56 protein-coding genes (1 of these 56 only partly in view) are annotated in these 56148 nt (G+C 64.7%); 31 read left to right on the forward strand and 25 right to left on the reverse strand.

Going from position 1 to position 56148, the window contains the following annotated elements:
- The coding region (locus MA07_RS11255; RefSeq protein ID WP_052003083.1) for a helix-turn-helix domain-containing protein at positions 1-275 on the reverse strand (275 nt) is incomplete at its 3' end.
- A gap of 58 nt (positions 276-333) precedes the next feature.
- Here MA07_RS11255 and MA07_RS11260 point away from each other — a divergent pair.
- The 3 genes from MA07_RS11260 to MA07_RS27780 all read left to right on the forward strand — a co-directional run bounded on the left by MA07_RS11260 (position 334) and on the right by MA07_RS27780 (position 2806).
- Complete coding sequence (locus MA07_RS11260; protein ID WP_036345333.1) at positions 334-1473, forward strand: IS630 family transposase; 1140 nt, start codon at positions 334-336, stop codon at positions 1471-1473.
- Positions 1474-1591: 118 nt separating this feature from the next.
- The gene (radC, locus tag MA07_RS11265; protein ID WP_036350600.1) at positions 1592-2275 is read left to right on the forward strand and encodes a DNA repair protein RadC; all 684 of its coding nucleotides are present in this window, start codon (positions 1592-1594) and stop codon (positions 2273-2275) included.
- 69 nt (positions 2276-2344) lie between these two features.
- A complete protein-coding gene (locus tag MA07_RS27780) occupies positions 2345-2806 on the forward strand; it encodes a PRC-barrel domain-containing protein (RefSeq protein WP_160195431.1) in 462 nt (153 codons plus the stop codon).
- 40 nt (positions 2807-2846) lie between these two features.
- On the opposite strand, the gene MA07_RS11275 is transcribed toward MA07_RS27780, so the two are convergent.
- Positions 2847-3443, reverse strand: coding sequence for an exopolysaccharide biosynthesis protein (locus tag MA07_RS11275; RefSeq protein ID WP_052003085.1), 597 nt, complete (start codon positions 3441-3443; stop codon positions 2847-2849).
- Between the two features lie 70 nt (positions 3444-3513).
- The gene (locus MA07_RS11280) at positions 3514-3783 is read right to left on the reverse strand and encodes an usg protein (RefSeq protein ID WP_036350601.1); all 270 of its coding nucleotides are present in this window, start codon (positions 3781-3783) and stop codon (positions 3514-3516) included.
- A gap of 274 nt (positions 3784-4057) precedes the next feature.
- On the opposite strand from MA07_RS11280, the gene MA07_RS11285 reads away from it, so the two are divergent.
- On the forward strand, positions 4058-4906 hold the full coding sequence (locus tag MA07_RS11285) for a formyltransferase family protein (RefSeq protein ID WP_036350603.1): 849 nt from the start codon (positions 4058-4060) through the stop codon (positions 4904-4906).
- A 276-nt stretch (positions 4907-5182) separates the two neighbouring features.
- Here MA07_RS11285 and MA07_RS27785 read toward each other — a convergent pair whose 3' ends face one another.
- Together MA07_RS27785 and MA07_RS11295 are read right to left on the reverse strand one after the other, a co-directional pair.
- On the reverse strand, positions 5183-6790 hold the full coding sequence (locus MA07_RS27785; protein WP_052003086.1) for an HWE histidine kinase domain-containing protein: 1608 nt from the start codon (positions 6788-6790) through the stop codon (positions 5183-5185).
- A 970-nt stretch (positions 6791-7760) separates the two neighbouring features.
- On the reverse strand, positions 7761-8279 hold the full coding sequence (locus MA07_RS11295) for a flavin reductase (RefSeq protein WP_036350605.1): 519 nt from the start codon (positions 8277-8279) through the stop codon (positions 7761-7763).
- 298 nt (positions 8280-8577) lie between these two features.
- On the opposite strand from MA07_RS11295, the gene MA07_RS11300 reads away from it, so the two are divergent.
- The 7 genes from MA07_RS11300 (at position 8578) to MA07_RS11335 (ending at position 14796) form a co-directional block, all read left to right on the forward strand.
- On the forward strand, positions 8578-9498 hold the full coding sequence (locus MA07_RS11300; RefSeq protein WP_036350607.1) for a branched-chain amino acid ABC transporter permease: 921 nt from the start codon (positions 8578-8580) through the stop codon (positions 9496-9498).
- Positions 9499-9512: 14 nt separating this feature from the next.
- A complete protein-coding gene (livM, locus tag MA07_RS11305; protein WP_052003087.1) occupies positions 9513-10925 on the forward strand; it encodes a high-affinity branched-chain amino acid ABC transporter permease LivM in 1413 nt (470 codons plus the stop codon).
- Positions 10925-11767, forward strand: coding sequence for an ABC transporter ATP-binding protein (locus MA07_RS11310; protein ID WP_036350609.1), 843 nt, complete (start codon positions 10925-10927; stop codon positions 11765-11767). Before livM ends, MA07_RS11310 begins: the two co-directional genes overlap by 1 nt.
- On the forward strand, positions 11764-12540 hold the full coding sequence (locus MA07_RS11315; RefSeq protein WP_052003088.1) for an ABC transporter ATP-binding protein: 777 nt from the start codon (positions 11764-11766) through the stop codon (positions 12538-12540). The genes MA07_RS11310 and MA07_RS11315 overlap by 4 nt, the downstream gene beginning before the upstream one ends.
- Entirely contained in the window at positions 12540-12902 is a 363-nt protein-coding gene (locus tag MA07_RS11320) for a DUF6867 family protein (RefSeq protein ID WP_036350611.1), read from the forward strand. Before MA07_RS11315 ends, MA07_RS11320 begins: the two co-directional genes overlap by 1 nt.
- Positions 12903-13030: 128 nt before the next feature.
- Positions 13031-14158 carry a branched-chain amino acid ABC transporter substrate-binding protein gene (locus MA07_RS11325; protein WP_036350612.1) on the forward strand — a complete coding sequence of 376 codons (1128 nt, stop codon included), beginning with the start codon at positions 13031-13033 and terminating at the stop codon, positions 14156-14158.
- Between the two features lie 257 nt (positions 14159-14415).
- Positions 14416-14796 carry an ACT domain-containing protein gene (locus MA07_RS11335; RefSeq protein WP_036350616.1) on the forward strand — a complete coding sequence of 127 codons (381 nt, stop codon included), beginning with the start codon at positions 14416-14418 and terminating at the stop codon, positions 14794-14796.
- A gap of 2 nt (positions 14797-14798) precedes the next feature.
- On the opposite strand, the gene MA07_RS11340 is transcribed toward MA07_RS11335, so the two are convergent.
- Together MA07_RS11340 and MA07_RS11345 are read right to left on the reverse strand one after the other, a co-directional pair.
- Complete coding sequence (locus MA07_RS11340; protein WP_036350619.1) at positions 14799-15266, reverse strand: DUF1203 domain-containing protein; 468 nt, start codon at positions 15264-15266, stop codon at positions 14799-14801.
- A gap of 72 nt (positions 15267-15338) precedes the next feature.
- Complete coding sequence (locus tag MA07_RS11345; RefSeq protein WP_036350621.1) at positions 15339-16067, reverse strand: cytochrome c biogenesis protein CcdA; 729 nt, start codon at positions 16065-16067, stop codon at positions 15339-15341.
- A 160-nt stretch (positions 16068-16227) separates the two neighbouring features.
- Between MA07_RS11345 and MA07_RS11350 the strand changes: the two genes are divergently transcribed.
- The gene (locus MA07_RS11350; protein WP_036350623.1) at positions 16228-17232 is read left to right on the forward strand and encodes a P1 family peptidase; all 1005 of its coding nucleotides are present in this window, start codon (positions 16228-16230) and stop codon (positions 17230-17232) included.
- Positions 17233-17234: 2 nt separating this feature from the next.
- Here the strand turns inward: MA07_RS11350 and MA07_RS29620 are convergent, their stop codons facing one another.
- Positions 17235-17726, reverse strand: a complete 492-nt coding sequence (locus MA07_RS29620) for a hypothetical protein (protein ID WP_152568832.1) — start codon at positions 17724-17726, stop codon at positions 17235-17237.
- Positions 17727-18485: 759 nt separating this feature from the next.
- The gene (locus tag MA07_RS11360; protein WP_036351258.1) at positions 18486-19727 is read right to left on the reverse strand and encodes an FAD-dependent oxidoreductase; all 1242 of its coding nucleotides are present in this window, start codon (positions 19725-19727) and stop codon (positions 18486-18488) included.
- A gap of 212 nt (positions 19728-19939) precedes the next feature.
- On the opposite strand from MA07_RS11360, the gene rpe reads away from it, so the two are divergent.
- The gene (gene rpe, locus MA07_RS11365) at positions 19940-20611 is read left to right on the forward strand and encodes a ribulose-phosphate 3-epimerase (RefSeq protein WP_036350628.1); all 672 of its coding nucleotides are present in this window, start codon (positions 19940-19942) and stop codon (positions 20609-20611) included.
- Between the two features lie 23 nt (positions 20612-20634).
- Here rpe and MA07_RS27790 read toward each other — a convergent pair whose 3' ends face one another.
- Positions 20635-22215 (reverse strand): calcium-binding protein, encoded by a 1581-nt coding sequence (locus tag MA07_RS27790; RefSeq protein WP_052003089.1) that lies wholly within the window; start codon positions 22213-22215, stop codon positions 20635-20637.
- Between the two features lie 261 nt (positions 22216-22476).
- On the opposite strand from MA07_RS27790, the gene purB reads away from it, so the two are divergent.
- From purB to MA07_RS27795, 3 genes are all read left to right on the forward strand, one after another.
- A complete protein-coding gene (purB, locus tag MA07_RS11375) occupies positions 22477-23784 on the forward strand; it encodes an adenylosuccinate lyase (protein WP_036351262.1) in 1308 nt (435 codons plus the stop codon).
- A 64-nt stretch (positions 23785-23848) separates the two neighbouring features.
- The gene (locus MA07_RS11380) at positions 23849-24400 is read left to right on the forward strand and encodes an alpha/beta hydrolase (RefSeq protein ID WP_036350631.1); all 552 of its coding nucleotides are present in this window, start codon (positions 23849-23851) and stop codon (positions 24398-24400) included.
- Between the two features lie 178 nt (positions 24401-24578).
- Positions 24579-25181, forward strand: a complete 603-nt coding sequence (locus MA07_RS27795) for a Spy/CpxP family protein refolding chaperone (RefSeq protein WP_052003090.1) — start codon at positions 24579-24581, stop codon at positions 25179-25181.
- Between the two features lie 67 nt (positions 25182-25248).
- Here MA07_RS27795 and rpsD read toward each other — a convergent pair whose 3' ends face one another.
- The 5 genes from rpsD to MA07_RS11410 all read right to left on the reverse strand — a co-directional run bounded on the left by rpsD (position 25249) and on the right by MA07_RS11410 (position 29503).
- Positions 25249-25866 carry a 30S ribosomal protein S4 gene (gene rpsD / locus MA07_RS11390; protein ID WP_036350633.1) on the reverse strand — a complete coding sequence of 206 codons (618 nt, stop codon included), beginning with the start codon at positions 25864-25866 and terminating at the stop codon, positions 25249-25251.
- A 319-nt stretch (positions 25867-26185) separates the two neighbouring features.
- Complete coding sequence (gene murI / locus MA07_RS11395; protein ID WP_036350634.1) at positions 26186-27058, reverse strand: glutamate racemase; 873 nt, start codon at positions 27056-27058, stop codon at positions 26186-26188.
- A gap of 9 nt (positions 27059-27067) precedes the next feature.
- Complete coding sequence (locus MA07_RS11400) at positions 27068-28270, reverse strand: alpha/beta hydrolase (RefSeq protein WP_081928929.1); 1203 nt, start codon at positions 28268-28270, stop codon at positions 27068-27070.
- 65 nt (positions 28271-28335) lie between these two features.
- A complete protein-coding gene (locus MA07_RS11405; protein WP_036350636.1) occupies positions 28336-29070 on the reverse strand; it encodes an RNA methyltransferase in 735 nt (244 codons plus the stop codon).
- Positions 29071-29215: 145 nt separating this feature from the next.
- The gene (locus tag MA07_RS11410) at positions 29216-29503 is read right to left on the reverse strand and encodes a hypothetical protein (protein WP_036350637.1); all 288 of its coding nucleotides are present in this window, start codon (positions 29501-29503) and stop codon (positions 29216-29218) included.
- A 278-nt stretch (positions 29504-29781) separates the two neighbouring features.
- On the opposite strand from MA07_RS11410, the gene MA07_RS11415 reads away from it, so the two are divergent.
- The 8 genes from MA07_RS11415 (at position 29782) to MA07_RS11450 (ending at position 35138) form a co-directional block, all read left to right on the forward strand.
- Positions 29782-30138 (forward strand): phospholipase A2 family protein, encoded by a 357-nt coding sequence (locus tag MA07_RS11415; protein ID WP_036350639.1) that lies wholly within the window; start codon positions 29782-29784, stop codon positions 30136-30138.
- Between the two features lie 109 nt (positions 30139-30247).
- Positions 30248-31462: an NADP-dependent isocitrate dehydrogenase gene (locus MA07_RS11420; protein WP_036350640.1), complete on the forward strand. Its 1215-nt coding sequence runs from the start codon at positions 30248-30250 to the stop codon at positions 31460-31462.
- 172 nt (positions 31463-31634) lie between these two features.
- Positions 31635-31826, forward strand: a complete 192-nt coding sequence (locus tag MA07_RS11425; protein ID WP_036350641.1) for a hypothetical protein — start codon at positions 31635-31637, stop codon at positions 31824-31826.
- Positions 31827-31990: 164 nt separating this feature from the next.
- The gene (locus MA07_RS11430; RefSeq protein ID WP_036350642.1) at positions 31991-32239 is read left to right on the forward strand and encodes a hypothetical protein; all 249 of its coding nucleotides are present in this window, start codon (positions 31991-31993) and stop codon (positions 32237-32239) included.
- 140 nt (positions 32240-32379) lie between these two features.
- Entirely contained in the window at positions 32380-32763 is a 384-nt protein-coding gene (locus MA07_RS11435) for a hypothetical protein (RefSeq protein ID WP_036350643.1), read from the forward strand.
- Positions 32764-32785: 22 nt separating this feature from the next.
- A complete protein-coding gene (locus MA07_RS11440) occupies positions 32786-33247 on the forward strand; it encodes a GFA family protein (protein WP_036350645.1) in 462 nt (153 codons plus the stop codon).
- Between the two features lie 179 nt (positions 33248-33426).
- Positions 33427-33858: a DUF2231 domain-containing protein gene (locus MA07_RS11445; RefSeq protein WP_200879358.1), complete on the forward strand. Its 432-nt coding sequence runs from the start codon at positions 33427-33429 to the stop codon at positions 33856-33858.
- Entirely contained in the window at positions 33855-35138 is a 1284-nt protein-coding gene (locus MA07_RS11450) for a sorbosone dehydrogenase family protein (protein WP_036350646.1), read from the forward strand. Before MA07_RS11445 ends, MA07_RS11450 begins: the two co-directional genes overlap by 4 nt.
- Positions 35139-35197: 59 nt before the next feature.
- Here MA07_RS11450 and alaS read toward each other — a convergent pair whose 3' ends face one another.
- Positions 35198-37867, reverse strand: a complete 2670-nt coding sequence (gene alaS, locus MA07_RS11455; protein WP_036350648.1) for an alanine--tRNA ligase — start codon at positions 37865-37867, stop codon at positions 35198-35200.
- Positions 37868-38279: 412 nt separating this feature from the next.
- Between alaS and MA07_RS27800 the strand changes: the two genes are divergently transcribed.
- Positions 38280-38849 (forward strand): hypothetical protein, encoded by a 570-nt coding sequence (locus MA07_RS27800; RefSeq protein WP_152568834.1) that lies wholly within the window; start codon positions 38280-38282, stop codon positions 38847-38849.
- Positions 38850-38937: 88 nt separating this feature from the next.
- Here MA07_RS27800 and recA read toward each other — a convergent pair whose 3' ends face one another.
- Both recA and MA07_RS11470 read right to left on the reverse strand, forming a co-directional pair.
- Complete coding sequence (gene recA, locus MA07_RS11465; RefSeq protein WP_036350650.1) at positions 38938-40032, reverse strand: recombinase RecA; 1095 nt, start codon at positions 40030-40032, stop codon at positions 38938-38940.
- A 171-nt stretch (positions 40033-40203) separates the two neighbouring features.
- Positions 40204-42735 (reverse strand): PAS domain-containing sensor histidine kinase, encoded by a 2532-nt coding sequence (locus MA07_RS11470; RefSeq protein ID WP_036350652.1) that lies wholly within the window; start codon positions 42733-42735, stop codon positions 40204-40206.
- A 387-nt stretch (positions 42736-43122) separates the two neighbouring features.
- Here MA07_RS11470 and MA07_RS11475 point away from each other — a divergent pair, with 387 nt between their 5' ends.
- A complete protein-coding gene (locus MA07_RS11475) occupies positions 43123-44364 on the forward strand; it encodes a hypothetical protein (RefSeq protein ID WP_052003093.1) in 1242 nt (413 codons plus the stop codon).
- Between the two features lie 81 nt (positions 44365-44445).
- Here MA07_RS11475 and dksA read toward each other — a convergent pair whose 3' ends face one another.
- From dksA to MA07_RS11495, 4 genes are all read right to left on the reverse strand, one after another.
- Positions 44446-44865 carry an RNA polymerase-binding protein DksA gene (gene dksA / locus MA07_RS11480; RefSeq protein WP_036350657.1) on the reverse strand — a complete coding sequence of 140 codons (420 nt, stop codon included), beginning with the start codon at positions 44863-44865 and terminating at the stop codon, positions 44446-44448.
- Between the two features lie 151 nt (positions 44866-45016).
- On the reverse strand, positions 45017-46003 hold the full coding sequence (locus MA07_RS11485) for a TIGR01620 family protein (protein ID WP_036350658.1): 987 nt from the start codon (positions 46001-46003) through the stop codon (positions 45017-45019).
- A complete protein-coding gene (locus tag MA07_RS11490; protein WP_036350660.1) occupies positions 46000-47448 on the reverse strand; it encodes a YcjX family protein in 1449 nt (482 codons plus the stop codon). Before MA07_RS11490 ends, MA07_RS11485 begins: the two co-directional genes overlap by 4 nt.
- 68 nt (positions 47449-47516) lie before the next feature.
- The gene (locus MA07_RS11495; RefSeq protein ID WP_152568835.1) at positions 47517-48590 is read right to left on the reverse strand and encodes a hypothetical protein; all 1074 of its coding nucleotides are present in this window, start codon (positions 48588-48590) and stop codon (positions 47517-47519) included.
- A gap of 149 nt (positions 48591-48739) precedes the next feature.
- On the opposite strand from MA07_RS11495, the gene MA07_RS11500 reads away from it, so the two are divergent.
- Complete coding sequence (locus tag MA07_RS11500; RefSeq protein WP_036350662.1) at positions 48740-49255, forward strand: GNAT family N-acetyltransferase; 516 nt, start codon at positions 48740-48742, stop codon at positions 49253-49255.
- On the opposite strand, the gene MA07_RS11505 is transcribed toward MA07_RS11500, so the two are convergent.
- Positions 49252-49776, reverse strand: coding sequence for a histidine phosphatase family protein (locus tag MA07_RS11505; RefSeq protein ID WP_036350664.1), 525 nt, complete (start codon positions 49774-49776; stop codon positions 49252-49254). The two genes, MA07_RS11500 and MA07_RS11505, sit on opposite strands and share 4 nt — an antisense overlap.
- The gene (locus MA07_RS11510; protein WP_036350667.1) at positions 49776-50624 is read right to left on the reverse strand and encodes a MoxR family ATPase; all 849 of its coding nucleotides are present in this window, start codon (positions 50622-50624) and stop codon (positions 49776-49778) included. Before MA07_RS11510 ends, MA07_RS11505 begins: the two co-directional genes overlap by 1 nt.
- A 102-nt stretch (positions 50625-50726) precedes the next feature.
- Between MA07_RS11510 and MA07_RS11515 the strand changes: the two genes are divergently transcribed.
- The 4 genes from MA07_RS11515 (at position 50727) to MA07_RS11530 (ending at position 55899) form a co-directional block, all read left to right on the forward strand.
- Positions 50727-52013, forward strand: coding sequence for a cystathionine gamma-synthase family protein (locus MA07_RS11515; RefSeq protein WP_036350668.1), 1287 nt, complete (start codon positions 50727-50729; stop codon positions 52011-52013).
- Between the two features lie 221 nt (positions 52014-52234).
- Positions 52235-54028, forward strand: a complete 1794-nt coding sequence (locus tag MA07_RS11520) for a cation:proton antiporter (protein ID WP_036350670.1) — start codon at positions 52235-52237, stop codon at positions 54026-54028.
- Positions 54029-54092: 64 nt separating this feature from the next.
- Entirely contained in the window at positions 54093-55268 is a 1176-nt protein-coding gene (locus MA07_RS11525; RefSeq protein WP_036350672.1) for a VWA domain-containing protein, read from the forward strand.
- A gap of 61 nt (positions 55269-55329) precedes the next feature.
- Complete coding sequence (locus tag MA07_RS11530; protein ID WP_036350674.1) at positions 55330-55899, forward strand: hypothetical protein; 570 nt, start codon at positions 55330-55332, stop codon at positions 55897-55899.
- Between the two features lie 119 nt (positions 55900-56018).
- Here MA07_RS11530 and MA07_RS11535 read toward each other — a convergent pair whose 3' ends face one another.
- Positions 56019-56148 carry the 3' portion of a universal stress protein gene (locus tag MA07_RS11535; protein ID WP_036350676.1) on the reverse strand. Its footprint extends 296 nt past the window's final position, so 130 of the gene's 426 nt are visible here — the last part of the coding sequence; the start codon falls outside the window, past its right edge; its stop codon occupies positions 56019-56021.

Consider the following 56148-nt stretch of genomic DNA (forward strand, 5'->3'; position numbering starts at 1 on the left):
ATCCTCGGCCCAGAGGATTTGACGGGTTGGGGATGGCGGAGGAGGGGCAGGCCTTCAGGGGCGACCAACACCTCGATGCTTCGCGCCACTCCGGGCTGACGGCGGATCAAGCCGGCCCGTTCCAAGGTTAGGATCATCTGGTGCACGGACGGCGGCGTGACCTGGAAATGGCGCTGCATGTCGGTCTCAGCCGGGGGGCGGCCATGGACGCGCGTGTAGGCATCGATGAAGGCCAGGTACTGGCCCTGCCGGTCGGTGAAGCTTTTCTCGGACATCCGCCACACGCTCGATTCATCGGCTGATTCAGCTGGGCCTCTCACGCGGGAGGCCGAGATGAACATATGCTACCGGATTGAGCTGAGCGAGGCCGAGCGCACCCAGCTTCAGACGATGCTCAGCGGCGGCAAGCAGGCGGCCCGAAAGCTCAAGCGAGCGCAGATCCTGTTGGCGGCCGATGCCGGGGTGTCAGACGAGACGATTGCCGAGAGCATCGCGGTGGGCGGCTCGACCGTGTACCGGACCAAGCGCCGCTTCGTGGAGGGCAACCTGGAGCGGGCCCTCAGCGAGGAACCCCGTCCCGGCGCCGCCCGCAAGCTCTCAGGCCCGGAGGAGGCGCTGCTGGTGGCCACCGCCTGCGCAAAGCCGCCGGCGGGCCGGGCCCGCTGGACGCTGGAGCTCCTGGCCGGCGAGATCGTACGGCTCACCCAACACAACAGCCTGTCGCGCGAGACAGTGCGCCGGCGTCTGGCTGAAAATGCCCTCAAGCCGTGGCAGCAGAAGATGTGGTGCGTGCCAAAGATTGATGGCGAATACGTCGCCCGCATGGAGGATGTGCTTGATCTCTACGCCGCGCCGTCCGATCCGCAGCACCCGGTGGTGTGCTTCGATGAAAGCCCCGTCCAACTCATTGGTGAGACGCGCCCGCCGCTCCCGGCCGCACCGGGGCAGATTGAGTGCATCGACTACGAGTACCGCCGCTGTGGCACGGTGAACCTGTTCGTGATGGTGGATGCGCACCGGCCCTGGCGCCGGGTCAAGGTTAGTGAGCAGCGCACGGCATGCGACTTCGCCCGGTGCATGCGCGAGCTTGTGGATGTCGACTTTCCGCAGGCCGAGCGGATCCGGGTCGTGATGGACAACTTGTCGACGCACACGCCCGGCGCGCTCTACGAGGCTTTCCCGGCCGCGGAAGCGCATCGCCTCCTGGGGCGGCTGGAGTACCACTTTACTCCCAAGCACGCGAGTTGGTTGAACATGGTCGAAATCGAGATCGGGGTGCTCAAGGGCCAGTGCCTGGACCGGCGGATCGCCACGCGCGAGGGGCTCGAGCGGGAAATCGCTGCCTGGGAGCGCGAGCGCAACGCCGCCGGGGTCCGGGTCAGGTGGATGTTCACCACCGAAAACGCCCGGGTCAAAATGGGCCGCGCCTATCCCAAAACCGCCTCGCCCGAGCCACTCGCCAAAGGGTCATAATCACTGCGTAGAGGATCTAGCGTTGACACCGCCTCAATCCTACAAAGTAACGTTTCATCTCTCAATGGCGGAAACTCTAGCCATAGAAGTCTGAAGCGGCTGAAGAGTACAGGCGGGCATGAGCGACGACCTTCCCCATTATCACGGCCATCGCGACCGGTTGCGCGCCCGCTTCATGGAGGTGGGCGGCGATGCCGTGCCGGATTACGAGCTTTTGGAACTCGTCCTCTTCCGCTCGATCCCGCGCCGGGACGTGAAGCCCATCGCCAAGGAGTTGCTCAAGCGCTTCGGCTCCTTCGCCGAGGTGCTGGCCGCCACACCGGCCCGGCTCATGGAGGTGGACGGGATCGGCGAGAGCGTGGTGACGGACCTGAAGATCGTCGAGGCTTCCGCCCGGCGGCTCGCAAAGGGCGAGGTGGCCAAGCGCCCCGTCCTGTCCTCCTGGACCTCCGTCATCGATTATTGCCGCACCGCCATGGCCTTCATGGACAAGGAGCAGTTCCGCCTGCTCTTCCTCGACAAGCGCAACGCGCTCATCGCCGACGAGGTGCAGCAATCGGGCACCGTCGACCACACGCCGGTCTATCCGCGCGAGGTGGTCAAGCGGGCCCTCGAACTCTCGGCGTCAGCCCTGATCCTGGTGCACAACCACCCCTCGGGCGATCCCACGCCGTCCTCCGCCGACGCCAAGATGACCCGCGAGATCATGGAGGTGGCAAAGCCCTTAGGGATCACCGTCCATGACCACATCATCGTGGGCCGCGAGGGTCATGCGAGCCTCAAGGGCCTGCGCCTGATCTGAGCTTGACCACAGAACCAACCCCTCCCGTCGGCGTTACACCACCACGAGTAACGTTCATGGGAGTTGATGATGAAACTGCTGCTGACCGCCGGCCTGCTCGGCTCCACCCTCCTGGCTTCGGCCGCCATGGCCCAGTCCACCCCCGCACAGCCCTCCTCCGGCGCCACGGCTCCGGCCGGCGTGAATTTCATCACCCGCCTCGAGGCCGGCCAGATGCTCGCCTCCAAGATCATGGATGAGGATGTGGTTGGTGCCGACAACAAGGATATCGGCGATGTCGAGGATCTGGTGCTCGACCGCAGCGGCAAGGTCGTCGCCGTCGTTGTCGAGGTGGATGCGGGCCTCGGCGACCGCACCGTGGCCCTGCCCATGAGCGCCATCCAGATGAACGCCCCGGACGCGGCAACCACGGGCTCCGTTCAGACGACCGGTTCGACCACGAGCCGCAGCAGCGACGACATGCGGATCGTCGTGAACATGTCGGTCGACCAGCTCAAGTCGGCTCCGGAATTCGAGGAAGACGACGACTAAGGCATCACGATCCTGCGGCCGCCTGTGGTGGCCGCAGGCCTCAGATCAGGGTGTCGATCCCGGTGAAGATCGCGTAGACGAAGCCCAGGCTCAGGGTCAGGCCGAAGGAGCCGACCAGGAGCCCTCCCACCACGACGAAGCCGTCCCGTTCCACCAGGCCCAGGCCGACGAGGCACACGGCGAGGCCCAACGGGATCTGCCCCACGAACGGGGGCGCGAACAGAAGCCCCAGCGACAGAACCAGAATGACCGCGCCCATGAGGCGCATGGCGAGCGGCGTGTCCAGGAAGATCATGCGAGGCCGCGAAATCCGCTCGAGCCGGCGAAACACCGGAATCGCGCGTCCGACGGCCCGCTCCACATCCGTGCGGGCCATGGAGCGGTTCATGAGCTGGCGCGGAAGCCAGGGAGCCTCGCGTCCGAAAACGATCTGAACGGCGACAAGCGCCAGCAGCAGTCCGCAGACCAGGGGAATCGGCGGCGGCATGGGAAGGCAATTGGGCAGGCCCAACAGGACGATCAGGAGCGCAAAGGCCCGGTCCTGGAGCACGGCCATGATCTCGCGCACGGTGAGGCGCTCGCCCGGCTGGGACGCGAGGGCGAGCAGGATCTGGGAAGTGCGCGCGTTGGAAAACAAGGAGCCCTGACAGGTTCGGGGATGCTCAGGGCGCCTCTCTACCTGACTTAACGTCCGGGGCCAAGGCGTATCAATGAATGTTGATCTCCCCCTCAATCGCCCGGAACTCGGCGGGACGGATCAGCTGCGCATGGGTGACCGTGACCGAGTGCAGGGGCCCGGCAAGCTCCCGCTTCCAGAAGTCGAGAAAATCGATGAGAACGGGAAAGCGGGGCGCCAGATCGTATTCCTGCCAGACGTAGGTCTGAAGGAAGGACGGGTGATCCGGCATGCGGTACAGGATCTTGGCGGTCGTCAGCCCGTAGCCTTCCATCTGGCGGATGAAATCCTTCGATACCATGCGAACTCCTTCTCAAGCCCGAACGAGCCTTGTCGACAGGAATCCACCCGGAAAGCGCAGGCGGTCTCCTGCCCTATGCTCAAGGCTAAATCTTGAGTGTGTTTTCAGGTTCCCGCAAGCGTGTCGTCAGGCGACAACCGAAGGCCTGAGCAAGGGGAAAACCCGTGTCCACAGAGAGCGCGATGCGCAAACGGGCTTGCACATCCACGCGATCTTGCGTTGAGTGCTCGGGCGGGAGCCTGGACGGAAGCATCGGGGAAGGAGATCACCGGGAATGCGCTTCGCCTTCGCGGGAATCGATTTTCTGGGAGATGTTTTCGAGACGTTCCTCGCCCGGGGCTGGGAGCCCGTCAAGCTGTTCAGCCGCCCCTGCGACAGCATCTACGACTTCAACGACGTGACCCTGTCCCGCGCCCGCTCGCTGCGCCTGCCGGTGCAGATGTCGCGCATCCTCCCGGCCGACCTCGCGGGCCTGAAGGCCATGGGCTGCGAAGCCCTGGTGGTCGCGGGCTATCCATGGCTGATCACCGGTTGGGAGCGGCATATCCCCTATGCGTTCAACTTCCACCCCTCACCCCTGCCCTTGGGCCGAGGGCCTTACCCACTCTTCCAGGCCGTTCTCGACGGCCTGGAAGAGTGGGGCATGACGGCTCACGCGCTGGAGCCTGCCTTCGACACCGGGGCCATCGTGGCCCAGAAGCGTTTTTCCTTGAGCGGCGCGGAATCTCACGACACTCTGCTGTCCAAGTGCCAGATGGCCGCAAAGGAACTCGCGGCGGAGATCGCCTCAGACCTGCCCCGTCTCTGGGCCGAGGCAAGGCCGCAGGGGCCGGGCACCTACTGGCCCAGGGTGACGCAGGCGCAGAGAACCGTCTCCTGGAACGGCGGCGTGCAGGATGCGCTGCGCACCATCCGGGCCTTCGGATCCATCGAGGCCTTCGCCCAGGTCGATTCCCGCTATGTCTATGTGTGGGAGGCGTCGGGCTGGGAGGAGCCGCACCGCTACAGGCCCGGCACCCTCGTCCATCGCCACTGCAAGCACATGGTAGTGGCCGCCCGCGACGGGTTCGTGCAGATCAGCGGATGGAGCCCCTACGCGCCGGGGCCTGCGAGACAGGGATAGGCGGACAACGCTCTAGCACAACGTGCGGACCCAGATGGTCCGCACGATGCGCCTTCCAAGAACTGAGCATCGGAATGATCCCAAAAGTGCAAATCCACTTTCGGGTCCGAGGCTTTAGCGCCGGCGCCTGATCATCTTCCAGGCCTGACGAAGGACGAAGAGATTGCGAAGGAGCTTGAACATCGGATCACCTTTGAAAAACCACGTGCTGGTCAAAGGTCTTTCCGGTGTATGGTTCCAATCCGGTCACAGGCTCAGCGTCGTATAGCGAACGCGCTATGCCAGCGGAGCATCCACGGTGCACAGGACCCCTTCAGGGTGGAACGTGATCTGGACGTCGCCGTTGAGCTCGCGTGCGAGGCTGCGTTCGATCAGCCGGGAGCCGAAGCCCTGCCGTGTCGGCGGCTCGACCGGCGGGCCGCCGCTCTCCTGCCAGCGCAGGCGCAAACGCCCTCCAGGCTGGGTCTCTGCGATGTCCCACACGACGTCGACCCTTCCCGTCTCGTTCGACAGGGAGCCATGCTTCACGGCATTCGTGGTCAGCTCCTGGAGAGCCATGGACAGGGCCAGGGCGATGCGGGGCGACAAGCGGACCTCAGGCCCTTCGATCGTCAGGCGATCCTCACTGAGGGACCTGTAGGGCGCCACCGCTTGAGCGACGACGTTCCTGAGCTCGGCCCCTTCCCAGTTCTCCGTCGTCAGAACGTCGTGAGCCCGCGCCAGAGCCATCAGGCGCCCCTCGAAAGCTTCCTTGGCCTCCTGCATGGTCGAGGCATTGCGCAGGGTCTGGGACGCGATCGACTGCACCGTGGCCAAGGTGTTCTTCACCCGGTGGTTCAGCTCGTTGATCAGGAGTGTGCGCTGCTCCTCGGCTCTCTTGCGGTCGGTGATGTCGCGCTGGATTCCCCAGAGCCGCTTCAGCCGGCAGTCTTCGATGACCGGGATGATGCTGTTGTCGAAATAACTGAAATTGCCGGCTGCATCCTGCTCGGCGGATTCCACGCCGCTGACGCTGTAGCCGGAATGAACAATTCCAGCGAGATAGGCTCTGGCCTCGGGGTCGGATGACGGCAGGGGGAAGTCCAAGGTTTTGCCGATTAGATCCTCGGCCCGCTCAAGCCCATACATGCGCGCCATGGCGTCGTTGCAGTCGACGAAGCGGCCGTTGCGGTAGGCCAGTTCGATCTGCTCCTCTACAGGCAACCGCGTATCGAGTGGAGGCACGAGCTCGAGGAGCCAGATGCCCTCGGAACTGTGGGCGATGAACGAGCGATAGCGCTCCTCGCTCTCGCGCAGCGCCGCCTCGGTATCCTTGGCGGCGGTGATATCCCACTGGGCACCGAGGGAGCGGATGAAGCGTCCCTCCTTATCCCGGATCAGCTTGGTGCGCGCCGTGATCCACCGCATCTCGCCGGTATCGGCGCGGATGATGCGGAAATCGTATTCGAGCTGGTGGCAGGCGGGATCGGTGACCGCTCTGCGTGTTTCGGACTCGATCCGTGGTCGATCCTCGGGATGCAGGAGACCGAACCATTGCTCATACGAGAAGCTGTCGGAACGATCATCCGGCAGCCCGTACAGCTCCAGGTACTCGGGTGAGGCAATGGCTTTGCCTGTCGTGCGGTCGAATTCGAAACTGCCGATCCGCGCCGCTTCCTTGACCTGCCTGAGCCGCTCCTCCATGGGAGCGCGGCTCGGCGCTTCGTTTCCGGTGCAATAAAAACCCGCAACCTTGCCTGCCTCATCCCGCACAGGCATCCAGGAGAATGTGAAGCCCCCGATGGGCCAACCCAGTCGCCCGCCCGATGCATCAGGACGCCCGGCGGCATCCTGCGCCTCGCCTGACAGAGCCGATTGGACGATTGTGCGTTGCCGGTCCCACATCTCAGGCCAAACCTCACGGAGGGGCCTGCCGAGGGCTGCCGGATGCTTTGGGCCGATCCTTGGCCCAAAGCTGTCGTTGTAGAGAAGAGCGAGATCGGCTCCCTAGAGGACGAAAACCGGTTGCGGGGAGCTGAGCATCAGATCGGCAACGGTGCGAAGGCACTGGGGCCATGACGGCAGAGGACCAAGCGAGGTCGCCGCCCAATCATGCGCCCGGAAACGCTGACACATCTCGCCCCCGCCCTGCAGCCAGGAAGCCGCTGGAACTCTGAGGTCGTCGGGTGTGGCAGGCGGGGGCGATTGCCCTTCCAGAAGGCCCTCGCTCATGGAGGGGCCATTCTACACGCCGACCTGCAGGATCTTTTGACCGCATCAGCATCGGATGTGTTCCAGTTGCTCAACATCCCTTGCTCGCGGCCCTGCAGATCATGATTGCAATGTGACAAAGGGACATAATCTCCAGCGGCGCGGGTTCAAGGGATGCCGAGAGATCTGCACGGGCTTTGGCTGACCTGTAAGGATGTCGGCTTCTGTACCGATCCGGAACCGCCAGGGGACTAACCTGCTCAGTGGCGAGAATTCCGCGGAACCAAGGTTCCGTAAGGGCATTACCTCACCACGAAGGCCACGTGCCCCCAGGTCTTCGAGACCCTCAAAGCCCTTCACGCTCCCCTCGTGAGGGGCTTTTTCCCAGGAAAATCCGACATTTTCTGCGGCTGCGGCGAACTACACACACCTCTTTGGGATTACCCCCATGGAGGCACTGTTCACCTACAGCCCTTCACAACTGAGGGCCGCTTGCTTCATCCCGGCAGGCAGGCCCTCTCTTTTGCCGAGAATTCCCCTGAAGCTGAAACCGTCTCGACCTGTCGATTGCGGCCATGAGGGCTCCCATGAGCCTTTGGGGGCCGGGAGGCCTCCTCATGTGTCGGCGACGGGTGACGAGGCCCTTCCCTTTGCACCCCGAGCCTCAGAGCTCGTGGTAGTGCCGGCCCTGATAGACGAGGGGTGGCCTCTGCTCGCCGAGCCTGATGCCGATGATCTCGCCGATGATCACGTGGTGGGTGGCGACCACCCGGGCGTCGCTGATCCGGCAATCGAACGAAGCCAGGCTCGTGGCCAGGACGGGTGAGCCCGTCTCCAGGGTTTCCCACTGGCCTCTGGTGAAACGGTCCGCCCCCTGCAGGCCGGCCCGGCCGGCGAAGATATCCGCCAGTTCTACATCCGCCGCCGCGAGGGTATTCACGCAGAAGACCCGGTTCGACAGCAGAGCCTGAGCCGACCGGGAGCCCGTGTTGACACAGACGAGGAGCGAAGCCGGACTGTCGGTCACGGGGGTCACGGCCGTGGCCGTGAAGCCTCCGCAGCCGGCGGAACCGTCAGTCGTGACCACATGGACGGCACCGGCGACCCGGCTCATCCCCTCCCGAAAGAGCAGGGCGTCCGAGCCGGAGGTGGAATGCGGAGAGGCTTGTGTCTTCAAGATCATGATCCAAGCAAGCCTCTTCCACTCTTTTGGGCTGAGCACAAGGCCGTTACAGCCATATGGTTCCTCCGCCCCGGCAAGGGAAGCGGCCGGCGTTCGGGCGCCGTGCCGCACATTCAGTCGGTCTCTGGCAACATTTCCATCATTTGGGGTGATAGGAATCTTAACAGTACGTTGTGGAATGAAAATCGTTTTGCTAGAGACACCCGCACCTTACGTCAGGCTTGGCGATGCACACGCATCGTGCTTTCCTGCATCGTTTCCCAAGAATGACCCCGTTCCAGAGGGGCAAGGGTAGGACATGGAAATCTTTGTGCAGCAGCTCATCAACGGGCTGACTCTAGGCTCGATCTACGGCCTCATCGCCATCGGCTACACGATGGTCTTCGGCATCATCGGCATGGTGAACTTCGCCCACGGCGACGTCTTCATGCTCTCCGCTTTCATTTCGCTGATCTTCTTCCTGATCCTGACCGCATGGCTCGGGATCTCGTCCGTGGTGTTGGCCCTGTTCTTCGTGCTGATCATCGCCATGGTCCTCACCTCCCTGTGGGGCTGGACCGTCGAGCGCATCGCCTACCGGCCCCTGCGCGGCTCGTTCCGCCTGGCGCCGCTGATCTCGGCCATCGGCGTCTCGATCTTCCTGTCCAACTTCGTTCAGGTGGCCCAGGGCGCGCGCAACAAGCCGACGCCCCCGATGGTCCAGGACGTGATCGTGCTGTTCCAGGGCGCCAGCGGCTACAATGTCGCCCTCTCCTACAAGCAGATCATCATCATGGCGGTCACGGCGGTGCTGCTGACGATCTTCTGGTACGTCGTCCAGAAGACATCGCTGGGCCGCGCCCAGCGCGCCTGCGAGCAGGACCGCAAGATGGCCGCTCTGCTGGGCATCAACGTGGACCGGACGATCTCGCTCACCTTCGTGATCGGCGCGGCCCTCGCCTCGGTCGCCGGCACCATGTACCTCCTGTATTACGGCGTCGTGAGCTTCAGCGACGGCTTCGTGCCGGGCGTGAAGGCCTTTACGGCGGCGGTCCTAGGCGGCATCGGCTCGCTCCCGGGGGCGGTTCTGGGCGGCCTCATCATCGGCCTGATCGAAACCTTCTGGTCGGCCTATTTCTCGATCGAGTACAAGGACGTGGCCGCGTTCTCGATCCTTGCCATCGTTCTCATCTTCATGCCCTCCGGCATTCTCGGGCGGCCTGAGGTCGAGAAGGTTTAAGGAGCTTAAACGCTATGAACGCTCCTTCCATCACCACAACGGCCAAGACCAACACCGTGTCGAGGCATTTCGACATGGCCGCGGCCTTCAAGGACGCTCTCAAGGCCGCCCTGATTACCTTGGGGTTGTCCATCCCGATCCTGGCCTACAAGACCGACCAGAGCGGCGCCGATCTCTTCCTCACGCCCCGCTGGGGCCTGGTGGCGATCGTCTGCGCCATCGTGTTCGGCCTGCGTCTGGTGCTGCACGCCTTCACGGCATCTCGGGCCTATGCCAGGGCGACCCCGACGTCCCGCCAGGCGACGGAACCCGTCCATGCGATGCCGAGCGCGTACCAGCATGTGTCCAGGTTCGCCATTCCGTTCTTCCTCGGGACAGCCGTGGCGTTTCCGGTCCTGATCTACCTGATCCAGGGTGGTCTCAACGAGTCGCGCTACTGGGTGGATCTGGGCATCCTGATCCTCACCTACGTGATGCTCGGCTGGGGCCTGAACATCGTGGTGGGCCTCGCGGGCCTGCTCGATCTGGGCTATGTCGCCTTCTATGCGGTCGGCGCCTATTCCTACGCCCTGCTCTCGACCACGTTCGGCCTGTCCTTCTGGATCTGCCTGCCGCTCGCCGGCATCCTGGCGGCCTTCTGGGGCATGATTCTTGGCTTCCCGGTGCTGCGCCTGCGCGGCGACTATCTCGCCATCGTCACGCTGGCCTTCGGCGAGATCATCCGCCTGGTGCTCATCAACTGGGTCGACCTGACCAACGGCGGCGCCGGCATCTCGTCGATCCCGCGCGCCACCTTCTTCGGCCTGCCCTTCACGGCCGGCGAAGGCGGGTTCGCAGCCACGTTCGGGCTCGAATTCAACGGCATGCATCGGATGATCTTCCTCTACTATCTCATCCTGGCGCTGGCTCTCCTGACCAACTTCGTCACCATGCGGCTGCGCAAGCTGCCCGTGGGACGCGCCTGGGAGGCCCTGCGCGAGGACGAGATCGCCTGCCGGTCGCTGGGCATCAACACCACGAACACCAAGCTGACGGCCTTTGCCATCGGGGCGATGTTCGGCGGCTTCGCAGGTTCGTTCTTCGCGGTTCGCCAGGGCTTCGTCTCTCCGGAAAGCTTCAACTTCCTCGAATCCGCGATCATCCTGGCCATCGTGGTCATGGGCGGCATGGGTTCGCAGATTGGCGTGGCCATTGCGGCCATCGTGCTCGTCGGGGGCCCCGAGGTCCTGCGCAATCTCACCTTCCTCCAGTCCGTCTTCGGCTCGGGCTTCGACCCGAACGAATACCGCCTGCTGCTCTTCGGAATGGGCATGGTGGCGATGATGGTCTGGCGTCCGCGCGGCCTGATCTCGGAACGTGAACCCTCAGTGATCTTGAAAGAGCGCAAGGCCATCTCCGGCTCGCTCGTGAAGGAAGGACACGGCTAATGCGCTGGCTGCAGGATCCCATCCTCGACGTACAGCATCTCACGATGCGCTTCGGCGGCCTCGTGGCCGTCAACGACCTCTCCTTCAAGGCCGGGCGCGGCGAAATCACCGCGCTCATCGGCCCGAACGGAGCCGGCAAGACCACGGTCTTCAACTGCATCACCGGCTTCTACAAGCCCACAGAGGGCATGATCGCCCTGCGCAAGCCGGACGGCTCGCACCTGCTCCTGGAGCGGCTGCCGGGGTACGACATCAACTGGAAGGGCAAGGTGGCCCGTACCTTCCAGAACATCCGCCTGTTCTCCGGCATGACCCTGCTCGAGAACCTGCTGGTGGCGCAGCACAACCCGCTGATGATCGCCTCCGGCTTCACTTTCATGGGCGTTCTCGGCATCGGCGGCTACCGCAAGGCCGAGAAGGAAGCCATCGAGAAGGCCAAGTTCTGGCTGGAGAAGACCCGCCTGATCCACCGGGCCGACGAACCGGCGGGCGACCTGCCCTACGGGGACCAGCGCCGCCTGGAGATCGCCCGCGCCATGTGCACCGACCCGCTCCTGCTCTGCCTGGACGAGCCGGCCGCCGGCCTCAACCCGCGCGAGTCCCTGGAGCTGAACCAGCTCCTGCTCTCGATCCGCGATGAGCAGGGCACCTCGATCCTTCTGATCGAGCACGACATGTCGGTGGTGATGGAAATCTCCGACCACGTGGTCGTGCTGGATTACGGCGTCAAGATCTCGGACGGCCTGCCCGTCGAGGTCAGGAACGATCCCAAGGTCATCGCCGCCTATCTCGGCGTGGCCGACGACGAGGTCGAGAAGGTCGAAGCGGAGATCGGCCTATGAGCACCGCTGGAGCAAACATCGCGATGCAGAATCCCCAGGCTTCCACGGCCCGCCAGCCGCTTCTCAGCGTGCGCGGCGTGAAGACCTATTACGGCAACATCATCGCCCTCAAGGGCGTGGACATGGATGTCAACGAGGGCGAGATCGTCACGCTGATCGGCGCCAACGGCGCCGGCAAGTCGACGCTGATGATGACCATCTTCGGCAACCCGCGGGCCCGGGAAGGCACGATCACCTATGCGGGGCGGGACATCACCAAGATGCCCACCCACGAGATCGCCCGCCTGTCGATCGCCCAGTCCCCGGAAGGGCGGCGCATCTTCCCGCGCATGACCGTGTTCGAGAACCTCCAGATGGGCGCCTCCATGAACGGGCTGGCCCATTTCGATCAGGATCTCGAGCGGGTCTGCACCCTGTTCCCGCGCCTGAAGGAGCGGCTGCAGCAGCGCGGCGGCACCCTTTCGGGCGGCGAGCAGCAGATGCTGGCCATCGCCCGCGCGCTCATGAGCCGCCCCAAGCTCCTCCTGCTGGATGAGCCTTCCCTGGGACTGGCCCCGCTGATCGTGAAGCAGATCTTCGAGATCATCAAGGAGCTCAACGAGAAGGACGGCATGACGGTCTTCCTCGTGGAGCAGAACGCCTACCACGCCCTCAAGCTGGCCCATCGCGGCTACGTGATGGTGACGGGCAACATCACCATGAGCGGCACCGGCAGGGAGCTGCTCGAAGATCCGCAGGTCAAAGCGGCCTATCTCGAAGGGGGGCACCACTGATGCAGGGCATCCTTTACGAAGAGCCGTCGTTCTGGCTCTTTCTTCTGATCACCGTGATCATGGGCGGCTGGGCGGCCTGGATGACCGGCCGGGCCATCGCGCTCACCTGGCGCCCCTTCTGGACCCTGATCCTCTACCTGTTCATCCTGGGTGCGGCGGTGCGCTTCATCCACTTCGCCCTGTTCGGCGGAACCCTGCTGTCGATCCACTACTATGCGATCGACACGATCGTCCTGCTGATTATCGGGGCCCTGGGCTTCCAGTACCGCCGCGCCCGCATGATGACCACGCAGTACCGCTGGCTCTACGAGCGGACCGGGCCGTTTTCCTGGCGGGAAAAGGCTTCTGCTACCAAGGGCTAAGCTAAAAAGATTCCCAGGTGACATCCGCTTAAAAACAAGCATGATGTTCCGCGGAAGGCGGGGGTAACCCCGCCAAACCGGCCCCACGAGGAAGAGGGGCCTATAAAACCACCCAGAGGAGTGACCTCATGAAGAAATTGCTGTTGACCGGCGTGGCGCTTGGTCTTGGCCTCGCCTTCTCCAGCGCTGCCAGCGCCCAGATCAAGATCGGCGTTGCTGGCCCCATCACCGGCCCGAACGCGGCCTTCGGCGCCCAGCTGAAGAACGGCGTCGAGCAGGCTGTCGAAGACATCAACGCAGCTGGCGGCATCAATGGCCAGAAGCTGCAGATCGTCGTCGGCGACGACGTCTCCGACCCCAAGCAGGGCGTGTCGGTGGCCAACAAGTTCGCCGCTGAAGGCGTGAAGATGGTCGTCGGCCACTTCAACTCTGGCGTGTCGATCCCTGCCTCGCAGGTCTACGAGGAAGCCGGCATCGTTCAGATCACCCCGGCCTCGACGAACCCGCAGTTCACCGAGCGCGGCATGTGGAACACCTTCCGCACCTGCGGTCGCGACGACCAGCAGGGCGCTGTCGCAGGCGGCTACCTCGCCGACAAGTTCAAGGGCAAGAAGGTTGCCGTCGTCCACGACAAGACCCCGTACGGAAAGGGCCTTGCCGACGAGACCCAGAAGGCCATGAACGCAAAGGGCCTGAAGGAAGTCGTCTATGAAGGCGTGAACCCGGGCGAGAAGGACTACTCCGCGCTCGTGTCGAAGCTGAAGCAGGCTGGCGTTGACGTCGTCTACTTCGGCGGCCTCCACACGGAAGCAGGCCTCATCATCCGCCAGATGCGCGACCAGGGCCTGAATGCCCCGCTCATGTCGGGTGACGGCATCGTGTCGGCCGAGTTCACCTCGATCGCCGGCCCGGGCGCCGAAGGCACCCTGATGACCTTCGCTCCCGATCCGCGCAAGAACCCGAACGCGAAGGACGTGGTGGCCAAGTTCAAGGCCAAGAACTACGAGCCGGAAGCCTACACCCTGTACTCCTACGCTGCGGCCCAGATCCTGGCCGAGGCTGCGAAGCAGGCTGGCGGCACCGACGGCAAGAAGATGTCCGACGCCATGAAGGCCGGTAAGCCCTTCAAGACCGTCATCGGCGACATCTCCTTCGACAAGAAGGGCGACATCACCCGTCCGGACTACATCATGTACGTCTGGAAGAAGGGCGCCGACGGCAAGATCGACTACACCGGCAACGAACTCGCCATGTAATCGACCGGCCAAAAGCCGAATTCAGGAACCCGCCCTGGCAACAGGGCGGGTTTTCTTATGAAGATCCTCGCCCGAGAGGTAGCCGATAGGAAGCTGGGGCTTTCCGATCTCCACGGATACGATTCAGCGTCATGGCCGGGCTCGTCCCGGCCACCTCGGTTGGAAAAGCGCAACGCCTTGCAAATCGAGATCACCGGCACAAGGCCGGCGATGACGCGGGAAGCGAATTTCCAACCGGTCTCTCAAGAAAGGTGACCATGCCCAGCCTCACCCTCTCCCTGCTCGCAGATTCTTACGCCGTCTGCCGCTTTCCAACTGGTACCCCGGTCACGCCGCCCGAGCCCGGAGCCTTCTCGCTCCTCGTGCAGGCCATCGAGGAGACGACTCTCGTCTGCCCGCTCCACCAGGCACCTCCGGGGGTGGAAACCGATGCAGGCTGGCGGTGCTTTCGGATCGTGCAGAGCTTCGACTTCGGCGTGCCGGGGATCCTCGCCTCCGTGCTCGACCCTTTGGCAGGAGCCGGCATCGGCATCTTCGCCACCTCGACCTTCAGCACCGATTACGTGCTGGTGAAGGAGCAGGATGTGGATCGCGCCATGGAAGCCCTGCGGGCGGCAGGGCACCGGGTCGGGGTCTGAGCTCAGGCCCGCTCGATCCGCGCCGCGAAGCACCCGCGTCGGGCAAAGTGGGCATCCACATGCGCAACCTCGGGGTTGGCGAGAAACCTCTCGATCAGGCTCACCACCTCCGCGCCCTCGCCTACCTCCGCATCGACGATGAAGGCATCGGCGTCATAGGCGCGTAGGGACAGCAGCCGGTCCTGCAGCATCGGCGGCAGCTCGCCTCGATAGCTCCCCGTCCTGGCGGAGCGGCTGACGAAGATCGGCCCGGCCGAGCGGTATGGCGAGCCAGGGTTCGTCTGGTGAGCATGGTTGAGCAGCAGAAGCTCCTCGCCCTCTTCGACCCGCTTCAGGGCAACCCGGCAGGGATACATGTCGGAGGCATCAGCGACGACCCGCTTGGCCCCGAGAGAATCCAGAGCGGCTTCATCGAGCTGGAACAACTTTGCGAAGGGTTCGGCATCGAGGCCGCGGATCTGAAACGTCATGGGTGATCTCCTGTAAGAGACCGCCAGCATGCCAAGGCCGCCGCGGGTCAACGACCCGATTCCTGCGCAGACTTATCCAAGACGCCCGAGTGCCGGGAAGGTCTCCAGGAGCCAGAACGACATGTTGGTGATCCAGCCGGTGAGAAACGCGATGCCGGTCAGGACGAGGAGGACGCCCATGGTCTTCTCGATCAGCACGAACCGGGAGCGCACCCGCTTGAGAAGGGCCACGAAGGGCTTCATGGCGAAAGCGGCGAGCAGGAACGGAATGCCTAAGCCGGCCGAATAGGCGGCCAGCAGCAGGGCGCCCTGGGACACGCTGTCCTCCGAACCCGCCACGGTGAGGATCGCGGCCAGAACCGGGCCGATGCAGGGGGTCCAGCCGAAGGCGAAGGCCAAGCCCATCAAGTAGGCGCCCCAAAGCCCCACGGGCCGGGTCACGCTGAAGCGCGCCTCCCGGTAGAACAGGCCGATTCGGAACAGCCCGAGGAAGTGCAGGCCCATGACGATGATGGCAATGCCCGCCACGGTGCTCAGGACATCGAGGTATTGCCGGATCACCTGACCCAGAGCGGACGCGGTGGCGCCGAGCAGCACGAACACGGTCGAGAAGCCCGCCACGAACAGCAGCGCCGCCAGAACCGCCCTCCTCCGGACGGCGCGGTCGTCGCCTGCGCTCAATTGGTCAAAGGTGGTGCCGGCGAGAAACGACAGATAAGGCGGCACCAGCGGCAGAACGCAGGGGCTCAAAAAACTGATGAGCCCGCCAAGGGCCGCGGCCGGAAAGGAGACGCTGAGCATGACAAGCCTTTTAGAGCATCGTGCGGAAAAGTGGATCCGGTTTTCTGCGTCAACGATGCTCTCATCCGATGCTTTAGCCCGTCGCCCCTGTCTTAGAAAGCCGCTGAAACGCCGCTTCTCCAGCTTGTGAAGAGACCCGGTTTCCGGTTTGCTTAAGGTCATGACCAAAAGCCGCAATCTCATCACCGACGTGGCAGGCCTGCGCATCGGCAATGCCCATGACGCGACGCTCGGCTCCGGCGTCACCGTGGCCTTGTTTGACGAGCCTGCCGTCGCCTCGTGCTTTGCCATGGGCGGAGCGCCCGCCACACGCGAGACCGATCTGCTCGACCCCGACAAGATGGTGCCCGGCATCCATGGCGTCGTCCTTTCCGGCGGATCGGCCTTCGGGCTCGGTGCGGCGGGGGGTGTTCAGGCCTATCTCAGGGAACAGGGGATCGGCTTTGCCGTCCGGGAGGCTCTCGTCCCCATCGTGTGCCAAGCCTCCAGCTTCGATCTCATCAACGGCGGGAACAAGGACTGGGGCCGCTATCCGCCCTATCGCGAGCTCGGATATGAGGCCGCGGAACAGGCCGGGCCTGACTTCGATCTCGGCACCGCAGGCGGCGGCTATGGTGCAACCACAGCCAACCTGAAGGGCGGGCTCGGCTCGGCCAGTACCGCCACCTCCTCCGGACATACGGTCGGGGCGCTCGTGGTCGTGAATGCCGTCGCCTCAGCGGTGATCGGGAATGGCCCGCATTTCTGGGCCAGCGCCCATGAGGAGGGCAGCGAGTTCGGCGGGCTGGGGTTTCCCTCACATGTCGGTCCCGAGATGCGCTCGCTCATCTGGAAGGGCGGACCTCAGCCGGCCACGACCATCGCGCTGGTCGCCACCGATGCGGTGCTGACGAAGGCGCAGGCCAAGCGCCTTGCCATCGCGTCCCATGCGGGCCTCGCCCGGGGTTTGCGCTTCTCCCACGCCCTGTTCGATGGCGACACGATCTTTGCCGCCGCCACCGGGCGCAAAGCCTTGCGGGACGAGGCGGCAGAGTTCACGGAAATCATCGCCCTGGCCGCCGATTGCCTGACCCGCGCCATTGCCCGTGGCGTCTACGAGGCCACGGCCTTGCCCTATCCCGGTGCGCAACCGGCCTGGAGAGACCTGTTCGGGAAAAGTGGTTGAGGCTAGTGCAGCGCCGCTCCCCCTGTGGCGGAGGGGTACCCGGGATCTTGGCTGAGCCGCCACAGGAAACCCGCCACACGGGCTTCGAGACCATCCTGGGCTCGTCCGAGCGTACGATCCAGAACGGCCTGTACATTCTCGGTAGACGCCAGAAGAGCAGCAGCCAGCCGCGGGGACGCCGCGGCGACGAGCCTTGCCCAGTGCTGAGCCTCGCCGGCATCAATGACGAACCGGGTCCGCACCAGATCCATGAGCCTGTTCTCCGAAGGAGCCGGCTGGATCATGAGCAACGTGCTGTCGCAGCCGAACAGATCCTGGGCCGCACCGCGCATGGGAATCAGATAAGCGACCGCCGGCCCCTGCTCCTCTGTGGCCGGAAGAGGAATGGGACCGCGGAGCTGGTCAAACTGCCCAGCCGTGATGCGTTCAAGGCTCTCGCTCAGGGTTCGTTGAGCCGCAGCATCCGCAAATGCAATCTGATCCCTCCCAGTCATAGAGACCTGCGACAACCGGGACTCCATAGCCTGATTGCAAGCAAGAAGGCGACCGTTCCGGGTGAGAACCGCTGCGGGAGTGTCGAGGAACTGCAACGCAGCGACCGTTGATCGCGCTTGCCGCAATCCAATCTTTGTGAAGAGGAGAGCTGCACGTGCAAGGTGTGGCCGCAGCTGGTTGAGTCTCCTCCTCACTTCCCGTTCGAGAGGCCCTTGGTGATAGGAACGCTCAAAACGCAAGCAGACCCGACCTCCGCCAGGGATTTGCATAAGTGCACCGGCTGACCAACCGCCCCCCCGCGGACGGTGGAAGTCACGGTACATAGGCACCGAATCGAGCTCGCTGAGGGTAAAGATGTCTGTTTCATCGAAGAAATGTAGGCGTTTTCGCTGGATGCCGCGATCGGCCCATACATTTCTCAAATCCCAGCCTTCGGCATACCAGTCACAGAGAAATGTTTGGTAGCCCTCTGTAGCCACCCAGGTTCTTTCACCTCTACCGTTTGAGGCGACGACAAACCCACTGTGAGATCCCGCGACAGCGGAAATCTGCTCAAGAACCTGGAGCCACCGTTCGGGGAAGACCGCCGCTTCGTATATATTATTGATAAGCGTTAGGTCGCTTCCCCTCATTCACTCCCCCTTCGACGTTGGGGAGGATCATAAAAGCTTTAACCTCTCATTCAAGAACTTCCCCCTCCGAATGGATAGTATTTCACCCAGGTTGGGCGGCAATCAGAAGGGAAACGCAAAAGCCGTCTAGAACCGGTCCGCCCGATAGGGCTTGGAATCGACCATAGGCGTCTCGCCCGTGATCATCTCGGCGAGCAGCCGCCCCGTCACTGGGCCCAGGGTCAGGCCGTGATGGGCGTGGCCGAAGCCGAACCAGAGGTTCTTGTGGCGGGGCGCCGGCCCGATGACCGGCATCATGTCCGGGGTGCAGGGGCGCATGCCCATCCAGGGCTCCGGATCGACCCGCTCGCCCAGGGGAAAGAACTCCTTGGCGATGGGCTCGGCCCGCCCGAGCTGCACCGGCGTCTTGGGCGCATCGCGGTGAGCAAATTCCGCCCCTGTCGTGAGGCGGATGCCTTTCGACATCGGAGCCAGGAAATACCCGCGGTCGAAGTCGAGAGTCGGCCGGTTGAGCACCGCATTGCCCTGCGGCTTGTAATGCATGTGGTAGCCACGCTTGACCGCCAGCGGCAGGCTGTAGCCGAGGCGCTTCGTCACCAGGTCGGCCCAGGCACCGAGCGCCACGACGACGGCGCCGGCCTCCACGGGGCCTCTCTCGGTCTGGACGCGCCAGCCCGTGGCGGTCTCTTCAAGGGTCGTGGCGTCCCCTGCCGCCAGTTCGCCGCCGAGGCGCTCGAACAGGCCGACATAGCCCATGGTCAGCAGATGCGGGTCCGACACGGAGGCCGGATCGGTCCAGTGGATGCCACCCTTGGTTTCGACCTTCAGATGCGGTTCGCGCTCGGCCACCGCTTTGGTGTCGAGAGCGTCGAAGTTGACGCCGAAATCGCGCCGGACCTCTTCCGCATCGCGGAACTGCTCGTCACGGGTTTTCTCGTTACGGAACACCTTCATCCAGCCGGTCGGGCGGATGAGGTGCGTGGAGCCGGATTCCTCGGCCAGCGCCATGTGCTCGGTGACGCTGCGCTCGATCAGGGGCGCATACATGCGCGCGATAGCCTTGTGCTGGGCGGGACGCGAATGCATCCAATACTGCCACAGGAAGGGCGCGAGCTTCGGGATCGCCGCCCAGTGATAATGGGCATCGATGGTGTTGTTGAGCGCATAGCGAAGGAGCGCGCCGAAATCGTGCGGGAAGCCGTAAGGGTACACGCCCTCGCGCTGGATCAGGCCGGCATTGCCGAAGGAGGTCTCCTCGCCGGGCTTGCGCTTGTCGACGAGCAGGACCGACCGTCCGCGCTTCTGCAGATGCACGGCAATGGACACGCCGACGATTCCGGCCCCGAGAACAACCACATCCTTACGCATGAAGGCCCTGCCCCATCTCAGGCGCCCCTCAAGGACGAAGAGCGCGCTCATATCGTTCAAACGAGGCTTTTCTTTACTCCTCCTGGACCGAGGCCGTCCACGGATTTCCTTCTGCAAACGGACCTCTCCCCAGGTGAGTGGTATTGGATTGGTTTATGCGCTGTGCGCCAACGCCGTTGCCGTGGGGGCAGGCTCGTGGTAACGGCGCGGCCATGACACGCCCCCTGCTCATCGCCCCCTCCGTTCTCGCCTCCGACTTCTCCAAGCTCGGCGAAGAAATCCGCGCCATCGATGCCGCAGGCGCCGACTGGATCCACATCGACGTGATGGACGGTCACTTCGTGCCCAACATCACCATCGGGCCCGACGTGGTGAAGGCCCTGCGCCCCCACACCCAGAAGGTCTTCGACGTGCATCTGATGATCGCGCCGGTCGATCCCTACCTGGAGGCCTTCGACAAGGCCGGCGCTGACATCATCAGCATCCATGCGGAAGCTGGCCCGCACCTGCACCGGTCGCTCCAGACGATCCGGGCGCTGGGCAAGAAGGCCGGCGTGGTGCTCAACCCCGGCACCCATGAGTCCGCCATCGAGCCCGTGCTCGACATGGTCGATCTCGTCTTGCTCATGACCGTCAATCCGGGCTTCGGCGGCCAAGCCTTCATCGGGGCGGTCTGCGACAAGGTTCGACGGATCAAGGCGATGGTGGGCGATCGCGACATCGACATCGAGATCGACGGCGGCGTGACGGCCGAGACCGCCCCACTGGTGGCTGCCGCCGGGGCCAATGCGCTGGTCGCCGGCTCCGCCACCTTCAAGGGCGGTCCTTCCGCCTATGCGGCCAACATGGCGGCCATTCGCGAGGCGGCGGCAAAGGCGCGTTAAGCGCCCTGCCGCGCCAGCAGTGCTCAGTACACGCTGAAGTCGCTATGCGTCATCTTCAGGTTTTTCGCGAGGGTAGCGAATTTGATCTGCGCCGCTCCGCCGGTGCCGTCCGAGTCATAATAGAGGGCGCCGGCCTTCTTGTCGTAGATGACGCGGTCGCCCTTATCATGGGCCTTTGACCCGGTGTGGAAAGCGGGGGCCGAAAGCCATCCGCGCTTGAGCTTCACGAAGGCGGCATCATCCAGATAGATGGTGTCGTTCTTCACCGAGTAGTCGACGATCCGGTCCACATTGGTTTTCTTGTTCGGCGCGGCATCGAACACGAAACCGTCCCGTCCGGTACCGCCGGTCAACCTGTCGTTTCCGTCTCCGCCATAAAGCCAATCATTGCCGCCGCGTGCATTCAACACATCGGACCCGAGATTGCCCCGCAGCGTGTTGGTCACGGCGCTACCATCAATTCTGTCGCCGAATTGGCCGCCATAGACGCTCTCGATCTCCGTGAAGCGATCGGTGGTTCCGAAGCCGTCCCGGGCCACACCGCTGACGAGATCGACCGTCACACCTCCGAGACCGCCGCGGGTTTTGTCGACCGAATAGGAGATGGCATCCGTGCCGGCACCTCCGGCGATGATGTCGTCACCGCCCATGCCTTGGAAGGTCTCATCACGGGATGAACCAGTGAGAGTGTCGGCATTGCCCGTTCCACGAACAGCTTCGATGCCGGCCACGGTATCTGTCTGGCCCCACTGATCCCGCACCCATCCCGCCGCAAGGTCGACGACGATCGCGCCCGGTCCGGCATAATCCACATAGGAGAGCGTATCGAAGCCCTCTCCCCCGTCCAGGGTGTCGGCTCCCTCGCCACCAGAGAGGAAGTCGTTTCCGGCAAGTCCATAGATCTGGTCGTTCCCTCTCAGCCCGAAGAGGGTGTTGTCGAGGTTGTTGCCGGTCAGAGTGTCCGCATAATAGGTGCCCTCGAGCCCCTCGATGGAGATCAGGCGGTCCGTCCCGCCCCAAGGGTCGGAGACACTGCCCTGCCGGAGATCGATCACGGCTCCTCGGCTGTTCTCGTCCCCGCCGGCAATTTCGTAGTTCCAGTAGGAAATGAGGTCGTAACCGGCGCCCCCATCGATCACGTCGTTGCCGGAACCCGGCGTCACGTCATCGTCTCCTGCACCGCTGGTGACGGTGTCGTTCCCGTCGTAGCCATAGAACGAATCCCGGCCAGCGCTGCCGATCAGGACATCCGAGCCGCTGAAGAGATGGCTGACCAAGCCGATCTCGCTGAACATGTCGACACCGAACTTCGGCCCGACCTCGCTCAGAGCGATGTTCAACCCGCTGATTTCCGCGACCTTCTTATCGTATGCGGAATCCCAGAGAGCGATGCTCGTGATCGTGCCGGCCATCCAGGGATTTTCCTGGCTGCGATCGTATTGAGAACCGTACCCGGTCAGAACGACACGGTTCAGATCCGACGTCCCGAGCACGATGACAGTAGGCGACGTGTAGCGGACGGATCCCTGCCCGACTCCATTGAAGAAGGAGTTGATCCGGAAAAGCTCATCTGGGTAATTCGGGGTTGTCGTCAGGACGCTCATTGAACTTCCACCTATAAGAACTGATATACAATCACATCGCATAGCGAGATTGTCCAGCAGCACGCGCAGGTTGTTCCAAGATCTCCACGAGTCAGGCACTTCGGCACCGGCATCCCTTGCCTTGGAGCCGCTCATCCAATAGCGATCACCGCATCATTCGCTCAGATCCGCCGACCGGTAATGCAAGGTCGGCATGCCACCCACGAGAGACGACTGTTCTCTCGAATGGAATGGACAGCACCGCTTGCAGGAGATGCCAACGTGATCCCCCGTTACAGCCGTCCCGAGATGGTGGCCATCTGGTCGCCGGAAACCAAGTTCCGCATCTGGTTCGAGATCGAGGCTCACGCCACCACGGCCCTTGCCAATCTCGGCGTCGTGCCGAAGGAAGCGGCGGAGACGGTGTGGGAGAAGGGTTCGAAGGCCACCTTCGACGTGGAGCGGATCGACGCCATCGAGCGCGAGGTCAAGCACGACGTCATCGCGTTCCTCACGCATCTCTCCGAGATCGTCGGCCCCGAGGCCCGCTTCGTCCACCAGGGCATGACCTCGTCCGACGTCCTCGACACCACGTTCAACGTGCAGCTCGCCCGCGCCACCGACATCCTGCTGCGCGACATGGATGAGCTGCTCGCCGCCATCAAGCGCCGCGCCCTCGAGCACAAGATGACGCCGACCATCGGCCGCTCGCACGGCATCCACGCGGAGCCTACCACCTTCGGCCTGAAACTCGCTCAGGCCTATGCCGAGTTCGAGCGCTGCAAGCTCCGCCTGATCGAGGCCCAGCGGGAGATCTCCACCTGCGCGATCTCCGGCGCCGTCGGCACCTTCGCCAACATCGACCCGTCCGTCGAGGAATACGTGGCCGAGCAGATGGGCCTGTCCGTCGAGCCGGTCTCGACCCAGGTGATCCCGCGTGACCGGCACGCCATGTATTTCGCCACGCTCGGCGTCATCGCCTCCTCCATCGAGCGGCTGGCCACGGAAGTGCGCCACCTGCAGCGCAGCGAGGTGCTGGAGGCCGAGGAGTTCTTCTCGGCCGGCCAGAAGGGCTCCTCCGCCATGCCGCACAAGCGCAACCCGGTGCTCACGGAGAACCTGACGGGCTTGGCCCGCATGGTGCGCGCCTATGCCATGCCGGCCATGGAGAACGTGGCCCTCTGGCACGAGCGGGACATCTCCCACTCGTCCGTCGAGCGCATAATCGGGCCGGACGCCACCGTGACCCTGGATTTCGCCCTCGCGCGCCTCACCAACGTGATCGACAAGCTCGTGGTCTACCCGGAGAACATGCAAAAGAACCTGGACCGCCTCGGCGGCCTCGTCCACTCGCAGCGGGTTCTCCTGGCCCTGACCCAGAAGGGCGCCTCCCGCGAGGACGCCTACCGGCTCGTCCAGCGCAACGCCATGCCGGTGTGGCGCGGCGAAGGCGACTTCCTGACCCTGCTCAAGAACGATGCCGACGTGACGAAATACCTGTCGGCTGAGGAGATCGAGACCTGCTTCGACCTCGGCTACCACTTCAAGCATGTGGACACGATCTTCACCCGGGTTTTCGGCGCCGCATAGCCTTGGGGTAAGGAGTTGAAGAGGGGCGCTTGAACGAGGCTCAAGCGCCCTTTATCTCCGGGGCATGAAAACCTCCGATTGCGACATCCTCATCGTTCCAGGCTATGAAAACTCCGGCGCGGACCATTGGCAGAGCCGATGGGAGCGCCAGCTCTCGACCGCGTGGCGGGTCGAGCAGGAGAACTGGGACGCTCCCGACAGGGACGCCTGGGTCGAGCGCATCGCCCAGGACGTGAAACGGGCCGAGAAGCCGGTCGTGCTGGTCGGCCACAGCCTCGGGGTGCTGGCCATCGCCCATGCGGCCCCTCACCTGGTGAAGGGCAAGGTCCAGGGCGCCTTTCTGGTCAGCATGCCGGACGTGGAGCGGCCCGACTTCATCCCGGCCATCGACCGCGCCTTCGCGCCGATCCCGCGCGATCCCTTCCCGTTTCCGTCGATCCTGGTTGCGAGCCGCACCGACCCCCATTGCGACTACGCCAAGGCGGAGGACATCGCCTACGCCTGGGGGGCAGCTATCGTGGATGCGGGGGATGCCGGGCATCTCAACACGGAAAGCGGCCACGGCCCCTGGCCCGAGGGGCTCATGCGCTTCGCTGGCTTTCTGAAGCAGCTGTAGGGCACCGTCTCCGCTGTCATTCCGGGCTGTCGCTGCGCTCGCCCCGGAATGACAGCGGGAGCTGAATTGGGGAAACTGCAATCGTCCTCCACATGACGAAAAGTTCATGCGGCAGTCATGGGGGTGAGAGCGGGATAGGAGCAATCTTGTCCTTATCGTCACCACGGAGGACATCCGCATGAAGACAGTTGCCACCCTCGCTCTTGCAGCCCTGCTGACCAGCCCCGGCACCTATGCCGCGGCCCAGCAGACGCCGACGCCTGAGGCGCCGACAGCCTCGCAGGACCAAGGCCGGCAGGATCGCCGTCCCCGGCTGAGCCGGGACGACTTCAACCGCCTCGTCGATGCCCGCATCGCCTCGATCAGGGCCGGCCTGAAGCTCAGCGCCGATCAGGAGCGCCTCTGGGCACCGGTGGAGAGCGCCATCCGCACGTCCGCCGGCGAGCGGTTCACCCGCATGCAGGAGCGCCCCAGCCGCGACGAGCGCCGGTCCATGGACTTCATGCAGCGCCTCGAGCGGCGCAGCGCCATGGTGACGGAGCGGGCCCAGCGCTCGACGGCCGTCACGACGGCTCTTCGCCCCCTCTGGGATACGTTCACCGAGGACCAGAAGCGGATCGCTCCCCGGCTCATGCGGGAGGCCGTCGACAATGACGGCCCGCGCTGGCACGAGCGTGGCGGACGCCGTGGACGCGGGGACCATCACCGCATGGGCATGATGGAGCACGGCCGCGGTGGGATGCATCATGGCGGTCCGCGCGCTCCGGCTCAGCAGCAGTAAGCACCCGAAATGCAAAAAGGCCGCCCAACGGGCGGCCTTCCTGTTTTCGAAACCGGCTGTTCGCGGATTAGCGCGAATAGAACTCGATCACGAGGTTCGGTTCCATCTGGACCGGGTACGGCACTTCCGACAGGGTCGGGATGCGCGTGACGCGAGCAGTCATCTTGGAGTGATCGACCTCGATGTAGTCCGGAACGTCGCGCTCGGCGAGCTGGCTCGCCACCACGACGACTTCGAGCTGCTTCGACTTGTCCTTGACCTCGATCACGTCACCCGGCTTCACGAGGAAGCTCGGGATGTTCACGCGGCGGCCGTTGACCTTCACGTGACCATGGTTGACGAACTGACGGGCGGCGAAGGGGGTCGCGACGAACTTCGCGCGGTACACGACCGCGTCGAGACGGCGCTCGAGCAGGCCGACCAGGTTCTCACCGGAGTCGCCCTTCTGGCGGATCGCCTCCGCGTAGTAGCGGCGGAACTGCTTCTCGGTGATGTTGGCGTAGTAGCCCTTGAGCTTCTGCTTGGCGCGCAGCTGCGTGCCGAAGTCAGACATCTTGCCCTTGCGGCGCTGGCCGTGCTGGCCGGGGCCGTATTCGCGGCGGTTCACAGGGCTCTTCGGGCGGCCCCAGATATTCTGACCCATACGGCGGTCAAGCTTGTGCTTGGCCTGAATGCGCTTCGACATCGCTGTTCCTCTTTGTTGTCGAATTTGCGAGGAACGCGCCCTCCTCTTCCCCTCATGCCGAGGAAGCCAAAAGGCTGTCTCGGGGGACGGGACGACAGGCCGACTTAGAGCCGGGCCACGGGAGCGTAAAAAGTTACGCGGCCCGTGAGGACCGCGCGAACGGGTGGGGTTTAGGCGGAAAAGGCGGGAAAGTCAATCTTCCATTGGTCATCCCGGGGCTGCGCAGCAGAACCCGGGATCGCATGACGGAAATAGCGCCTTATCCTGCGCCCGATCCCAGATCTTCGCTGCGCTTTGTCCGGGATGACGAGGAAATGGTTTACCCCATCAGCAGCGGCATGTCCTCGATGGCCAGGACCGGCAGGCCCTTGTCCTGCAAGGCTCCCCGCAGGGCTGGGCTGATCCCCGCGCCGCTGGTGAACACGGCCACGGCTTCATTCTCGTCCGCCTCATGGCCGGGCACCGGCTGTCCGATCAGCTGCGTCACCCGGCGGGCGATGGCAGGCGCCGGATCGATCCAGGTGACGGGCCAGGGCGCCAGGGCCTGGAAGCGCGGCAGGAGAAGCGGATAGTGGGTGCAGGCCAAGGCCACCACATCCGTCCGCCCACCCTCGTCCGCGACGAAGCAGGGCTGCAGCTCGGCCATCAGTTCGTCATCGGAGACGGGCTCACCGGCCATCTCGGCCTCGGCGATGCCTGCGAGGCGGCGGGATCCCACGAGGTTGACCTTGCAGCCTGCCGCATAGGTTTCGATGAGGTCGCGGGTATAGTCCCGCGCCACCGTGCCGGGGGTGGCCAGCACCGTGATGTAGCCTGTCCGCGTGATCTGGGCGGCCGGCTTGATCGCCGGGACGGTGCCCACGAAGGGCACGGAAAACCGCTCGCGCAGATGCGGCAGCACGACGGTGGACGCGGTGTTGCAGGCCACCACCACGAGGTCGGGATCGTGCAGGGCGATCAGCCGCTCCATGACGCTGACGACCCGCTCCGCCAAGACGGCTTCGCTCAGGTGCCCGTAGGGAAAGCCCGCATCGTCCGCCGCATAGACGTAGCGGGCATCCGGGCGGACCTTCAGGACTTCCGAGAACACCGTGAGGCCGCCGAGGCCTGAATCGAACACGAGAATGGTGGGAACGGGAGACGGCATGACGGCAGGATTATAGGTCGCCCCGGCCAGAAGATCGACACGCATGACACACCCTTACGAACGCAACTTATCGATGAAGTCGGACAGACCCTGCTTGGTTTCCGGCGGCGCCATGTTCAGCCGGCGGCGCGGCCCCGGCTCTTCCTTCTTCTCCTGTCCCTCGGCCTTGGGCATCTGGGCCGAGAGGCGCCGCACGGGCCAGCCGTCGCTCCAGGTGCCCATGTCGACGAATTTCGGGTCGCGGGTGAGAGCGGCGGCGTCCTTGCCGGCAAACGCCGCCTCGGCGGCGATGTCGAAGGTCTTCCAGTAGGCGAGGTAATCGAGGGTGTCGGTGCCGTTGTTGCCGAGCTGCTGCGTGAGAATGGTCTGCGGACCGGAGAGCGCCATATCGGCGCTCCAGCGCCAGGTGTTCTTCTGCTTCGGGTCGCGGGGCGGATCGGGCGGCAGCTTGATGGCGGCGGCGTCGTAGTCCGCCTTCGGCGAGCCCGGAGAGGCGAGCGTCGCGGTGATCGCCGGGAAGCCGTGATCGTCGGAACCGGCCCGCATGAAGAGCTTGCGGGTGGCGGGCACGGCGCTCGCCTGCTGAAGAATGAGTTTCGAGGCGCGGTCGGCAGGCAGGTAATCCCGGTCGCCGCTCATGGTGATGATGAGGGTCTGCGGATCGATGGTCGAGAGGTCCCGCAGCATGATGCCGCGCTCCTTCTCGTTGGAGGCGATGCCGCCCGCCATCAGGCCGAAGATCAGCTTCGGGGTCGGCACCTTGCCCGCGCCCGCCCCGGCCGCGAGATTGAGCGCCAGCGGCACCCCCGCCGAATGGCCGATGAGGGCGACCCGCTCCCGGTCGGGCCTCGCGTTCGGATCGTTGGCCAGCTCCGCCAGGGCGGCTTCGATCAGGGTCTCGGCCAGGGCGGTGGCGTCCGTTGGCCGCGAGCGGTTCACTTCCTGGAAGCGCGGGAAGAGAACGAGATGGCCCTTGCGGGCGAGATGGTCGATCCAGCCCCCGTAAAGCGCCGGGTTCACGGCGCCCCAGGAATGGAGAAAGATCACGACCGGGCGCGGCTTCGCAGGCGCATCGCTGCCGTGGAACACGAAGGTTCCGGCGCTGGCCGTGCCGACCCCACGCTTGACGACTTCGGTGACCTTGTAGTCGCGCCCGCCCGGCCCCTGCTCGGGCTGCTGCGGCGGGGTTGCCGCCTGCGCCCAGGGGGCAGCCAGGGAGACGCCAAGGACCAGAAAAGGCAGCAGGGAACGGCGCATCGTCGTCTCGAACTCAGATCACACTCGGGCAGATAGAGCCCGGGCGTAATAAAGCCACGATTTGTTTAAGGTTTTCTCAACCTGCGTCCTTCCGCAAGGGCACGAATCGCTCCCCGCAGGGTGCGCACCTCCTGCTCGGTCATTTCGAGACGATGGAAGATGTCCCGCATGTTCCGGGTCATGATCGGCTTCTTGTCCTCAGGATAAAAATTCACGGCGTCGAGCTCGGCCTCGATGTAGTCGAAGAAGGACGTCACCGACTCCCGGGTCGCCGGCGGAGAGATTCGGCCGCCCTCGAACGGCAGCGCGCCGCCGGTGGCGAGCTTGTACCATTCGTACGAGACGAGGAGGACCGCCTGCGCCAGGTTGAGGGAGGAAAACTTCGGATCGACCGGGAAGGTGATGATGGCATCCGCCAGGGACACCTCGTCGTTCTCGAGCCCCGTGCGCTCGCGCCCGAACAGGATGCCGACGCCCTGCCCTGCGCCAAGCCGCCCCTGCGCCTCCGTCATGGCATCGTCGGGCGCGAAAACCCGCTTCATCTGCCCGCGCTCGCGCGCCGTGGTGGCGAAGACGAAATTGAGGTCGGCGATGGCCTCGCGGACCGTATCGTAGAGCTTGGCGCCTTCCAGCACATGAGTCGCGCCGGAAGCCGCCGAATGCGCGCCTTTCTTGGGCCAGCCGTTGCGCGGCGACACGAGGCGCAGCTCCGAGAGCCCGAAATTGGCCATGGCCCGAGCCACCATGCCGACATTTTCGGCGAGCTGCGGTTCCACGAGGATGATGATCGGTCGGGCCATGGTGGTGTTCGGGAGAAGTCAATCGGTGTCGGTTGCGCACCCATACAGTGAAAGACGCTTCCACGCCTAGGCGTGCCAACCTCATACAAGACAAAAGCCTCCCCGACCTTTGTCGAGGAGGCGCTGCACACGCGGGATGGGCGGCCTACCAGCAGCCCCAACCGCAATAGTAGTGCGGACGGGCGGCCGCGGCGCCGAGCACGGCGCCGCCGACGACACCCACTGCGGCGCCGGCCGCAGCCTGATTGGCGGCGGCATTCGACTGAGCGACGTTGTTGCGGTAGCCCGCATTCACGCAGCGGCTGTAGGTGGCAGTGCCGGGCTTCAGCCCGGTTTCCCGGCAGACGGATTCGGCATTGCTCATGGATTGTTCGGCCGTCTGGCAGCCGGCCAGAACCAAGGCCGTCGCTCCGAGAATAAATGCAAGACGCATGTCAGCTCCCTTCATGTTGAACGATGTTCACGACAGCACCGTGGTTCGGCTTTGCGCCGCATGCCCCAGAGGAAGCCGTCGGAACGGGATGCTCTGAACTACGGTTAAGCTTTGCTTTCCGTGCGGCAGCACACGCGGTGTGGTGAATTTTCCCTTTCCGGGAACTTGGACCCACAGATGTCTCTTATTTCCTGCACGATTCACGTTGGATCGTCACGTTTCGATCCAGGGTCCGAGGTCATGAAGTGCCGCGTTTGCCTTCTCTAGTGGGTGCTGTGATGTGCCTGATCCTCTGGTCGGCAGGCCAAGCGGCGGCAGCGCCCCTGGTGGCAGGATCGTCGGGAGCGCCCACGCCCCTGTTCCATGGCAACTGGTGCGGTGCGGGCGACATGAACCGCGCCTCCCCGGTCGATGCGCTGGACGCCGCCTGCCGCGCCCACGATCTCTGCTATGAGCGGGTCGGCCGCGGTGCCTGCCAATGCGACAGGGCCCTCCTCAGGGCGACCGCTGTCCTGGTCAAAAGTCCCCGAACCCCGGAAGCGGTCCGCAGCAAGGCCGCCACCGTGAATTCGCTCTTCAGCGCAACGATCTGCACCGAGCCGGAGAAAATGCCACGCCGGGCGGGACAGGGCTGAATTCCTTTGCGGCTCCCACCTTCCCCCCTGGCCTCAACCGCGCTATAGCCGCGGCAACCGCCTGCCGCCGGGCAGGACTGTTCCAGCTATCCAAGCGCAAGGTGAGATCATGGCGAAGATCAAGGTTGCCAATCCGGTCGTCGAACTCGACGGCGACGAGATGACCCGCATCATTTGGCAGTTCATCAAAGACAAGCTGATCCACCCCTACCTCGACATCGACCTGAAGTACTACGACCTGGGCGTCGAGCACCGCGACGCCACCAACGACAAGGTCACCGTCGAGGCCGCCGAGGCCATCAAGAAGTACGGCGTCGGCGTGAAGTGCGCCACCATCACGCCGGACGAGGCCCGCGTGAAGGAGTTCAACCTCAAGGAAATGTGGAAGTCGCCCAACGGCACGATCCGAAACATCCTGGGCGGCGTGATCTTCCGCGAGCCCATCATCTGCAAGAACGTTCCGCGCCTCGTGCCCGGCTGGACCCAGCCGATCATCGTCGGCCGCCACGCCTTCGGCGACCAGTACAAGGCCACGGACTTCAAGGTGCCCGGCAAGGGCCGCCTGACCATCAAGTTCGAGGGCGAGGACGGCACGGTGATCGAGAAGGAAATCTTCAAGTTCCCGGACGCCGGCGTCGCCATGGGCATGTACAACCTGGACGAGTCGATCCGCGACTTCGCCCGCGCCTCGCTGAACTACGGCCTGAACCGCAAGTACCCGGTCTATCTCTCCACGAAGAACACGATCCTCAAGGCCTATGACGGCCGCTTCAAGGACATCTTCGAGGAGATCTACCAGAACGAGTTCAAGGCGAAGTTCGACGCCGCCGGCATCCACTACGAGCACCGCCTCATCGACGACATGGTGGCCTCGGCCCTCAAGTGGTCGGGCGGCTATGTGTGGGCGTGCAAGAACTATGACGGCGACGTGCAGTCCGACACCGTGGCCCAGGGCTTCGGCTCGCTCGGCCTTATGACCTCCGTGCTGATGACGCCGGATGGCCAGACCGTCGAGGCGGAAGCCGCCCACGGCACCGTGACCCGCCACTACCGCGAGCACCAGAAGGGCAAGGAGACCTCGACCAACTCCATCGCGTCGATCTTCGCCTGGACCCGCGGCCTCGCGCACCGGGCCAAGCTCGACAACAACGAGGAGCTCGCCCGCTTCGCCCAGACCCTCGAGAAGGTCTGCATCGACACGGTCGAGTCCGGTTACATGACCAAGGACCTCGCGCTGCTCGTCGGCGCCGAGCAGAAGTGGCTCTCCACCACCGGCTTCCTCGACAAGATCGACGAGAACCTCAAGAAGGCGATGGCGGCTTAAGCGGAATCCCTTCTTCATCGCACTTCGGATGGCCGGGCTTGTCCCGGCCATTTGCGTTATGGGACGCCGCGAAAGCCCTACCGGTAGCGACAGCCGCCTCACGGAACACATCCGGGCTCCGACGGGGGTTCGCCTCCTGGACGGGCACGAGATCCCATGAGGAGGTTCGACCATGAGCGACCAGACGAATTCCGGCGAAGGCCCCCTGGCCTATGCTGTCAGAGAATACCACCGGCTCTTCGAGGATGCGCGGCTCGGCCACAGACCATGGGACGAGGACGCCACCTTGCGACCGCTCGCTATGAAGACTCATGTGACCGTGGAGGAGCTTCGCGAAGCGGTGAAGCCGTCTTCGTCCCGGTAGCAAGCAGCTTGCAAGCCGTCTGAAAAAGCCCGGCATGCGCCGGGCTTTTTCACGTCCAAAGCTCGACAATATTCATGATATGAAACAAGAATTCATTTTATGTTCTGACGGGGACCACCAGAACAGATCCAAGAGGCTGCCAGGATGAAAACCGGGAGGCACACATGCAGCTCAATGGAATTCACGATCTCATCCCATTTCTAAACCACCTCGACAGGGAGAGTATTTACTACCGGTTGGACCATCTAAGAGACGACTCCATCATGGTGTCGTTCACGCTTGTAGGGGTTCGAGTCGAACTCGACTTCTTCAGTGATCATGTCGAGTTCAGCTACTTCCAAGGCACAGAAGCCGTCGAGACCGACACTGGGCTGCTCGAGCGGCTGATGCGGGAACACTGGGGGGATGATTGATCTGGCTCGAGAGCCTTGAGCGACGCTCAGCCCTTCCATACCGAGCCTCTTGCGCCTCGACTCATACGATCCGGCATCACGATTGATGTTATCCGCAGCAACCACCCGTCTGTCGAAAATGGAGATAAGGTGCATCGCCAATGAGTGACGAACCTAGACATAAACGCTTCGGCGATACAATGAGCGATTATATCGTGCAGGTCGCTAATGAACTGCCTTTCGATGCTGTGGGTATGTGGCAGATCGTGCCGGGAGGGCGTCGTGGCTTCGGCCTCGAAGGCGATGCCTTGACTGACTACGTTCGCCGCTGCATCGGCGAACTCCTATCCCGCGGCGCGGTGCCAGTCATTGGCGGCGGACCTGATGGACCGCATCTTTGGATCTTGCAGCGCCAGTATGGCTCCAAACCTGAGGAGATCACCGAGAATATTATTAGAGAATGGCTCGCCAATGGCGCACAGGACGAGGATCCGGGTGGGCTGTGGTTTTCCCTGCCAGAGGATGCTTGGACGCCGCCATCTTAGAATCTGCGAGGAGTAAAGAACTATGCCAGAGGCCAAACCCATGATGACCGGCGGCTGCCAGTGTGGCGCGGTGCGCTATGCACTCATGTCCGAGCCGACCCATGCCAGCATCTGCCATTGCCGCATGTGCCAGAAGGCCTTCGGCAGCTACTTCGCGCCGCTCACCGGCGTGCCGCGCAAGGATCTGGTCTGGGCGAAGGGCCGGCCCGGCATCTTCAAGAGCTCGGAGGCGGTGGAGCGCGGGTTCTGCCGGGATTGCGGCACGCCGCTGACCTTCTCTTACGTGGAGCGCGACCGCATCACGGTCTCCATCGGGAGCCTCGACGAGCCGGGCCGGATCACGCCCGAAATCCAGTACGGGGTCGAGAGCAGGCTTCCATTCTTCGAGAAGCTGCACACCCTTCCCGGCCAGCGGACGGAGGACGACGCCTCGCCGGAGGAGCTGAGAAAGATGGCCTCGCGGCAGCACCCGGACCACGATTGAGGACTTGTAGCCTCCTGGAGCTCGGGGTCCGCACCTCCAGAGCAGCCAGCGAACGGTCCCGTCGACCCATCAGGAGGATCAGGACTCTTTTCGCAACCGAGTGACCGCTCGTGCATTGATTAATCGAACCTTTGCAGGACGCGGACACGCGGCCGGGTTCAGGCATGGGAGGAGACGCTGTGGTTGCCCTATCCCACTCAGGCGCTCTGAGACCGCTCCACCCCCTTCACGCTATCCTTCTCGCCTTTCCCTTTCCCTTGTTCACAGGTGCGCTGGCGAGCGATTTCGCCTATCGGGCGAGCTTCCACATTCAATGGGCCAATTTCTCGTCCTGGCTCATCGCCGGCGGGCTGCTCGTCGGCGGCTTCGCCCTGCTCTGGGCGCTGATCAACCTGTTTCGCCGGGGTCCGGCCCGCAAGGGGCGGCTCGCCGTCTACTTCGTGGTGCTGCTCGCCATGTGGGGGCTCGGCTTCGTCAACGCCCTCGTCCACGCCAAGGACGCCTGGGCGACCATGCCGGAAGGGCTCTATCTCTCGGCGATCACGACGCTCCTGGCCCTCGTTGCCGCCTGGATCGGCTATTCCGGATTTCGCACGGGAGATGTGAGATGATCCGCTCGACCCTCCTGATCGGCACTCTGGCGCTCGCCCTGTCGGCCTGCAACAGCGAGCCCGAGCCGCCGCAATACGGCGCCAACCCGAAGCTGCCCGAGCCGCAGCGCGGCCTGCTGCCTTCCATGAAGATCCCGCGGCCGGCCCAGTGGGGCAACGATCTCCCGAAGGTGCCGCCGGGATACAAGATCCAGCCCATCGCCACGGATCTCAAGATCCCGCGCCAGACGCTGGTCCTTCCGAACGGAGACATTCTGGTGGCCGAGGGATCCGGCGGGTATGCGCCAACGCTGCGCCCCAAGGACCTGATTGCGGGCTTCATCAAGAGCCTCGGCAAGAGTTCCGTGAAAGGCGGCGATCGGCTGACCCTGCTGCGCGACGCCGATGGCGACGGCATCTACGAGATGCAGGGCGTCTTCGCCGACAAGCTCAACGCCCCCTATGGCCTGGCGCTGGTGAACGGCGCCATCTACGTGGCCAACCAGGATGCCCTGGTGCGCTTCGCCTATCAGGACGGGCAGGCCCAGGCGAGCGGGCCGCCGGTGAAGGTGTCGGACCTCCCGGCCGTGATCAATCATCACTGGACGAAGGCCATGACCGCCAGTGCGGACGGGCGCTTCCTCTATGTCGGCATCGGGTCCAACAGCAACATCACCGAGCGCGGGATGGACGCCGAGGAGGACCGGGCGATGATCTGGCAGATCGATGCCCAGACCGGCGAGCACAAGCCTTACGCGACCGGCCTGCGCAATCCCACTGCCCTCACCATCCAGCCGGGATCGGGACAGCTCTGGGCGGTGGTGAACGAGCGCGACGAGATCGGCCCCAACCTCGTCCCGGATTATCTGACGTCCGTGCAGGAAGGCGGCTTCTACGGCTGGCCCTACAGCTATTGGGGCCAGAACGTCGATCCGAGAGCCCAGCCGCAGGATCCGGAGAAGGTCGCCGCGGCGATCCGGCCGGATTACGCCCTGGGATCGCACGTGGCAGCGCTCGGCGTTTCCTTCTCGACCCCGGCCATGGGACCGGACTTCGCCGACGGCGTGTTCGTCGGCGAGCACGGCAGCTGGAACCGCAGCAATCCGGTTGGCTACAGGGTGATCTTCGTGCCGTTCCGCGACGGACGGCCCGCCGGTGAGCCGATCGACTTCGTGTCCGGTTTCCTGGTCGACGAGGGCAACACGCGGGGACGGCCGGTCGGAGTCACCGTGGACCCGCGCGGCGCTCTGATCGTGGCCGACGACCTGTCGAACACGATCTGGCGCGTGACGAAGAACTAAGTGTCCTTCTCGTGAGACGATCCCGGATCGGCTTTCGCCGTCCGGGATGACACCTGTCCTTAGGCCGCCGCCAGCGCCGCCTCGATGGCCGCGAGCGCTGCCTCTGCCTGGGCACCGTCGGGGCCGCCGGCCTGGGCCATGTCGCGGCGTCCGCCGCCGCCCTTGCCGCCGAGCTTCTCCGAGCCGACTCGCACGAGCGCGACCGCATCGACCTTGGCGGTCAGATCCTCGGTGACGCCGACCACGATGCCGGCCTTGCCGTCGTCGCCGACGCCGATAATGGCCACGACGCCGGAGCCGAGGCGCTTCTTGCCCTCGTCGGCGAGGCTCTTGAGGTCCTTCATCTCGACACCCGTGACCGCCCGGGCCATGAGCTTGATGCCGGCCACGTCCTTGACCGGATCGCCGCCGCCGGATGCGCCACCGCCCATGGCGAGCTTGCGCCGGGCTTCGGCCAGCTCCCGCTCCAGCTTGCGGCGCTCCTCGAGGAGCGCGGACAGACGGGCGGAGACCTCGTCCACCGGCGTCTTGAGGATGCTCGCCACCTCGCGCAGCTTGCGGCTTTCCTCGGCGAGGTAGCGGCGGGCGGCATCGCCCGTCATGGCTTCGAGACGGCGGACGCCGGCCGCGACCGCGCTCTCGCCCACGATGGTGACGACGCCGATGTCGCCGGTGCGGTTCACATGGGTGCCGCCGCAGAGCTCGATGGAGAAGGTCTTGTTGTCGTCGGCCTTGCCCATGGAGACGACGCGGACCTCGTCACCGTACTTCTCGCCGAAGAGCGCGCGGGCGCCGGACTCGATGGCCTCGTCCACGGCCATGAGCTTGGTCACCACCGGCTCGTTCTGGAGCAGCACCCGGTTGGCGATCTCCTCGACCTTCGAGAGCTCCGCATCCTCGATGGGCTTGGGGTGGCTGAAGTCGAAGCGCAGGCGGTCGGGCGCTACGAGCGAGCCCTTCTGGGCCACGTGATCGCCGAGCACCTGGCGCAGGGCCTCGTGCAGGAGGTGGGTTGCGGAGTGGTTCGACCGCACGGCCGAGCGGCGCTCGTGATCGACGATCAGCTCCAGGGACTGATTGGGCCTGAGGGAGCCGTGCTCCACGGTGACGTGATGCACGAACAGGTCGCCGAGCTTCTTCTCGGTGCCGGTGACGAACACGCGGGCGCCCTCGCCCTGCATCGTGCCGGTATCGCCGACCTGGCCGCCGGACTCGCCGTAGAACGGGGTCTGGTTGAGCACCACGAGGCCGCTCTCGCCGGCCTTCAGCTCGGAGACTTCCTTGCCGTCCTTCAGAAGCGCCAGGACGATGCCCTCGGCGGCTTCGGTGTCGTAGCCGAGGAACTCGGTGGCGCCGGTGCGCTCCTTCACGGAGAACCACACGGTCTCCGTCGCCGCCTCGCCGGAGCCGGACCAGGCTGCGCGGGCCTTCTCGCGCTGGCGCTGCATGGCGGCGTTGAACGCCTCCGTGTCGACGCCGATGCCGCGGGGCTTCAGGGCATCCTGCGTAAGGTCGAGCGGGAAGCCGTAGGTGTCATAGAGGGTGAAGGCCGTGTCGCCGGAGAGGTTCTGTCCCTCGCCGAGATTGCGGGTCTCCTCGTCGAGGATCGAGAGGCCGCGCTCCAGGGTCTTGCGGAAGCGGGTCTCCTCGAGCCGCAGGGTCTCGACGATCAGCGCCTCGGCGCGGATCAGTTCGGGATAGGCCAGCCCCATCTCGCGCACGAGGGCCGGCACGAGGCGGTACATGATCGGGTCACGCGCGCCGAGCAGCTGCGCATGGCGCATGGCGCGGCGCATGATCCGCCGGAGCACGTAGCCGCGGCCCTCGTTCGAGGGCAGCACGCCGTCGGCCACGAGGAAGCAGGAGGTGCGCAGGTGATCGGCGATCACCCGGTGCGAGACCTTGCGGTCGCCCTCAGGCGCCACGCCGGTTGCATGAGCCACCGCCTCGATGAGGGTGCGGAACAGGTCCGTGTCGTAGTTCGAATGCACGCCCTGCAGGATCGCGGCGACGCGCTCGAGCCCCATGCCCGTGTCGATGGAGGGCTTCGGCAGGGCGATCCGGTTGCCGGGCTCGATCTGCTCGTACTGCATGAACACGAGGTTCCAGAACTCGAGGAACCGGTCGCCATCCTCCTCCGGGCTGCCGGGAGGGCCGCCCCAGAGCTTGTCGCCCTGGTCGATGAAGATTTCCGAGCACGGGCCGCAGGGGCCGGTATCGCCCATCTGCCAGAAATTGTCGGAGGTCGGAATGCGGATGATCTTGGAATCCGAGAACCCGGCGATCTTCTTCCAGAGGTCGGCGGCCTCGTCGTCCGTGTGATAGACCGTGACGAGGAGCTTGTCCCTCGGGAGGTCGAACTCCTTGGTGATCAGGTTCCAGGCAAGCTCGATGGCGCGCTCCTTGAAGTAGTCGCCGAAGGAGAAGTTGCCGAGCATCTCGAAGAAGGTGTGGTGGCGGGCCGTGTAGCCCACATTGTCGAGGTCGTTGTGCTTGCCGCCGGCGCGCACGCATTTCTGCGCGGTCGCCGCCGTGCTGTAGGGGCGCTTCTCGGCTCCGGTGAAGACGTTCTTGAACTGCACCATGCCGGCATTCGTGAACATCAGGGTCGGGTCGTTGCGCGGCACGAGCGGGCTCGAGGCCACCGCCTCGTGGCCATTCTTGGCAAAGTAATCGAGGAAGGTCGACCGGATTGCGTTGATGGACCGAAGTTCGTTGGTGCCGCTCATGGGTTCTCAAGCTCGGGAACGGGGCTTTTCAGGGCCCGAAAAGACGTGATGGTGGCCGGTTTTAGCCGCCTACGCCCGCGCTGTCGAGGCGGCGTTTCGGCCGGGTGAACGAATTGACCGGCAGGGGTTGCCTAGGGTCGGGTCCGGCACCGGCGATCGGGGAGCAAACTGCGCCACATGTCCGGCATACCTCTTGCGTGTATAGGCGCAATTGATTGGCAGGTTGAGTCCAGCCCTCTTGGTGCTAACCTCTCTATGGCCTTTTCGGCCTCGGATATATCCGGTTCCTTTTATGATGGTATTGCACTTGGCGACATCTGCTCAGCCGATTTGGCTCAAGCCTCCTCCTCGACCGGCACGCGCGATGGCGGCTGCGGGCTGTCTCAGCCTCCTCCTTTTCGGCGCTCCTGCCATGGCTCAGGGCAGCGAGCGGGAGTGGCATCTGACGGCCTATGGCAGCCGGTGGGTGAATGCCGATCTGCTGGAAATCCCGGAGCGGTCCCTGACAGGCAGCCTGAGGTCGGAAGACGCCTATTTCGTCGGAGCCGGCCTTTCGCGGGTTATCATCCCGTCCTTCTCCATCCCGCTGCTGGGGACCGATTTCGCCTTCCACGGCAACCGGATCGAGCTGGAGGGGCAGGTTCTGCGCCATTTCGGCGAGCAGAGTCACTGGGAAGGCACCGTCGCGCTCATGTTCCGCACGGGCCAGATCCCGCTCTTCGGCGGGTTAAGCGTTAACCTGGCCTTCGGCGAAGGGCTCTCCTACGCGTCCGAGCGGCCACGGCTGGAGGGCAGCTTCCGCGTCGAGCCGACCCGCTTCCTCAACTACCTCGCCTTCGAGGCGGAGTTTTCCCACGCGTCCTTGCCCGGCGTGTACTTCGTTCCGCGGGTTCACCACCGCTCCGGGATCTTCGGGCTGATCGCCCCGAAGGAGTCCGGCTCGAACTTCATCGGGGCCGGGATCCGCGTGGATCTGCGATAGGCTGGTCCTCCCCCAGTAACGTCACAAACGAAAAGACCGCCGCGATCTCTCGCGACGGCCTCTCTTTGCCCTTGAAGGAGAGCAAAACTCAGTCGGCGGAACCCTCGTCCAGATCGTCGGCGGTCGGGGTCGCCTGGTCCAGGATGCGGTCTGCGAGCAGGCCGGCATTCTGGCGGATGAGACCCTCGATCTTGTCGGCGACCTCGGGGTTGTCGCGCAGGAACTGCTTCGAGTTCTCACGGCCCTGGCCCAGACGCTGGCTGTCGTAGGAGAACCAGGCGCCGGATTTCTCGACGATGCCGGCCTTGACGCCGAGATCGATGAGCTCGCCCACCTTGGACACGCCCTCGCCGAACATGATGTCGAACTCGACCTGCTTGAAGGGCGGAGCGACCTTGTTCTTGACGACCTTCACGCGCACCGAGTTGCCGATCGGATCGTCGCGATCTTTCAGGGTCGAAACGCGGCGGATGTCGAGGCGCACGGAGGCGTAGAACTTCAGGGCATTGCCGCCCGTGGTCGTCTCCGGCGAGCCGTACATGACGCCGATCTTCATGCGGATCTGGTTGATGAAGACCACCATGGTCTTCGACCGGGAGATCGAGCCGGTGAGCTTGCGCAGGGCTTGGCTCATGAGACGGGCCTGGAGGCCCGGCTGCACGTCGCCCATCTCGCCGTCGAGCTCGGCCTTCGGTGTCAGAGCCGCCACGGAGTCGATGACGAGCACGTCGATGGCACCGGAGCGCACGAGCGTGTCGCAGATCTCAAGCGCCTGCTCGCCCGTGTCGGGCTGCGAGATCAGGAGATCGTCCAAGTTGACGCCGAGCTTGCGGGCATAGACCGGATCGAGCGCGTGCTCCGCGTCCACGAAGGCGCAGACGCCGCCCTTCTTCTGGGCTTCGGCGATGGTGTGCAGCGCCAGCGTGGTCTTGCCGGACGATTCCGGCCCGTAGATCTCGATGATGCGGCCGCGGGGCAGACCGCCCACGCCGAGCGCGATATCGAGGCCGAGCGAACCCGTTGAGACGGTTTCGATTTCCACCGGCTGCTGGCCCTTGCCGAGCCGCATGATCGAGCCCTTGCCGAAGGCGCGCTCGATCTGGGAGAGCGCCGCGTCGAGAGCTTTGGTTTTTTCTTTATCCATTGATGAGCTTTCCACCAGTCTCAAGGAGGACTGTGACATGACCTAACATCCTTATGGCAGGAGGAAGAGTGAATCTCAACGCGGTGTTGAGAGAATATATGTACTCACTTTGTTCCTGCTTACAAGTTCTTTTTTCGTTCTCATCCGGGAATTCACAGATCCTGCGTCGGGCACGATGACGCAGGGTTAAAGAATAATTAAATCAGCGACTTAACGATCTATGACCTGCTTCACGGTCTCAACCAGCTGACGCAGGCTGAACGGCTTGGGCAGGAAGTTGAACTCCTCCCCTTCAGGCAGGTTCTTGCGGAAGGCCTCTTCGGCGTAACCGGAGACGAAAATCACCTTGAGGTCCGGGTAGAGCTTGCGCAGTTCGCCCAGCAGGGTCGGGCCGTCCATCTCGGGCATGACCACGTCGGAGACGACGAGATCGACCGGCGCGCCGCGCTGCTCGATGATCTCCATGGCTTCGATGCCGGAGGCCGCTTCCAGCACAGTGTAGCCACGGGCGGAGAGTGCCCGGGCATTCACGGCCCGCACCGGGTCCTCGTCCTCCACCAGAAGGATCGTGCCCTGTCCGGTCATGTCGGCGGCCGGCTTCTTGATCACCTCAGGCTTCACCTCCTCAGGCGTCTCCTGCACGGCCGGAATGTGCCGCGGCAGGTAGATGCGGAAGGTCGTGCCCTGGCCCGGGGTGGAATCCACGTCGATGTAGCCGCCGGACTGCTTGACGATACCGAACACGGTGGAGAGCCCCAGGCCGGTGCCCTTGCCCACCTCCTTGGTGGTGAAGAAGGGCTCGAAGATCTTCTCGATGATTTCCGGCGTCATGCCGGAGCCGGTATCGGAGACTTCGACCATCACGTAATCGGCCGGCGGCATGGCGCTCACATTGAGCCTCTCCGCCTCGCCTGCCGTGACGTTCGCTGTCCGGATCGCGAGCTTGCCGCCGCCGGGCATCGCGTCGCGGGCATTCACCGCGAGGTTCACCACCACCTGCTCGAACTGGTTCACGTCCGCCTTCACGAACCAGAGGTCGCGGCCGTGGTTGAGATCCAGCGCCACGCGCTCGCCGAGGAGGCGCTTGAGCAGCATGGAGAGGTCGTAGAGCTGGTCGTTAAGGTTCAGCACCTCAGGCCGCAGGGTCTGGCGGCGCGAGAAGGCGAGCAGCTGGCGCACGAGGCCTGCGGCCCGGTTCGCATTCTGCTTGATCTGCATGATGTCCTGGAAGGACGGATCCGTCGGCCTGTGATTGGCGAGAAGCAGGTCGCTGTAGCCGATGATGGCCTGCAGCACGTTGTTGAAGTCGTGCGCCACGCCGCCGGCGAGCTGACCCACCGCGTTCATCTTCTGGGCCTGGGCCAGTTGCTCCTCGACTTTGCGGAAATCGGTGGTGTCGAGGGCGTAGAGGATCGCCGTCTCCCCGTCCGCGCCGGTATCGCCGACGGGCGTCACCCAAACACGGACCGAGCCGCCGCCTTCGGCCACCGTCTGCAGCTCGAGGGGTGGAATGTCCCCCTTGTTCTCGGCCGCCGCCTTGAGAGCCGCCTCGATGGCCTCCCGCTCGCGGAAGGCATCGGGAATGGATGGCCCGTCGGTCCCGTTCTCGCCCGTGCGCGGCAGCGCGCCGAAGAGCCTGGAGAACGGCGCATTGGCATGGACGATGCGGCCTGCACGATCAACGGTCGCGATCGCGATGGGCGTGTTGTTGAAGAAGCGCGCGAAGCGCACTTCCGCCGCGCGCTGCCCCTCGTCGACCTCTCCTCCGGCCGAGCGGTTGAGAACGAGCGTGCGGGACGCACCCATGCGGCCATCCTGGCCGAACGCGATACGATGATACAAGCGCACCGGCAGGAACTGGCCGTTGCGCCGGCGCAGGTCGAGATCGAAGGTCTCGGTGCGCACGCTTCCCGGCTCACCGGAGAACGACGCCATCATCGATGCCACATCGCCCGGCACGATGTCGGTCAGCTTCAAGCCACCGGAGCCGACCTGCGCGAGATCGTAGTCGAGCCAGGACGCCAGTGTCGCGTTCAGATAGATGATGGAGCCGCCGGGGTCGACGGACAAAAAGCCTGCAGGGGCATGATCGAGATAGTCGATGGCATGCTGCAGCTCCTGGAAGACGTTCTCCTGGCGCTCGCGTTCATGGGTGACTTCGGAAATGGCCCAGAGTGCCGCCTGCCGCCCTCTGGGCCGCGGCACGGGCCGCACGCGAACACGGTACCAGCCGAATTCCCGCGCCCCATTGAGCGATGGCGACAGGCGGATCTCCTCCGTGCCCGTGCGATGCTCGCGCGCCGCCTGCGCGAGCCGGTAGATGGCCTCCGACACTTCGGGCGCGCCGATGAACAGGCGCTCGACCGGCATCACCTCGCCGCCCTGCAATCCCGCGAAGGCGAGATAGGCCTCGTTGGCATAGGTGATGCGCCCGTCATCCTCGACCACTACGAGGCCATCGCCGGACGTATCGGCCATCAGCTTGGTGATATCGTTGCGCACCGTCTGGCCGGAGAACTGCACCACGCCGATGGCCATCGCGAACAGGAAAAAGACGCCCGCCATGGCGAAGAACGCGAGCAGCACGAGGATCAAGGGTTGGGCCTGTTCGATGCCGAGGAAACGCAGGCTCAGCGTCGCGCCGACGATCAGGCCGGCCAGGAGCAGCACCCATCCGATATGACCGTGACGGTCGGAGCGGTCGATGGCCGAACCCTTTGGCGTGTCGCCTTCGTAAGCCATGAAATGTCTACATCCTCAACGGAGGCGGATGTGCCTCTCGGCACCGGCTGCAGGGTTGCGGCCAACCGCTCGATCTGTTCCGACCATATTACACGGAATTTATTGATCGACCTCTAAGGCGGCAGCACCGACGGAGGCAAGAGCCGGCCCAGGTGATGCAGGCCTCATCGATGAGAGCCGCCACAGGAAATCCTTATTTTCCTTGATGTAGAGGCAACCGGCCCCATCTTGGACGGACCACGGAGAGCCTTTCCTGTGTTCTCGGCCCCATGCCGAAGCCGGGCTGCGTTAACCATCTGTTAACCTTGCCGGTGGCTTTGGCGGTCAATGTGGTACAACCAACACAGAAGTGGCCTGCGAAGGCCAGTCAACGTTTGAGAGTTCATCGTGTCATCTCTTTTCGGTCTCGAAGCACCGCGGGCAGTTCAATTTGCAATCGCCTTCGCGATCATTCTGATCCTGCTCGTGCTCTTAGGACTCGTGTTGCGCAAGGTATGGGGCGGTCGCCTGATCATGCCCGGCAGCGATCGCGGCGGCCGCAGCCGTCAGCCGCGGCTGGGCATCGTGGATGTGTATGATCTCGACCGGCAGCGGCAGCTTCTTCTGCTCCGCCGGGACAATGTCGAGCACCTCCTTCTCATCGGCGGCCCCAACGATGTGGTGATCGAGACCAACATCGTCCGCGTTGCCGGAGCCCGCGTTCCCGCTCCTCCGGTCGACATGGGCGCGGAGCGCTTCGAGCCCTCGCTGGATCAACCGTCGCGCGCGCCCCAGGTCGAGACCAACGGCCGGCCTTCCATCGAGAGCCAGCTCGCCGCCCAGCTCGGGGCCTTCGTGCGCCGTCCGTCGGAGGAATCCGACGCCGAGGAGGAGCTCTCCCCGGTGGCGACCGTCAGCGCGCCGGTTCCGGCCCATCCCGAGCCGGTCCCGAAGCCGGATGCCGTTGCGGTCTCCGCGCCTCCCGCCATCCAGGGCCTGCGCGCCGAGGCGAGGACCCCGTCATTCCAGAACACGCCTCCTGCGCCGCCCCCGTCGGAGCGTCCGGAACCGCGCCCCCAGTTCACTCCGCCGCCCTTCCAGTCACGGGCGACCCCCGTGCCGCCGGCCCCAATCGTGCAGCCTTCCGAGCCCGTCCGGCCGGCCGAGCCGGCCGCGAGCGAGCGCTCCGCCCCCGATGCGACCCTGCTGTCGGATATGGCAAAGCAGCTCGAAGAGGCCCTGAAACGCCCGGCAAGCCCCGTTTCTCCCCCTCCGGTGGCTGCTCCGGCGGCTCCGGTCAGCGTGGCCTCTCCGGCCGTGTATGAAGACGTCAGCGATGAGGAGGACGCCCCTCTCGAGCCGGCTCCGGCCGAGGAGGAACCCGTCACGTCGTATGACGAGCCCGTGGAGGAAGAGGATCTCGTCGAAGAGCCCGAAGCCCCCGCTCCGGCCCAGCCCGCGCCGCCCATCGAGCCGGTCCGGACCGCTCAGCCGGTCCCGCCTCAGCCCGCATCGGCGCCCCTTCCGCCCCAGGCCAGGGAAACCGCTTCGGCACAGCAGAAAGACGCCGACCCGTTCTCGGTCGAGGATATCGAAGCGGAGTTCGCCCGTCTGCTGGGACGTCCTCTCGACCCGAACAAGAAGGGTTGAGGCTGGGCTCCCTCCCCTGAAGGCCAAAGAAAAAGGGCTCCGCTGGCGGAGCCCTTTTTTCGTCTGTATGGCAGGACCGGATCAGTCGTCCCGGTAGACCCGCTCGTTGCGCTCGTGGCGCTCCTGCGCTTCGAGGGAGAGCGTCGCGATGGGGCGGGCCTCCAGGCGCTTGAGGGAGATCGGGTCGCCCGTCTCCTCGCAGTAGCCGTAAGAGCCGTCCTCGATCCGCGCGAGCGCGGCGTCGATCTTGGCGATCAGCTTGCGCTGACGATCCCTGGCGCGAAGCTCGATGGCGCGGTCCGTTTCCGATGAGGCGCGATCCGCAAGGTCAGGATGATTCTCGTTCTCGCTCTGCAGCGTCGCGAGGGTTTCCTGAGCCTCTTTGAGGATGTCGTGCTTCCAGCGGATCAGCTTGCGCCTGAAATACTCCCTCTGCCGTTCATTCATGAAAGGCTCGTCTTCTGTCGGACGGTAGCCTTCATCAATCACGCTATCTGTCATGTTCAGCCGTTCTTCCCCGATGAACCGTGGCGCCCCTATATAGGCAAGGAGGGACCGCGACAACGAGATTAAGCGTCATCGATTTGTCTAATGAGCTCCGGCACCCCTTATGAGCCTTGGACAGGCCCAAGCTGAACGATATGTCGCACCATCAGGAGGCAGCCGCCTCCGCCCGGCTGATGAGCTCACCGGCGACATCGCCGATCTTGGGCGCCTCCTCGCGGATGAAGGGAAGCGGCCGGCAGACGGACAGGGCCGCCAGGCCGAACCGGGCCGTCATGAGCCCGTTCAGCACCCCCTCGCCAAGCTTGGCGGAAATGCGAGCCGCGAGCCCCAGTCCCAGCACCTGCTGCATGAGGCTGTCGCCAACCGCCACGCCTCCCGTGACCGCAAGATGGTTGAAGGCCGCCTTGGCGAGCCGCAGGAAGCCGAGGAAGCCGGGTCGGCCGCCATAGATCCGGGCCAGGGTCCGCAGGAGCCGCACCGCCGCGAAGATTACGAAGGCCACATCGACGATGGCCCGCGGGCTGACCGCCGTCACGAGCGAGACCTGCTTGGCCGCCCCGGCGATGGCGCGCTTGGCCTGCATGTCGAGGGGCGCGAGCAGCTCGCGCTCCGCAATGGCGAGGCGGTCGTCCGCGTCGATGATCTCGTCGGTGAGACCCTTGAGGCGGGCGCTCCCCTGCGCGGCCGCGGCCCGGCCACCGTAAAGGCCGATAAGGTCCGACACGACGCTCTTTGCGGCCTTGTGATCCTTGACGGCCAGGGCATCGACCGCCGCCTCGCGAAGGTTCTCGATCTTCTGCTCGCGCCAGATCCCTGACACCTCCCGCCCGATGATGGCCAGGAAGGCCAGCACGGCCAGCACGGCAAGAGCAAGCGCCACCCAGCCCAGCCACGGCGCGACGCGGTAGAGATCGACGATCAGGTTCTCGACCGCGAGCCCCAGGGCCAGCAGAAGAAGCCCCGAAAGCGCGGACAGCAGAATGCCGAGCCAGGGCGCCCGGCGCTTGCTGCCCATGGGCAGCACGACGCCGTCAGCCGCCTCAATGGCGTCGAAGGGCTCCTCCGTCACCTGCACGGCGCCGGCGGTGATGTTCGGGTCGTCGAGGCGATAGGCGCGAGGTTGGCGGCTCATGCGAGGCGATCCCCCAGCAGGAATTCAAGGGCGCGGTCGAGACGGATATGGGGCATCCTGGCCATGCGGCCCGCCGCATCGACAGGAAGCTTCGACGGCCGGAAGCGCGGGAATCGGAAGGAGCCGGGCGGCACCGCCCCATGGAACACCGCCTCGGCACTCTCAGGCAGCTCGCCCGGAAAGATCGCGGCCTCCGCCTCGCCGTCGAAGAGGTCATCCCCGACCCGCTCGCCCGCCTCCGGAACACCTGCGACGGCCCGCAGGGTCTCGCGCCCTTCGCGGATGGTCGTCTCCCGGGTGGCGCGCACGGAGGCGAGCGCCACTGTGCCCACCCGCGCACCGGCAGCCTCGGTCCGCCGCGAGGCCCGGTTCACGAGCATGCGCAGGATGGCGTCAAGCCGATCATGATCCGTGTGGTGGATATGATCAGCCTTGGTGGCCGCGAACAGGACCCGGTCTGCCCGGGGAGAGAACAGGCGGGAGAGAAGCGTATTGCGCCCCGTCCGAAAGGCCATGAGCACCTGATCCAGCGCCTCCTCCAGCTCGGCGAGCGCGACAGGCCCCGCATCGATGGCGGCCAATACGTCCACCAGCACGATCTGGCGGTCGATGCGCTGGAAATGGTCGCGAAAGAATGGCCGGACCACATGGGTCTTGTAGGCCTCGAAGCGTCGCTCCATGAGGGCCGCGAAGCTCCCGGCCGCGATGGGCTGCCCTTCGGGCAGATCGAGCGGCGCGAAGGTGAGCGCCGGAGAACCCGCAAGATCGCCCGGCATGAGGAACCGTCCCGGCGGGGTCGTGGCCACCGCTTCCGATCCCGCCCGCAGGGCCGTGAGGTAATCCTTGAAGGCCTCGCTTGCTTTCGAGGCGAGCATCTCGTCGGACGCGCCTGATGGATCGAGGGTTTTCAAAGCCTCATGCCATCGGCCCGCCACCGGCGCACGATCGCGCTTGCGGCTCGACTCGATGGTCTGGCGCGACCATTCCGAATAGCCCGCATCGAGGAGCGCGAGATCCAGCAGCCATTCCCCCGGATAATCCACGATGTCGAGGGCGAGCGAGGCCGGTCCGGTGCGCCATCCGGCCTTGCGTTCGTATTCCACATCTACCCTCAGCTCGCTGATGCGGTTGGTGGATTGCGGCCAGCGGCGGCTCTCGGTGAGCGCCGCCATATGCTCCTCGTAAGGGAAGCGAGGGATCGCATCGTCCGGCTGATGCGCCAGCTGCGCCCGCCGGATGCGCCCTTCGGCGGAGGCCCGAAAGGCAGGCAAGTTCGTGCCCCGCGTCAGATGATGCACGAGAGCCGTGGTGAAGACGGTCTTGCCGGAGCGGGCAAGGCCTGTGACGCCGAGGCGAAGGGAGGGCTGGACCAGCTGGCCGGAGGCCTCCCAGAGCGATTGCGCAGCAGACCCGGCGCGGGAGGCAAGATCGGTGATGACGGACACGAAGATGAACCCAATGCTCTCAAGCCAAGCTCGTAGGTGGGGCTTGAAATCCTAACGTGCAAGGCGCGCTAGCGCCCCGCGTTCGGCAGATCCTGGCGGGACGGCTCGGCCTTCAGCGCAGCCGCCTTGGCGTTCTCCTGCACTTTCATGACTGCCCGCTCGATCGCAGCGTCCACGAGTTCGGGACTTGCGCGCAGGGCCCCCAGCTCGAACGCCGACATGGCGAGCATCACGTGGGAGAGGTTGGGCAGAGGAGTCCCGTCATCCGCAAAAAGCTTCAGGTCGTCGCTTGGACCCAGGCCCAAGCCCTCCACCATGCGGCCCGCGTAATTGCGGTGCCGCTGCTCCTCCGACGGACAGGCAGCGGCCACCTGGACCTTCGGAGCGGGCTTCGGTGCTGCAGATGCCGTCGCGGCCGGCTCCCTCGTTGGCTTGCGGCGGGCAGCTGCCAGAGGTTCTGAAGGCTTGGCCGGCTTCGGTTTCTCCCCCATGCCGGTGGCGATGCTCGGCACCCTGTATTGCGGTGTCTTCGAGGCCATGGGGATCACCATGGAGACCCGGCCCGGCTTTCCGCCCGGACCGGCCTTCGCGGTGTAGCGCACCGCCCCGCCCTTTTTGCTGCGGGAGGCGAGGTATTGAGCCCGGACGGTGCCGCCGATCCCCCTCACGGCCAGCATTGCCACACCGCCGATGCCGGTTGCCACGTTGCACTCGGCCGGCGCCCAGCGGCGCACGATGTCGAGGGCGGATTTGCGGTTGAACTCCAAGTAGTAGCGACGCAGCAGGTTGGCGGCGGCATCGGCGCTGTGGCCGGCCGAGACGAAGCCCACATGGCCCTCGCTGTCGGTGGCGAGCTCCCCGTTCCAGCGCGCGCTCTTGATGCACCAGTAATTGTTGAGCTTCACGCAACGGGTGACGAAGGGGCGCTCGGCCCGGAACAGGGCGGCCATGACCACGACGGGCTTCGGCTCCAGGGCATCCATGGCCTCGGAGCGCCAGTTGGTGACCTCGCGGCTTTCGGGCTCGTATCGTGCCGCGACAGCCTGCACTTCAGGCTGCGAAGCATCGCCGCCGGAGCCGAACTCGCCCGGCAGGAGCGCGCGAGCCGCAAGGACGAGCGCATAAAAGGTCTGAGGCACCATGATGAGGATCAGCCCCGCTTTAGCCGGAAACAATCAGGAGGGTTTCAGGCAGAACGATGGTAGGGCGGATATGTTCATCCTCAATTGCCTCCCTTGACCGCCGGGGTGGCGGGCTCCACGAATATGGCTGTCACCGGCAACAGGCATTCATGACCTTCACCATCCGGATCCTTGAACCGGCGGACGCTGAGGCGTTTCGCAACCTTCGCCTCGAAGCGCTGACCGTTGCGCCCGAGGCCTTCGGCGCGAGCTATGAGGAAGACGTGTCGATACCGCTCGAGACGATGCGAGCGCGGCTCTCCGCAAGCCCGAATGCGGTCTTCGGCGCCTTCGCCGATCGGGCTCTCGTCGGCATGGCGGGCTTTGCCGTCCACGACCGGATGAAGGCCCGTCACAAGGGCGTTCTATGGGGCGTCTACGTGAAGGCGGAATGGCGCGGACACCAAGTGGGCAAAAGGCTGGTCCGGAGCATGATCGACCACGCCTCCCGGCATGTGATCATGCTGGAGGCGACGGTCGGGCTCGCGAATGATGGCGCCCGGCGCACCTATCACGGGCTCGGCTTCAAGCCCTATGGGATCCAGCCCAAGGCCCTGCGGGTCGGCGACACGTTCTATGACGAGGAACTGCTGTACCTCGACCTGCCGCAGCCTGGAGATGCCTAATCGTCCTCGCCGTTCCCTAGGAATTTCGGGGTCACGAACCGCTCGAGCCGACCGGTCTTCTGAGCGACATCGCCCCAGCTCTCCAGATCGAAATCGATGACGGCGAGGCCGGCGGACGGATATTTCTGGCCGAGCCGCAGGATGCCGTCCATATCGCCCTCGCCGATGAGGTGCTTGGCCAGTTCCTCGAAGCCGGGATTGTGGCCGATGAGCAGAAGGGTGCCAGTCGCAGGCTCTACTTCGCGCACCACCTCCAGCAGGCGCCCGACGGGTGCTTCGTAGATCCGCCCGTCCGGACGCATCTCGATGTCACAGAGAATGGGCTGGACCCGCTCCCAGGTCTCCTGCGTGCGCCGGGCCGAGGAGACGATGGCGAGATCGGGATCGAGCCGCTCCCTCTTCAGGTAGTTGCCCATGACGAGGGACGCCTCCTGACCTCGCGCTGCGAGAGGCCGGTCGACGTCGAGGATGCCGGGCGGCCAGGCGGCCTTGGCGTGTCGGAGGAGCAGAAGGCGAAGCATCAGCGCCCCTCCCGTCTGGCGATGAAGGCAAGCTTCTCGAACAGGCTCACATCCTGCTCGTTCTTGAGCAGCGCCCCATGGAGCGGCGGGATGAGCTTGCGGGTGTCGCGCTCGCGTAAGTTTTCGGGGCCGATATCCTCCGAGAGCAGGAGCTTGAGCCAGTCGAGCAGTTCCGATGTGGACGGCTTCTTTCGGAGGCCTGGAACGTCCCTGACATCGAAGAAGATTTTCAACGCTTCCTCGACCATCCGGTGCTTGATGCCGGGGTAATGCACCTCGACGATCCGGGACATGGTCTCAGCATCCGGGAACTTGATGTAGTGGAAGAAGCAGCGGCGCAGGAAAGCGTCCGGCAGCTCCTTCTCGTTGTTGGACGTGATGATCACGATGGGACGCCGGGCGGCTTTGATCGTCTCGCCGGTCTCGTAGACGAAGAACTCCATGCGGTCGAGTTCGAGCAGCAGGTCGTTCGGGAACTCGATATCGGCCTTGTCGATCTCGTCGATGAGCAGCACCGGCCGCTCGTCCGAGGCAAAGGCCTCCCACAGCTTGCCGCGCTTGATGTAGTTGCGGATCTCCGAGACGCGCGGGTCGCCGAGCTGGCTGTCCCGCAGGCGGGAGACCGCATCGTATTCGTAGAGCCCCTGCTGGGCCTTGGTGGTGGACTTGATGTGCCAGGTGATCAGCGGGGCGTTCAGGGAGCGGGCGATCTCCTCCGCCAGGACCGACTTGCCTGTGCCAGGCTCTCCCTTCACCAGGAGCGGACGCTCCAGGGTGATGGCCGCATTCACGGCGACCGTGAGGTCTTCCGTGGCCACATACGATTCGGTTCCGGCAAAACGCGCCATTCCACTCTTCCTCGCTTTTATCAGACCCTAAGTCCTGCCCCCGCCTTTCGGCAATCGCCTTCATAGGTTAAGCCCATGACAAACAAATGGGAGACATGACCTATGGCTGCAAACCGCTATCACAAGGACCGAATCGGCAATCATAAGCTGAAGCCCGAGACACTGATGCTCGGCTACGGCTATGACCCGACCCTGTCGGAAGGCGCGGTAAAGCCTCCGGTCTTCCTGACCTCCACCTTCGTGTTCAACAGCGCCGAGCACGGCAAGGAGTTCTTCGACTACGTGGCGGGCCGCCGGGAGCCACCGAAAGGAGAGGCCGCGGGTCTCGTCTATTCCCGCTTCAACCACCCGAATTCCGAGATCGTCGAAGACCGGCTCGCCATCTTCGAGGAGGCGGAGGCCGGCCTCTTGTTCTCCTCCGGCATGTCGGCCATCGCCACCACGATCCTGGCCTTCGCCCGCCCAGGCGACGTGATCCTGCACTCGCAGCCCCTCTATGGCGGCACCGAGACCCTGATCGCCAAGACACTCGCCAACATGGGCATCGAAGCCGTCGGCTTCGGCGACGGCGTCGACGAGGCGGGCATCCGGGCCGCCGCCAAGGAGGCGATGGCTAAGGGCCGCGTTTGCGTGATCAAGATCGAGACCCCGTCCAACCCCATGAACACCCTCGTGGACATCGCCCTCATCCGCACGGTCGCGGACGAGATCGGCGCCGCCCAGGGGCAACGCCCGGTGATCGTGTGCGACAACACCCTGCTCGGGCCGGTCTTCCAGAAGCCGCTGAAGAACGGCGCCGACATCTCGGTCTATTCGCTGACGAAGTACGTGGGCGGCCATTCGGACCTGATCGCCGGCGCGGCGCTCGGCTCCAAGGAGATGATGAAGACGGTGCGCCTGCTGCGCTCCTCCATCGGCACCCAGCTCGATCCGCATTCCTGCTGGATGCTCGGCCGCTCCCTGGAGACCCTGGCGCTTCGCATGAACGCGGCGAACCGCAACGGGGAGATCGTGGCCCAGTTCCTGCACGAGCACCCGAGCGTGGCGAAGGTCCATCACCTCGCCTACCTGCCCGAGGGCTCCCGCGCCCGTCAGGTCTATGAGGAGCAGTGCGACGCCCCCGGCTCCACCTTCTCGTTCGACGTGAAGGGCGGCGAGGCGGAGGCCTTCCGGGTGCTCAACGCGCTCCAGGTGTTCAAGCTGGCGGTCAGCCTGGGCGGCACCGAGTCGCTGATCTCGCACCCGGCCTCCACCACCCATTCCGGCGTGCCGAAGGAAACCCGCGACCGCCTCGGCGTTAGCGACGCGACCATCCGCGTCTCCATCGGCATCGAGCACCCGGACGATCTGGTGGCCGACCTGGCGCAGGCACTGTCCACGCTGGGGTAAGCTCGACGCGTCATCCCGGGGCCACGCGGCCCCGGATCGCATGACGATTAAGAGCGCCTGATCCTGACAACGATCCCGGATCGCCTGACGGCGTCCGGGATGACGCGTGGGCAGACCGCTCCATGCCTTCTTGTCGCGCCCGCCATTCCAGTTCAAGCGGCATTAACCTCTTGCGCATCCCTCGCGGCTAGAACGACAATATCCTCGATCGGAAGGAAGCAATGGCCGCTGCGATAGACCTGCACGCCTATCAGGAACCCATTCTTTTTCTGGCAACGGCAGGCATCGTCGTCCCCCTGTTTCATCGGCTGAGAATCAGCCCGGTGCTGGGGTTCCTGGCGGCCGGCGCGTTGCTGGGGCCCTATGGGCTTGGGCGTCTTATCCCCCAGTATCCCTGGGTCGACTGGCTCACCTTCACCAACCCGGAAGGCACATCCCGGCTCGCCGAGTTCGGCGTCGTATTCCTGCTCTTCACCATCGGCATCGAGCTGTCTTGGCAGCGCCTGCGCATCCTGCGCCGTCTCGTCTTCGGCTTCGGCAGCCTGCAGGTTCTTCTCTGCACCATCGCCGTCGGGCTTTTCGCCTATAAGGTCGTCGACACCATCACGGCAGCCGCTCTCATCGGAATTGCGTTCGCCCTCTCGTCGACGGCCATCGTCCTGCCCGTCCTGGCGGAGCAGAAGCGGCTCAACACCACATCGGGACGCGCCACCTTCTCCGCGCTCCTGTTTCAGGATCTCGCGGTCGCCCCGATCCTGTTCACCATCGCGGCCCTGGACGCGCGCCTGCCCGAGGTGACGATCTTCTCGTTCCTGATCGCCCTCGGCCAGGCCGCCCTGGCACTTGCCGTCATCGTGGGTATCGGGCGCCTGGTCCTGCGCCCGTTCTTCCAGATGGTCACGGCGACCAGGAGCCCGGAACTCTTCATGGCGGCCTGCCTGCTGGTGGTCATGGTCACCAGTCTCATTGCCGCCGTGAGCGGGCTGTCCATGGCGCTCGGTGCCTTCATCGCCGGCATTCTCCTGTCGGAGACCGAATACCGCCGCGCCGTCGACACCACCATCCAGCCCTTCAAGGGCCTGCTGCTCGGCGTCTTCTTCGTGTCGGTGGGGATGAGCCTCGACGTCTTCCAGTTTCTCGAGACGCCGCTGACGATCCTGGCCGTGGCGACCTTCCTGATCGCCATCAAGAGCGTGATCATCTATTGGCTGAGCCGGCCGTTCGGCCTCAATGCGGCGGAGGCGGCGGAGACGGCCCTGCTCCTGGGTCCGGGCGGCGAGTTCGCCCTGGTCATCCTCGGCAGCGCCATGGCGGCGGGGCTCGTTCCCGATGGGATTGGGCAGAATCTCCTGCTCGTGACGACGCTCACCATGATCGCCATCCCGTTTCTCGCCCGCCTGGCGCGCCGCCTGAGCCGACGGCTCGAAAAGAAGCGCCCTACGGACCCGGCCGCTGCCGTTCCGCCTCCGCCGGAGGAGCCGGGCCGCGTCATCGTCGCCGGCTATGGCCGCGTCGGGCAACTCGTGGGCGACATGCTCCGGCGTCACAAGGTGCCCTATCTCGCCATCGACATGGATCCGGCCCGGGTCGCGGAGCAGCGCAGGGCCGGCAAGCCGGTCTACTTCGGCGACGGCTCCTACCCGGAGTTCCTGCGCGCCTGCGGCATCGAGCAGGCCCGGGCCCTCGTCATCACTCTGGACACGCCAAGCTCCATCGGGGCAGTCGTTGCAGCGGCCCGGCAGGAGCGGACCGACATCACCATCGTGTCCCGCGCCCGCGACGACAAACATGCGGCCCAGCTCTACGACATGGGCGTGGACGATGCGGTGCCGGAGACCATCGAGGCCTCCCTGCAGCTGAGCGAGGCGGTGCTGGCGGATATCGGCGTGCCCATGGGGCTCGTGATCGCCTCGATTCACGAGCGGCGGGACGAGTTCCGGGAGGTTCTCAAAGCGAAGAACACCCGCAAGCCCGACCGCATCGAGTTCCGGGCGCGGCGGACCATCGGCAAGTGAGGGCTTCGGCCCGGCACGGCCGATTGGCGCTTGACCTCACGGGCCATTGCCCGACATTGGCCGGATGTTCCTGACCTTCTTCACAGAGCTGCGCGCGGCCAAGGTGCCGGTCTCCTTTCGGGAGTACCTGGCCCTGCTGGAGGCGCTCGACCGGGACCTCGCCGACAAGAGCGTGGAGGAGTTCTACTATCTTGCCCGCGCCTGCCTGGTGAAGGACGAGCGGCACTTCGACAAGTTCGACCGGGTCTTCGCACACGTGTTCAAGGGCCTGGAGAGCATGGGCCGCGCGGTCGAGGAGACCGGGATCCCCGAGGAATGGCTGCGCAAGCTCGCGGAGCGCTACCTCACCGACGAGGAGAAGCGCCAGATCGAGGCCATGGGCTGGGGCAAGCTCTGGGAGAACCTCAAAAAACGCCTGGAGGAGCAGAAGGGCCGGCACCAGGGCGGCAACAAGTGGATCGGCACCGCCGGCACCTCCCCCTATGGCGCCTACGGCTACAACCCGGAAGGCGTGCGCATCGGCCAGGACAAGAACCGCAACTTCCGCGCCGTGAAGGTGTGGGACAAGCGCGAGTTCAAGGATTTCGACGACAGCGTCGAGTTGGGCGTGCGCAACATGCGCATTGCGCTCAGGCGCCTGCGCCGCTTCGCCCGCACCGGCTCGGCGGAGGAGCTCGACCTCGACGAGACCATCCACGAGACCGCCCACAAGGGCTATCTCGATGTGCGCCTGCGGCCCGAGCGCCGCAATGCCGTGAAGGTGCTGCTCTTCCTCGATGTGGGCGGCTCCATGGACTGGCACATCGAGATCGCCGAGGAGCTGTTCTCGGCGGCGCGCCTCGAGTTCAAGCACTTCGAGCACTTCTACTTCCACAACTGCGTCTACGAGAACGTGTGGAAGGAGAACCGCCGGCGCTTCGACGAGAAGATCCCCACCCTCGACGTGATCCGCACCTACCCGTCGGATTATCGCGTGGTCTTCGTCGGCGACGCTTCCATGAGCCCCTACGAGGTCACCCATCCCGGCGGCTCCGTGGAGCACTGGAACGAGGAATCGGGACAGGCTTGGTTGCGGCGCATCCTCGATCATTTTCCCAAGGCCGTGTGGCTGAACCCGGTGCCGCAGCCGCATTGGGGCTACACGCAATCGATCAATCTGATCCGGCAGACCTTCGGTGAGCGCATGTACCCGCTCAATCTCGAAGGCATCGATCACGCGATGCGCGAACTTGTACGATGAGCATCATCCGGCACAATGGGAACCGGTTTGCCGAAAAGATGATGCATCGGTAAGAAGCCTCATGACCCAGACCTACAGCCACAGCCCCAAGCCCTTCAGCGGACCGATCTCCTTCACCCTCAAGGGCGACAGGCTCACGGTGGATTCGGGGCGCAAGGTGCATGAGGTCCAGCTCGGCGCGGTGGACACCGTGCGCATGACCTTCGAGCCCGGTCGGCTGGCCCAGAAATCATTCCGCACGAAGGTGATCATGAAGGACGGCAAGTCCTTCACCTTCAACTCCCTCGACTGGAAGAGCCTCGTGGAGGCTCAGGAGATGACAAGGGAATACCGCGCTTTCGTGAAGGCCCTGTGCGAGGCCATCCTCCGGGCCAATCCGCAGGCCCGGTTCGTGGCCGGCAAGCCCATGGGCCTGTGGCTGCCGACCTCGGGCCTCGCCCTCGCGTCTCTCCTGGCCATGGCCTATCTGGTCTGGCAGGCGTTCCAGATGGGGGCGACCTCCGTGGCGCTGCTGGGGATTCTTCTTGCCATCGTCGGCTATTGGCAGATCGAGCCGATGATCCGGCTCAACAAGCCCCGTCCGTTCCGCACGGAGGCGCTGCCGGAAGAGCTGCTGCCGAAGGCGTCTTAGTGGTTTGGCACATCATTCTTCGCCGTCATGCCCGCACTTGTTGCGGGCATCCACGTCTTTGCGTCTGTTAGAACGTGGATGGCCGAGACAAGCCCGGCCATGACGGCTGAGCAATGGAACTAAGCCCTCACCACCAGCACCGAGCACCGGGCGTGGCGCACGATGGTCGAGGCGTTGGATCCCAGCAGGTAGGTCGCCATGGTGGGCCGGTGGGAGCCAACCACGATGAGGTCGGCACCGGTTTGCTCG

Origin of the sequence: Microvirga sp. BSC39 (assembly GCF_000739015.1) — a bacterium.
GTDB lineage: Bacteria > Pseudomonadota > Alphaproteobacteria > Rhizobiales > Beijerinckiaceae > Microvirga.

Coding starts and splice junctions, on each gene's coding strand:
- MA07_RS11260 (WP_036345333.1), top strand. CDS start 334: ATGAACATATGCTACCGGATTGAGCTGAGCGAGGCCGAGCGCACCCAG.
- radC (WP_036350600.1), top strand. CDS start 1,592: ATGAGCGACGACCTTCCCCATTATCACGGCCATCGCGACCGGTTGCGC.
- MA07_RS27780 (WP_160195431.1), top strand. CDS start 2,345: ATGAAACTGCTGCTGACCGCCGGCCTGCTCGGCTCCACCCTCCTGGCT.
- MA07_RS11280 (WP_036350601.1), bottom strand. CDS start 3,783: ATGGTATCGAAGGATTTCATCCGCCAGATGGAAGGCTACGGGCTGACG.
- MA07_RS11285 (WP_036350603.1), top strand. CDS start 4,058: ATGCGCTTCGCCTTCGCGGGAATCGATTTTCTGGGAGATGTTTTCGAG.
- MA07_RS27785 (WP_052003086.1), bottom strand. CDS start 6,790: ATGTGGGACCGGCAACGCACAATCGTCCAATCGGCTCTGTCAGGCGAG.
- MA07_RS11295 (WP_036350605.1), bottom strand. CDS start 8,279: ATGATCTTGAAGACACAAGCCTCTCCGCATTCCACCTCCGGCTCGGAC.
- MA07_RS11300 (WP_036350607.1), top strand. CDS start 8,578: ATGGAAATCTTTGTGCAGCAGCTCATCAACGGGCTGACTCTAGGCTCG.
- livM (WP_052003087.1), top strand. CDS start 9,513: ATGAACGCTCCTTCCATCACCACAACGGCCAAGACCAACACCGTGTCG.
- MA07_RS11310 (WP_036350609.1), top strand. CDS start 10,925: ATGCGCTGGCTGCAGGATCCCATCCTCGACGTACAGCATCTCACGATG.
- MA07_RS11315 (WP_052003088.1), top strand. CDS start 11,764: ATGAGCACCGCTGGAGCAAACATCGCGATGCAGAATCCCCAGGCTTCC.
- MA07_RS11320 (WP_036350611.1), top strand. CDS start 12,540: ATGCAGGGCATCCTTTACGAAGAGCCGTCGTTCTGGCTCTTTCTTCTG.
- MA07_RS11325 (WP_036350612.1), top strand. CDS start 13,031: ATGAAGAAATTGCTGTTGACCGGCGTGGCGCTTGGTCTTGGCCTCGCC.
- MA07_RS11335 (WP_036350616.1), top strand. CDS start 14,416: ATGCCCAGCCTCACCCTCTCCCTGCTCGCAGATTCTTACGCCGTCTGC.
- MA07_RS11340 (WP_036350619.1), bottom strand. CDS start 15,266: ATGACGTTTCAGATCCGCGGCCTCGATGCCGAACCCTTCGCAAAGTTG.
- MA07_RS11345 (WP_036350621.1), bottom strand. CDS start 16,067: ATGCTCAGCGTCTCCTTTCCGGCCGCGGCCCTTGGCGGGCTCATCAGT.
- MA07_RS11350 (WP_036350623.1), top strand. CDS start 16,228: ATGACCAAAAGCCGCAATCTCATCACCGACGTGGCAGGCCTGCGCATC.
- MA07_RS29620 (WP_152568832.1), bottom strand. CDS start 17,726: ATGACTGGGAGGGATCAGATTGCATTTGCGGATGCTGCGGCTCAACGA.
- MA07_RS11360 (WP_036351258.1), bottom strand. CDS start 19,727: ATGCGTAAGGATGTGGTTGTTCTCGGGGCCGGAATCGTCGGCGTGTCC.
- rpe (WP_036350628.1), top strand. CDS start 19,940: ATGACACGCCCCCTGCTCATCGCCCCCTCCGTTCTCGCCTCCGACTTC.
- MA07_RS27790 (WP_052003089.1), bottom strand. CDS start 22,215: ATGAGCGTCCTGACGACAACCCCGAATTACCCAGATGAGCTTTTCCGG.
- MA07_RS11380 (WP_036350631.1), top strand. CDS start 23,849: ATGAAAACCTCCGATTGCGACATCCTCATCGTTCCAGGCTATGAAAAC.
- MA07_RS27795 (WP_052003090.1), top strand. CDS start 24,579: ATGAAGACAGTTGCCACCCTCGCTCTTGCAGCCCTGCTGACCAGCCCC.
- rpsD (WP_036350633.1), bottom strand. CDS start 25,866: ATGTCGAAGCGCATTCAGGCCAAGCACAAGCTTGACCGCCGTATGGGT.
- murI (WP_036350634.1), bottom strand. CDS start 27,058: ATGCGTGTCGATCTTCTGGCCGGGGCGACCTATAATCCTGCCGTCATG.
- MA07_RS11400 (WP_081928929.1), bottom strand. CDS start 28,270: ATGCGCCGTTCCCTGCTGCCTTTTCTGGTCCTTGGCGTCTCCCTGGCT.
- MA07_RS11405 (WP_036350636.1), bottom strand. CDS start 29,070: ATGGCCCGACCGATCATCATCCTCGTGGAACCGCAGCTCGCCGAAAAT.
- MA07_RS11410 (WP_036350637.1), bottom strand. CDS start 29,503: ATGCGTCTTGCATTTATTCTCGGAGCGACGGCCTTGGTTCTGGCCGGC.
- MA07_RS11415 (WP_036350639.1), top strand. CDS start 29,782: ATGTGCCTGATCCTCTGGTCGGCAGGCCAAGCGGCGGCAGCGCCCCTG.
- MA07_RS11420 (WP_036350640.1), top strand. CDS start 30,248: ATGGCGAAGATCAAGGTTGCCAATCCGGTCGTCGAACTCGACGGCGAC.
- MA07_RS11425 (WP_036350641.1), top strand. CDS start 31,635: ATGAGCGACCAGACGAATTCCGGCGAAGGCCCCCTGGCCTATGCTGTC.
- MA07_RS11430 (WP_036350642.1), top strand. CDS start 31,991: ATGCAGCTCAATGGAATTCACGATCTCATCCCATTTCTAAACCACCTC.
- MA07_RS11435 (WP_036350643.1), top strand. CDS start 32,380: ATGAGTGACGAACCTAGACATAAACGCTTCGGCGATACAATGAGCGAT.
- MA07_RS11440 (WP_036350645.1), top strand. CDS start 32,786: ATGCCAGAGGCCAAACCCATGATGACCGGCGGCTGCCAGTGTGGCGCG.
- MA07_RS11450 (WP_036350646.1), top strand. CDS start 33,855: ATGATCCGCTCGACCCTCCTGATCGGCACTCTGGCGCTCGCCCTGTCG.
- alaS (WP_036350648.1), bottom strand. CDS start 37,867: ATGAGCGGCACCAACGAACTTCGGTCCATCAACGCAATCCGGTCGACC.
- MA07_RS27800 (WP_152568834.1), top strand. CDS start 38,280: ATGGCTCAGGGCAGCGAGCGGGAGTGGCATCTGACGGCCTATGGCAGC.
- recA (WP_036350650.1), bottom strand. CDS start 40,032: ATGTCACAGTCCTCCTTGAGACTGGTGGAAAGCTCATCAATGGATAAA.
- MA07_RS11470 (WP_036350652.1), bottom strand. CDS start 42,735: ATGGCTTACGAAGGCGACACGCCAAAGGGTTCGGCCATCGACCGCTCC.
- dksA (WP_036350657.1), bottom strand. CDS start 44,865: ATGACAGATAGCGTGATTGATGAAGGCTACCGTCCGACAGAAGACGAG.
- MA07_RS11485 (WP_036350658.1), bottom strand. CDS start 46,003: ATGAGCCGCCAACCTCGCGCCTATCGCCTCGACGACCCGAACATCACC.
- MA07_RS11495 (WP_152568835.1), bottom strand. CDS start 48,590: ATGGTGCCTCAGACCTTTTATGCGCTCGTCCTTGCGGCTCGCGCGCTC.
- MA07_RS11500 (WP_036350662.1), top strand. CDS start 48,740: ATGACCTTCACCATCCGGATCCTTGAACCGGCGGACGCTGAGGCGTTT.
- MA07_RS11505 (WP_036350664.1), bottom strand. CDS start 49,776: ATGCTTCGCCTTCTGCTCCTCCGACACGCCAAGGCCGCCTGGCCGCCC.
- MA07_RS11510 (WP_036350667.1), bottom strand. CDS start 50,624: ATGGCGCGTTTTGCCGGAACCGAATCGTATGTGGCCACGGAAGACCTC.
- MA07_RS11515 (WP_036350668.1), top strand. CDS start 50,727: ATGGCTGCAAACCGCTATCACAAGGACCGAATCGGCAATCATAAGCTG.
- MA07_RS11520 (WP_036350670.1), top strand. CDS start 52,235: ATGGCCGCTGCGATAGACCTGCACGCCTATCAGGAACCCATTCTTTTT.
- MA07_RS11525 (WP_036350672.1), top strand. CDS start 54,093: ATGTTCCTGACCTTCTTCACAGAGCTGCGCGCGGCCAAGGTGCCGGTC.
- MA07_RS11530 (WP_036350674.1), top strand. CDS start 55,330: ATGACCCAGACCTACAGCCACAGCCCCAAGCCCTTCAGCGGACCGATC.